This window comes from Isoptericola nanjingensis (assembly GCF_050311635.1).
In the GTDB taxonomy this organism is placed as follows: domain Bacteria; phylum Actinomycetota; class Actinomycetes; order Actinomycetales; family Cellulomonadaceae; genus Isoptericola; species Isoptericola nanjingensis.
Genome location: NZ_JBNOZL010000003.1, coordinates 113414 through 169872, shown reverse-complemented (window position 1 = coordinate 169872; position 56459 = coordinate 113414). Strand labels below are relative to the sequence as shown.

The 56459-nt window shown below is 75.0% G+C and carries 51 protein-coding genes and 1 tRNA gene (2 of these 52 running past the window's edge); 13 read left to right on the top strand and 39 right to left on the bottom strand.

What is annotated here, in order from left to right; translation table 11 throughout:
* The 21 genes from gltB to ACQP6G_RS06165 form a co-directional block, all read right to left on the bottom strand.
* A protein-coding gene (gene gltB, locus ACQP6G_RS06265; RefSeq protein ID WP_429763381.1) for a glutamate synthase large subunit crosses the window boundary here: on the bottom strand, positions 1-2844 show its 5' portion. It extends 1725 nt beyond the left edge of the window; only the first 2844 of its 4569 coding nucleotides appear in the window; it begins with the start codon at positions 2842-2844; the stop codon falls past the left edge of the window.
* 120 nt (positions 2845-2964) lie between these two features.
* Positions 2965-4038: a prolipoprotein diacylglyceryl transferase gene (gene lgt, locus ACQP6G_RS06260; protein ID WP_429763788.1), complete on the bottom strand. Its 1074-nt coding sequence runs from the start codon at positions 4036-4038 to the stop codon at positions 2965-2967.
* Positions 4039-4040: 2 nt separating this feature from the next.
* A complete protein-coding gene (gene trpA, locus ACQP6G_RS06255) occupies positions 4041-4871 on the bottom strand; it encodes a tryptophan synthase subunit alpha (RefSeq protein ID WP_429763787.1) in 831 nt (276 codons plus the stop codon).
* Positions 4872-4900: 29 nt separating this feature from the next.
* Positions 4901-6211, bottom strand: coding sequence for a tryptophan synthase subunit beta (gene trpB / locus ACQP6G_RS06250; protein WP_429763380.1), 1311 nt, complete (start codon positions 6209-6211; stop codon positions 4901-4903).
* Positions 6212-6366: 155 nt separating this feature from the next.
* The gene (trpC, locus tag ACQP6G_RS06245; protein ID WP_429763379.1) at positions 6367-7191 is read right to left on the bottom strand and encodes an indole-3-glycerol phosphate synthase TrpC; all 825 of its coding nucleotides are present in this window, start codon (positions 7189-7191) and stop codon (positions 6367-6369) included.
* Positions 7192-7361: 170 nt separating this feature from the next.
* A complete protein-coding gene (locus ACQP6G_RS06240) occupies positions 7362-7640 on the bottom strand; it encodes an HGxxPAAW family protein (protein ID WP_429763378.1) in 279 nt (92 codons plus the stop codon).
* Positions 7641-7681: 41 nt separating this feature from the next.
* Positions 7682-8368: a Trp biosynthesis-associated membrane protein gene (locus ACQP6G_RS06235; RefSeq protein ID WP_429763377.1), complete on the bottom strand. Its 687-nt coding sequence runs from the start codon at positions 8366-8368 to the stop codon at positions 7682-7684.
* 38 nt (positions 8369-8406) lie between these two features.
* Positions 8407-9960: an anthranilate synthase component I gene (locus ACQP6G_RS06230; protein WP_429763786.1), complete on the bottom strand. Its 1554-nt coding sequence runs from the start codon at positions 9958-9960 to the stop codon at positions 8407-8409.
* A 149-nt stretch (positions 9961-10109) separates the two neighbouring features.
* On the bottom strand, positions 10110-10505 hold the full coding sequence (hisI, locus tag ACQP6G_RS06225; RefSeq protein WP_429763376.1) for a phosphoribosyl-AMP cyclohydrolase: 396 nt from the start codon (positions 10503-10505) through the stop codon (positions 10110-10112).
* A 69-nt stretch (positions 10506-10574) separates the two neighbouring features.
* Positions 10575-12374, bottom strand: a complete 1800-nt coding sequence (locus ACQP6G_RS06220) for an ABC transporter ATP-binding protein (protein WP_429763375.1) — start codon at positions 12372-12374, stop codon at positions 10575-10577.
* On the bottom strand, positions 12371-14200 hold the full coding sequence (locus ACQP6G_RS06215) for an ABC transporter ATP-binding protein (protein ID WP_429763785.1): 1830 nt from the start codon (positions 14198-14200) through the stop codon (positions 12371-12373). The genes ACQP6G_RS06220 and ACQP6G_RS06215 overlap by 4 nt, the downstream gene beginning before the upstream one ends.
* Positions 14201-14306: 106 nt before the next feature.
* The gene (gene hisF, locus ACQP6G_RS06210) at positions 14307-15080 is read right to left on the bottom strand and encodes an imidazole glycerol phosphate synthase subunit HisF (protein ID WP_429763374.1); all 774 of its coding nucleotides are present in this window, start codon (positions 15078-15080) and stop codon (positions 14307-14309) included.
* A gap of 7 nt (positions 15081-15087) precedes the next feature.
* Entirely contained in the window at positions 15088-16101 is a 1014-nt protein-coding gene (locus ACQP6G_RS06205; protein ID WP_429763373.1) for an FKBP-type peptidyl-prolyl cis-trans isomerase, read from the bottom strand.
* A gap of 117 nt (positions 16102-16218) precedes the next feature.
* Complete coding sequence (pafA, locus tag ACQP6G_RS06200) at positions 16219-17580, bottom strand: Pup--protein ligase (protein ID WP_429763372.1); 1362 nt, start codon at positions 17578-17580, stop codon at positions 16219-16221.
* 94 nt (positions 17581-17674) lie between these two features.
* Positions 17675-18397: a proteasome subunit alpha gene (gene prcA, locus ACQP6G_RS06195; RefSeq protein WP_429763371.1), complete on the bottom strand. Its 723-nt coding sequence runs from the start codon at positions 18395-18397 to the stop codon at positions 17675-17677.
* Positions 18394-19293, bottom strand: coding sequence for a proteasome subunit beta (gene prcB / locus ACQP6G_RS06190; RefSeq protein ID WP_429763370.1), 900 nt, complete (start codon positions 19291-19293; stop codon positions 18394-18396). Before prcB ends, prcA begins: the two co-directional genes overlap by 4 nt.
* A gap of 6 nt (positions 19294-19299) precedes the next feature.
* A complete protein-coding gene (locus ACQP6G_RS06185; protein ID WP_079575068.1) occupies positions 19300-19497 on the bottom strand; it encodes a ubiquitin-like protein Pup in 198 nt (65 codons plus the stop codon).
* A 184-nt stretch (positions 19498-19681) separates the two neighbouring features.
* Positions 19682-21436, bottom strand: a complete 1755-nt coding sequence (gene dop / locus ACQP6G_RS06180; protein ID WP_429763784.1) for a depupylase/deamidase Dop — start codon at positions 21434-21436, stop codon at positions 19682-19684.
* Between the two features lie 132 nt (positions 21437-21568).
* Positions 21569-23236 (bottom strand): proteasome ATPase, encoded by a 1668-nt coding sequence (arc, locus tag ACQP6G_RS06175; RefSeq protein ID WP_429763369.1) that lies wholly within the window; start codon positions 23234-23236, stop codon positions 21569-21571.
* Between the two features lie 180 nt (positions 23237-23416).
* A complete protein-coding gene (locus ACQP6G_RS06170) occupies positions 23417-24451 on the bottom strand; it encodes a tRNA (adenine-N1)-methyltransferase (protein ID WP_429763368.1) in 1035 nt (344 codons plus the stop codon).
* A gap of 34 nt (positions 24452-24485) precedes the next feature.
* Positions 24486-25607, bottom strand: a complete 1122-nt coding sequence (locus tag ACQP6G_RS06165) for a site-2 protease family protein (RefSeq protein WP_429763367.1) — start codon at positions 25605-25607, stop codon at positions 24486-24488.
* A gap of 133 nt (positions 25608-25740) precedes the next feature.
* Between ACQP6G_RS06165 and ACQP6G_RS06160 the strand changes: the two genes are divergently transcribed.
* Positions 25741-26688: a RecB family exonuclease gene (locus ACQP6G_RS06160; RefSeq protein ID WP_429763366.1), complete on the top strand. Its 948-nt coding sequence runs from the start codon at positions 25741-25743 to the stop codon at positions 26686-26688.
* Here the strand turns inward: ACQP6G_RS06160 and ACQP6G_RS06155 are convergent.
* Complete coding sequence (locus ACQP6G_RS06155; protein ID WP_429763365.1) at positions 26678-27391, bottom strand: HAD family hydrolase; 714 nt, start codon at positions 27389-27391, stop codon at positions 26678-26680. The genes ACQP6G_RS06160 and ACQP6G_RS06155 overlap by 11 nt on opposite strands.
* A 65-nt stretch (positions 27392-27456) precedes the next feature.
* Entirely contained in the window at positions 27457-28899 is a 1443-nt protein-coding gene (locus tag ACQP6G_RS06150; protein WP_429763364.1) for a pectate lyase family protein, read from the bottom strand.
* Positions 28900-29013: 114 nt separating this feature from the next.
* Here ACQP6G_RS06150 and ACQP6G_RS06145 point away from each other — a divergent pair, with 114 nt between their 5' ends.
* On the top strand, positions 29014-29934 hold the full coding sequence (locus ACQP6G_RS06145; protein ID WP_429763363.1) for a PAC2 family protein: 921 nt from the start codon (positions 29014-29016) through the stop codon (positions 29932-29934).
* A gap of 30 nt (positions 29935-29964) precedes the next feature.
* Here ACQP6G_RS06145 and mshC read toward each other — a convergent pair whose 3' ends face one another.
* Both mshC and ACQP6G_RS06135 read right to left on the bottom strand, forming a co-directional pair.
* Positions 29965-31248, bottom strand: coding sequence for a cysteine--1-D-myo-inosityl 2-amino-2-deoxy-alpha-D-glucopyranoside ligase (mshC, locus tag ACQP6G_RS06140; protein ID WP_429763362.1), 1284 nt, complete (start codon positions 31246-31248; stop codon positions 29965-29967).
* A gap of 96 nt (positions 31249-31344) precedes the next feature.
* Positions 31345-32217, bottom strand: a complete 873-nt coding sequence (locus tag ACQP6G_RS06135; RefSeq protein WP_429763360.1) for an undecaprenyl-diphosphate phosphatase — start codon at positions 32215-32217, stop codon at positions 31345-31347.
* 51 nt (positions 32218-32268) lie between these two features.
* Between ACQP6G_RS06135 and ACQP6G_RS06130 the strand changes: the two genes are divergently transcribed.
* Positions 32269-33234 carry an aldo/keto reductase gene (locus ACQP6G_RS06130; protein WP_429763359.1) on the top strand — a complete coding sequence of 322 codons (966 nt, stop codon included), beginning with the start codon at positions 32269-32271 and terminating at the stop codon, positions 33232-33234.
* Here ACQP6G_RS06130 and ACQP6G_RS06125 read toward each other — a convergent pair.
* Positions 33216-33578 carry a primosomal protein gene (locus ACQP6G_RS06125; RefSeq protein WP_429763358.1) on the bottom strand — a complete coding sequence of 121 codons (363 nt, stop codon included), beginning with the start codon at positions 33576-33578 and terminating at the stop codon, positions 33216-33218. The two genes, ACQP6G_RS06130 and ACQP6G_RS06125, sit on opposite strands and share 19 nt — an antisense overlap.
* Before the next feature lie 74 nt (positions 33579-33652).
* Between ACQP6G_RS06125 and ACQP6G_RS06120 the strand changes: the two genes are divergently transcribed.
* Both ACQP6G_RS06120 and ACQP6G_RS06115 read left to right on the top strand, forming a co-directional pair.
* Complete coding sequence (locus tag ACQP6G_RS06120; RefSeq protein WP_429763357.1) at positions 33653-33904, top strand: DUF5703 family protein; 252 nt, start codon at positions 33653-33655, stop codon at positions 33902-33904.
* A 45-nt stretch (positions 33905-33949) separates the two neighbouring features.
* Complete coding sequence (locus ACQP6G_RS06115; protein ID WP_429763356.1) at positions 33950-34735, top strand: fructosamine kinase family protein; 786 nt, start codon at positions 33950-33952, stop codon at positions 34733-34735.
* 31 nt (positions 34736-34766) lie between these two features.
* Here ACQP6G_RS06115 and ACQP6G_RS06110 read toward each other — a convergent pair whose 3' ends face one another.
* Entirely contained in the window at positions 34767-36146 is a 1380-nt protein-coding gene (locus tag ACQP6G_RS06110) for a M20/M25/M40 family metallo-hydrolase (RefSeq protein WP_429763355.1), read from the bottom strand.
* Between the two features lie 120 nt (positions 36147-36266).
* Here ACQP6G_RS06110 and ACQP6G_RS06105 point away from each other — a divergent pair, with 120 nt between their 5' ends.
* A complete protein-coding gene (locus ACQP6G_RS06105) occupies positions 36267-36479 on the top strand; it encodes a hypothetical protein (protein WP_429763354.1) in 213 nt (70 codons plus the stop codon).
* On the opposite strand, the gene ACQP6G_RS06100 is transcribed toward ACQP6G_RS06105, so the two are convergent.
* The gene (locus tag ACQP6G_RS06100) at positions 36476-38107 is read right to left on the bottom strand and encodes an ABC-F family ATP-binding cassette domain-containing protein (RefSeq protein ID WP_429763353.1); all 1632 of its coding nucleotides are present in this window, start codon (positions 38105-38107) and stop codon (positions 36476-36478) included. The genes ACQP6G_RS06105 and ACQP6G_RS06100 overlap by 4 nt on opposite strands.
* A 265-nt stretch (positions 38108-38372) precedes the next feature.
* Between ACQP6G_RS06100 and ACQP6G_RS06095 the strand changes: the two genes are divergently transcribed.
* Entirely contained in the window at positions 38373-38930 is a 558-nt protein-coding gene (locus ACQP6G_RS06095; protein WP_429763352.1) for a hypothetical protein, read from the top strand.
* Positions 38931-38943: 13 nt separating this feature from the next.
* Here the strand turns inward: ACQP6G_RS06095 and ACQP6G_RS06090 are convergent, their stop codons facing one another.
* The 5 genes from ACQP6G_RS06090 to ACQP6G_RS06070 form a co-directional block, all read right to left on the bottom strand.
* Entirely contained in the window at positions 38944-39891 is a 948-nt protein-coding gene (locus tag ACQP6G_RS06090; protein WP_429763351.1) for an NAD-dependent epimerase/dehydratase family protein, read from the bottom strand.
* On the bottom strand, positions 39888-40811 hold the full coding sequence (locus ACQP6G_RS06085; protein ID WP_429763350.1) for a bile acid:sodium symporter family protein: 924 nt from the start codon (positions 40809-40811) through the stop codon (positions 39888-39890). Before ACQP6G_RS06085 ends, ACQP6G_RS06090 begins: the two co-directional genes overlap by 4 nt.
* The gene (locus ACQP6G_RS06080) at positions 40808-42193 is read right to left on the bottom strand and encodes a flavin-containing monooxygenase (RefSeq protein ID WP_429763349.1); all 1386 of its coding nucleotides are present in this window, start codon (positions 42191-42193) and stop codon (positions 40808-40810) included. The genes ACQP6G_RS06085 and ACQP6G_RS06080 overlap by 4 nt, the downstream gene beginning before the upstream one ends.
* A 103-nt stretch (positions 42194-42296) precedes the next feature.
* Positions 42297-42899 (bottom strand): GNAT family N-acetyltransferase, encoded by a 603-nt coding sequence (locus ACQP6G_RS06075; protein ID WP_429763348.1) that lies wholly within the window; start codon positions 42897-42899, stop codon positions 42297-42299.
* Between the two features lie 37 nt (positions 42900-42936).
* Complete coding sequence (locus ACQP6G_RS06070; protein ID WP_429763347.1) at positions 42937-44130, bottom strand: AI-2E family transporter; 1194 nt, start codon at positions 44128-44130, stop codon at positions 42937-42939.
* Between the two features lie 193 nt (positions 44131-44323).
* On the opposite strand from ACQP6G_RS06070, the gene ACQP6G_RS06065 reads away from it, so the two are divergent.
* Positions 44324-45145 (top strand): hypothetical protein, encoded by an 822-nt coding sequence (locus ACQP6G_RS06065; RefSeq protein ID WP_429763346.1) that lies wholly within the window; start codon positions 44324-44326, stop codon positions 45143-45145.
* 87 nt (positions 45146-45232) lie between these two features.
* Here ACQP6G_RS06065 and ACQP6G_RS06060 read toward each other — a convergent pair.
* A tRNA-Leu gene (locus ACQP6G_RS06060) sits at positions 45233-45317 on the bottom strand.
* Between the two features lie 206 nt (positions 45318-45523).
* On the opposite strand from ACQP6G_RS06060, the gene ACQP6G_RS06055 reads away from it, so the two are divergent.
* Complete coding sequence (locus ACQP6G_RS06055) at positions 45524-46348, top strand: metal-dependent hydrolase (RefSeq protein ID WP_429763345.1); 825 nt, start codon at positions 45524-45526, stop codon at positions 46346-46348.
* A gap of 10 nt (positions 46349-46358) precedes the next feature.
* On the opposite strand, the gene ACQP6G_RS06050 is transcribed toward ACQP6G_RS06055, so the two are convergent.
* Entirely contained in the window at positions 46359-47210 is an 852-nt protein-coding gene (locus ACQP6G_RS06050) for an MBL fold metallo-hydrolase (protein WP_429763344.1), read from the bottom strand.
* A gap of 225 nt (positions 47211-47435) precedes the next feature.
* Here ACQP6G_RS06050 and ACQP6G_RS06045 point away from each other — a divergent pair, with 225 nt between their 5' ends.
* A complete protein-coding gene (locus ACQP6G_RS06045) occupies positions 47436-48344 on the top strand; it encodes a serine protein kinase RIO (RefSeq protein ID WP_429763343.1) in 909 nt (302 codons plus the stop codon).
* A 7-nt stretch (positions 48345-48351) separates the two neighbouring features.
* Here the strand turns inward: ACQP6G_RS06045 and ACQP6G_RS06040 are convergent, their stop codons facing one another.
* The gene (locus tag ACQP6G_RS06040; protein WP_429763342.1) at positions 48352-49014 is read right to left on the bottom strand and encodes a hypothetical protein; all 663 of its coding nucleotides are present in this window, start codon (positions 49012-49014) and stop codon (positions 48352-48354) included.
* Positions 49015-49049: 35 nt separating this feature from the next.
* Here ACQP6G_RS06040 and ACQP6G_RS06035 point away from each other — a divergent pair, with 35 nt between their 5' ends.
* From ACQP6G_RS06035 to ACQP6G_RS06025, 3 genes are all read left to right on the top strand, one after another.
* Positions 49050-49448, top strand: coding sequence for a hypothetical protein (locus ACQP6G_RS06035; RefSeq protein WP_429763341.1), 399 nt, complete (start codon positions 49050-49052; stop codon positions 49446-49448).
* A gap of 73 nt (positions 49449-49521) precedes the next feature.
* Positions 49522-50172: an SRPBCC family protein gene (locus ACQP6G_RS06030; protein WP_429763340.1), complete on the top strand. Its 651-nt coding sequence runs from the start codon at positions 49522-49524 to the stop codon at positions 50170-50172.
* Positions 50172-50609, top strand: coding sequence for an ArsR/SmtB family transcription factor (locus tag ACQP6G_RS06025; RefSeq protein WP_429763339.1), 438 nt, complete (start codon positions 50172-50174; stop codon positions 50607-50609). Before ACQP6G_RS06030 ends, ACQP6G_RS06025 begins: the two co-directional genes overlap by 1 nt.
* Before the next feature lie 12 nt (positions 50610-50621).
* Here the strand turns inward: ACQP6G_RS06025 and ACQP6G_RS06020 are convergent, their stop codons facing one another.
* The 3 genes from ACQP6G_RS06020 to ACQP6G_RS06010 all read right to left on the bottom strand — a co-directional run.
* On the bottom strand, positions 50622-51800 hold the full coding sequence (locus ACQP6G_RS06020) for a glycerophosphodiester phosphodiesterase family protein (RefSeq protein WP_429763338.1): 1179 nt from the start codon (positions 51798-51800) through the stop codon (positions 50622-50624).
* Between the two features lie 104 nt (positions 51801-51904).
* Complete coding sequence (locus ACQP6G_RS06015) at positions 51905-55540, bottom strand: error-prone DNA polymerase (protein WP_429763337.1); 3636 nt, start codon at positions 55538-55540, stop codon at positions 51905-51907.
* Positions 55533-56459 carry the 3' portion of a Y-family DNA polymerase gene (locus ACQP6G_RS06010; protein WP_429763336.1) on the bottom strand. The gene runs 825 nt beyond the window's last position, so only the last 927 of its 1752 coding nucleotides appear in the window; the start codon falls outside the window, past its right edge; its stop codon occupies positions 55533-55535. Before ACQP6G_RS06010 ends, ACQP6G_RS06015 begins: the two co-directional genes overlap by 8 nt.

The following is a 56459-nucleotide window of genomic DNA, read 5'->3' as shown; positions in this document are numbered from 1 at the left end:
GTCGTCGGCGTTCGTGAGGTACTCGCTCGTCACGCCGAACCGGCCGGACGCGATCTGCTTGACCCGCGAGCGGCGCTCCGGGTCGTACAGGCGCTCCGGGTCCTCGCCGCCCTCGCCGGTGTTGGACCGGCCGCCGAGGCGGTTCATCGCGATCGCGAGCGTCTCGTGCGCCTCCGCGGAGATCGACCCGTACGACATCGCGCCGGTGTTGAACCGCTTGACGATCTCCTCGACCGGCTCGACCTCGTCGATCGGCACCGGCTCGCGGTCCGGGGTGAAGCGCAACAGGCCGCGGAGCGTCATGAGCCGACGGGACTGCTCGTCCACGCGACGCGTGTACTGGCGGAAGATGTCCATCCGCCCGGTGCGGGTGGCGTGCTGCAGCCGGAAGACGGTCTCGGGGTCGAAGAGGTGCTCCTCCCCGTCCCGGCGCCACTGGTACTCGCCGCCACTGGTCAGCCGCTGGTGGGCCGCGTGGTTGCCCGACGCCGGGTACGCCTCCGCGTGCCGCGCCGCGACCTCGGCCGCGATGACGTCCAGGCCGATGCCGGCCAGGCGGCTCGTCGTGCCGGTGAAGTAGTCCTCGACCAGCTCGTGCGAGAGCCCGACGGCCTCGAAGATCTGCGCGCCGCGGTAGGACATGATCGTGGAGATGCCCATCTTGCTCATCACCTTGAGCACGCCCTTGCCGAGCGCGGTGATGAGGTTGGCGACGGCCGCCTCCGGCGTGACGGCGAGGTAGCCGCGCAGCGCGAGGTCCTCCACCGTCTCCATGGCGAGGTACGGGTTCACCGCGGCCGCGCCGTAGCCGATGAGGAGCGCGACGTGGTGCACCTCGCGCACGTCGCCGGCCTCCACGACCAGCGAGATCCGGGTGCGCGTGCCCTGCCGCAGGAGGTGGTGGTGCACGGCGCTGGTCAGCAGCAGCGACGGGATCGGCGCGAGCTCCGAGTCGGAGTCGCGGTCGGACAGCACGACGTGCGTCACGCCCGCCGCGATGTCGGCGTCGACCTGGGCGAAGATCTCCTCGAGCCGGGCCTGCAGCGCCTTGCCGCCGCCGGACACCTCGTAGAGGCCGCGCACGATGCCGGCGCGGAACTCGCCCTCCAGCCGCGGGTCGCGGTCGATGCGCACGATCTTGGCGAGCTCGTCGTTGTCGAGCACCGGGAACGGCAGGTCGAGCTTGCGGGCGTGGCTCGCGACCTCCTCCAGGAGGTTCGGCTCCGGGCCGATCGTGCTGTCGATCGCGGTGACGAGCTGCTCACGGATCGAGTCCAGCGGCGGGTTCGTCACCTGGGCGAACATCTGCGTGAAGTAGTCGAACAGCAGCCGCGGCCGGCTCGACAGGACGGCGATCGGCGTGTCCGAGCCCATGGCCCCGAGCGCCTCCGCGGCGGTGTCGGCCATCGGCGCGAGGAGGATCTTCAGCTCCTCGGTGGTGTACCCGAAGGCGCGCTGCCGCCGCTGGACGGACGCGGGCGAGTGCGCGACGTGCTCGCGCTCCGGCAGCGAGTCCAGGGTGATCGTGTTGCCGGCGATCCACTCGCCGTACGGCCGCTGGGCGGCGAGCTGCGACTTGAGCTCGTCGTCCTCCACGATCCGTCCCTGCGCCGTGTCGACGAGGAACATGCGCCCCGGCTCGAGGCGCCCCTTGCGCACGATCGTCGCGGGGTCGAGGTCCAGGACACCGGCCTCCGACGCGAGCACGACGAGGCCGTCCTCCGTGACCCAGTAGCGGCCCGGCCGCAGGCCGTTGCGGTCGAGGACCGCGCCGATGAGGGTGCCATCGGTGAACGTGAGGCAGGCGGGCCCGTCCCACGGCTCCATGAGGTTCGCGTGGTACTGGTAGAACGCCCGCCGGGCCGGGTCCATCTCGGCGTGGTTCTCCCACGCCTCCGGGATCATCATCAGCACGGCGTGCGGCAGCGAGCGGCCGGACAGGTGCAGCAGCTCCAGCACCTCGTCGAAGCTGGCGGAGTCGCTCGACCCCTCCGTGCACACGGGCAGCAGCGGGGTCAGGTCGCCGAGCACCTCGCTGGCCATGGTGCTCTCGCGGGCGGCCATCCAGTTGCGGTTGCCGCGCACCGTGTTGATCTCGCCGTTGTGCGCCACGAGCCGGAACGGCTGCGCCAGCGGCCACGACGGGAAGGTGTTCGTGGAGAACCGCGAGTGGACCAGCGCGATCTCCGACGCGTAGCGCGGGTCGCTCAGGTCCGGGAAGAACGGCTCGAGCTGCGCCGTCGTGAGCATGCCCTTGTACGTCAGGGTGCGGCTCGACAGCGAGGCGAGGAACAGGTCGAGCTCGTTCTGCGCGCGCTTGCGCAGGCGGTAGGTGCGACGGTCGAGCTCGAGCCCCGACAGCTCGCGCGACGGGTCCGCCACGACGACCTGCCGGAACAGGGGCATCGAGGCGCGCGCCGTCGGCCCGACGAGGTCGGCCGTGACCGGCACGTCGCGCCAGGCGAGGACGTCGAGCTTCTCCTCCGCGGCGATCGCCTCGAACCGGCGCGCGGCCGCGTCGGCCTCCGCGACGGCCTGGGGCAGGAACGCCATGCCGATCGCGTAGTGCCCGGCGGGCGGGAGCTCGGCGGCGACGACGTCACGGACGAAGGCGTCCGGGATCTGCGTGAGGATCCCGGCCCCGTCCCCGCTGTTCTCCTCCGCGCCGACCGCTCCGCGGTGGTCGAGGTTCAACAGGGCGGTCAGGCCCGCGTCCACGATGTCGCGGCCGGGCGTCCCGCGCAGGGTCGCGACGAACGCGACACCGCACGCGTCGTGCTCGGACGCGGGGTCGTAGAGGCCCTGGGCCGAGGGCCGCGCGACCCGATGCTGCGGCGTGGTCATCAACACCGTCCTCCTGCACGCCCGCACGCGGGCGCGTCATGCTCAAAGGTGGTCGGGACATCGTCGGCCCGTCGGAAACATAGGCGGCCCCGCCCGGGTGGTGTCCCGGTGGGAGTCGCCTCAGGCGCGGTCGGCCGGTCCCTGGTCGGGACCGGGACCTCCCGCGTCCGCACGGTGCGGTCCGCCGCCGCTGTCGCGGCCGTCGTCCCGGCCGGAGGCGCCTACGGCGGCCCCGGCGTGCGCGGTGCTCATGGTGTCAAGCTCAGTGTCGGACTCGGTGTCAGGCTCGGTGGCCTGCTCGGTGTCCTGCCGGTCGCGGCTGCGGCCGGGCAGCTCCACCCCGTCCTCACGTTCCGGGTGGCGCCTGCCGATGACGACGAAGGCGACGAGGGCACCCAGGCCCACGACGATCGACGTCCACACGTTCAGACGCAGCCCGAGCACGTGCTCGGCGGTGTCGATGCGGAGCATCTCGATCCACACCCTGCCCAGAGTGTAGAGCGCGACGTAGGCCCAGAATACCCGCCCATGACCGAGCCTGTACCGGCGGTCGAGCCAGACGAGAAGCGCGGCCGCCCCGAGGTTCCAGAGCAGCTCGTACAGGAACGTGGGGTGGAACAGGGTGCCCGCCGCGAACGCCGTGCCGGTGTCCGCGTTGAGCCGCTCGATCACCCCCGGGGAGACCTCGAGCCCCCAGGGCAGCGTCGTGGGCGCCCCGAACAGCTCCTGGTTGAACCAGTTGCCCAGGCGCCCCACCGCCTGCGCGACGAGCAGGCCGGGGGCCAGCGCGTCCGCGAACGAGCTCAGGCGCACCCCCTTGCGGCGGCAGCCGATCCAGGCGCCGACGGCGCCGAGCGCCACCGCACCCCAGATCCCGAGACCGCCCTCCCAGACGTACAGGGCGCGCACGGGGTCGCCGCCCTCGCCCCAGTACGGCTCGGGCGTGCTGATCACGTGGTACAGCCTGCCGCCGACGATGCCGAACGGCACCGCCCAGAAGGCGATGTCCAGGACGTCGTCCGGGTCCCCGCCCCGGGCGACCCAGCGCTTGGTGGTGATCCAGATCGCGACGGCGATGCCGGCCAGGATGGCCAGCGCGTAGGCGCGGACCGGTACGGGGCCGAGGTACCACGTGTGCTGCGACGGGCTCGGGATCGCCGCCTGCACCGACGCGGCAGACGCCAGGAGGGTCACGCTCACGTGCCCGCCCCCGGCCCCCCGCGGGCACGGCGCACGCCGTCGGCGAGGTCCGCCACGGTCGCCCGCAGCGCGTCGAGCCGGTCGGCCCAGGGACGGTCGGCCAGCAGCGGGCGCACGAGCGCGGAGCCGACGATGACACCGTCGGCGAACCGGCCCACCTCGGCGGCCTGGGCGCCCGACGAGACGCCGAGCCCGACGCACACGTGGTCGGCGCCCGCCGCGCGGGTGTCGGCGACGAGCTGCTCGGCCCGGTCGCCGACCTGGTCGCGGGTGCCGGTCACACCCATGGTGGACGCCGCGTAGACGAAGCCGCGCGACGCGCGGGCCGTGAGCGCCCGCCGCTCGGGCGTGGAGCTCGGCGCGACGAGGAAGACGCGGTCGAGGCCGTGCTCCTGCGACGCCGCGATCCAGTCGCCCCCCTCGTCGGGGATGAGGTCGGGGGTGATGAGGCCGGCTCCCCCGGCGGCGGCGAGGTCGCGCGCGAACGCGTCCACCCCGTACCGCAGCACCGGGTTCCAGTACGTCATCACGAGGGCGGGCACGCGCCCGCCGGAGTGCTCGGCGACGGCCTCGACGACGCGCAGCACGTCGCGGACCCGGGTGCCGGCGGCGAGCGCAGCCTCCGCGGCGCGCTGGATCACCGGGCCGTCCATCACCGGATCGGTGTACGGCACGCCGATCTCGACGACGTCGGCGCCCGCGTCCACGGCCGCGAGGACGGCCTCGATCGAGCGTTCGACGTCGGGGAACCCGGCGGGCAGGTAGCCGACCAGGGCTGCACGGCCCTCGGCCCGGAGGGCGTCGAGGCGTGCGCCGGTGGTCGACATCGCCGCAGGCGAGGTGTCGGTCGTGGTGCTCACTGGTCCCCCTCCGGCGTGGCGTCCGTCTGGTCCTCGTCGAGGAGCCCGAACCACCGCGCCGCGGTGGCCACGTCCTTGTCGCCGCGACCCGACAGGTTCACCAGGATCACCTGGCCGGTCCGCCCGGCCTCCGCGGCCTCGCGCCCCAGGCGCAGGGCGCCGGCGAGCGCGTGCGCGGACTCGATCGCGGGGATGATCCCCTCGGTGCGGCACAGGAGGCGGAACGCCTCCATGGCCTCGTCGTCCGTCACGGGCTCGTAGGTGGCCCGCCCGAGGTCGTGCAGCCAGGAGTGCGCGGGCCCGACGCTCGGGTAGTCCAGCCCCGCCGAGACGGAGTGGCTCGGCAGCGTCTGGCCGTCGTCGTCCTGCAGCAGGTAGGACCGGGCGCCGTGCAGCACTCCCGGGGCCCCGCCGGAGAAGCGGGCCGCGTGGCGGCCCGACTCGATGCCCTCTCCCCCGGCCTCGAAGCCGTGCAGGGAGACGCCCTCGTCGTCGAGGAAGGCGTTGAAGATGCCGAGCGCGTTGGACCCGCCGCCCACGCACGCCGCGACGGCGTCCGGCAGCCGGCCGGTGCGCTCGAGGATCTGCTCGCGCGCCTCCTCGCCGATGATGCGGTGGAACTCGCGCACCATCTCGGGGAACGGGTGCGGGCCCGTGACCGTGCCGAGCAGGTAGTGCGTGCTCTCGACGTTCGCGACCCAGTCGCGCAGCGCCTCGTTGATGGCGTCCTTGAGGGTGCGCGAGCCGATGGTCACGGGCACGACCTCGGCACCGAGCAGCCGCATCCGGGCGACGTTCAGGGCCTGGCGCTGCGTGTCCTCCTCGCCCATGTAGACGACGCACTCGAGGTCGAGCAGGGCGGCCGCGGTCGCCGTGGCGACGCCGTGCTGACCGGCGCCGGTCTCGGCGATCACGCGGGTCTTGCCCATGCGCTTCACCAGGAGCGCCTGGCCGAGGACGTTGTTGATCTTGTGCGAACCGGTGTGGTTGAGGTCCTCGCGCTTGAGGAAAACCCGGTGGCCGGCCTCCGCGCCCCCGCAGTGCTCCGCGAACCGCGGCACCTCGGTGAGCGGCGACGGGCGACCCGTGTACTCGCGGTGCAGGCGCGCCAGCTCGTCGGTGAACGCCGGGTCGCCGAGGGCCTTGCGGTACTCGGTCTCGAGCTCGTCGAGCGCGGCGATGAGGGCCTCGGGCACGAAGCGGCCGCCGAACTCGCCGAAGTACGGGCCTTCGACGTCCGCGAGCCGCCCGAGCACCTGGTGCGCCAGGGTCTCGGTCAGGGCCTCCCGTACGGGCTGGTCGGGCACGGGTCCTCCGTCTCTCGTCGGCACCGCTCGGCGGACTGCACGAGGGGTCGTCAGAGGGTACCGGTCGCCCGGGCCTCCGCCGCCCGCCGTCCAGGACGCGTCGGGATGGTGTGCCGTGTGGTGTTGTGCCGTGGTCGTGTGACGTGCTGCGGTGGTTACGGCTGGGCCGCCGGCCGGACCGACCACAGCGCGGGGTGCTGCCCGGCCGCGACCAGGTCGGCCACCGACCGGCGCGGGGCCCCGTCGGTCACGAGCGCCTCGCCGACCAGCACGGCGTGCGCGCCGGACCGGGCGTAGTCGAGGACGTCGTGCGGGCCGCGGACGCCGGACTCGGCGACGCGGACGACGTCGTCGGGGATGAGCGGGGCGAGGCGCGCGAAGGTCGTGCGGTCCACCTCGAGCGTCTTGAGGTCGCGGGCGTTCACGCCCACCACGCGCGCGCCCGCGTCGAGGGCGCGACGCACCTCGTCGTCGGTGTGGGCCTCGACCAGCGCCGTCATGCCGAGCGAGTGCACCCGCTCGATCAGGGACGTCAGCACGGTCTGCTCCAGGGCCGCGACGATGAGCAGCACGAGGTCGGCCCCGTGGGCCCGCGCCTCCCACACCTGGTACGGCGTGACGACGAAGTCCTTGCGCAGCACCGGCACGTCCACCCGTGCGCGGACGGCGTCCAGGTCGGCGAGCGAGCCGCCGAACCGCCGCTGCTCCGTGAGCACCGAGATCGCGCTGGCCCCGCCGCTGGCGTACTCCTCGGCCAGGGCGGCCGGGTCGGAGATCGGTGCGAGGTCACCCTTGCTGGGGCTCGACCGCTTCACCTCGGCGATCACGGCGACGCGATCCTCCGAGAGCAGCCGGCCGCAGCACTCGAGCGCGCCCGGCACGCGGGCCGCGCGCTCCTTGAGCTCGTCGAGCGACGTCCGCGCCTGGCGTACCGCGAGGTCCTCACGGACCCCCGCGACGATGTCCTCCAGGACCGTCATGGTCTGCCTCCCCGTCCCCTGACGCCGCACCGACGTCTGCCTGCCATCGTAGGCCCGTCCGCGGACCGGCCCGGACACGTCTCCGAGCGTGAGACGACGACGGCGCGCCCCCTCGTCGGGAGCGCGCCGTCGTCGCGCCGGCCGGCGGTCGCAGCCGTCGCCGGGAGGGCTCAGTGGCCGGAGGAGGCCCGGCGCTGCGTCACGCCGTCCTTGGGCTGGCCGAGGCCCATGTTGCGCAGCACGAGGCCGAGCACGAGCGAGGCGGCCACGATCACGGCGCCGACCCAGACCACCGCGTCCGGGACCGGGGGCAGCATCCCGACGGCGCCGACGGCCACGCCCAGCATGATGCCGATCATCGCCGTCCACGCGGCGGTCGTGTGGCCGTGGTTCGTGGGCGGGACGGCCGGGGGCAGGTAGGCGACCTCGGCGTTGCGGTTGTCGGTCATTGGAATGTGATGCCCTTTCGTGACGTGGTGCGCGGTCCAGCCTAGCGGTCCGCGGACGGGTCCGTTCCCCGGGAGAGCGCGTCCCACGCGTCGTGGGGGTCGTGCTGACCAGGCCCGTCGGGGTCGTCCCCCGACGGCGCCGGCCCGGTGCGGGGGTCCGTGCCGTCCGCGCCTGGTTCGGCGTCGGCGCGCTCGTGACGCCCGGAGGCGGCTCCCCACGCGGGGGCGCCGGCCGCCGCCAGCGCCGCGACGAGCACGGCCGCGACGCCGAGCACCGCGGTCAGCCAGGGCCACACGGCGACGGCGACGGGCGAGGTGAGGTCCGTCACGCCGGCGGTCGCCGACGCGCCCGACGTCGCGGCGGGGAGCGGGTCGAGCAGCACGGCCGCGGCCGAGGCGGTGGCCAGGGCGCCCGCGAGCGCGACCACGACCAGCGCGACCCAGCGCGCCACGCGGCCCGCGATGGCGAGGGCGACGCCGCCCGCCACCACGACGAGCGCGGCCGCGCCGACCGCCGGCGCCGCCGTCGTGCCGGTGACCGCGACGTCGACCGTGGGCTCGAGGGCCGTCGACACCGTCGTGCTCACCCAGGTCGGCGAGGCCGTCGCGAGCGTGAGCCCGCCGACCGCCACCACCGACCACACCGCCCGCGACCGTGCGCGCAGCGGCCCGCGACCCGGCGGGCGAGCGCCGCGGCTCTCGTGCGTGGTGCGTGCTGCGTCGTCCATGTCTGCCTGTCCGTCCGTCGTGCTGGTCCGTGCCGCGCTCAGAGCGCCCGGAACCGTGCGGCCAGCTGCACCGCGCGTACCGCCGCGGCGGCCTTGTTGCGCGACTCCTCGTACTCGAGCGCGGGCACCGAGTCGGCGACGATGCCGCCGCCGGCCTGCACCCACGCCCGGCCGTCGCGGATGCACGCGGTGCGGATCGCGATGGCCATGTCCATGTTGCCGCCGAAGTCGAAGTAGCCCACGGTGCCGCCGTAGATCCCGCGGGAGGCGGGCTCCAGCTCGTCGATCAGCGCGATGGCCCGCGGCTTGGGCGCCCCCGAGAGGGTGCCTGCGGGGAACGTCGCGCGCAGGGTGTCGAGCGCCGTCGCGCCCGCCCGCAGCCGTCCGACGACGGTGGAGCACAGGTGCATGATGTGGCTGAACCGTCGGGTGGCCATGAACTCGACCACCTCGACCGACGTCGGCTCGCAAACCTTGACGAGGTCGTTGCGCGACAGGTCGACGAGCATGAGGTGCTCGGCGCGCTCCTTGGGGTCGGCGAGCAGCTCCTCGCCGAGCGCCACGTCCTCCTCGACGGTCGCCCCGCGCGGGCGCGACCCGGCGATCGGGTACGTGGTCACGTGCCCGTCGGTCACCTTCACCAGCGTCTCGGGGCTGGAGCCGACGACCGAGAACTCGCGCCCGTCGGGGCCGGTGAGCCGGAAGTAGTACATGTACGGGCTCGGGTTGATGGTGCGCAGCGCGCGGTACACGTCCAGCGGCGCGGCCGGGCAGTCCAGGCCGAGGCGCTGGGACAGCACGACCTGGAACACCTCGCCGTCGCGGATCGCCTCCTGCCCGGTGCGGACGGCGGACTCGAACTCCTCGCGCGTGGAGCGGAACTCCAGGGCGGGCTCGGCCACCTCGTCCGGGCTGCGCAGCACGGTGGGCTGCGGCGGCGCGGGCGTGGCGAGCCGCGCCTGCATCGCGTCGAGCCGGGAGACGGCGTCGGCGTGGGCCTCGTCGACCCGCTCGTCCGTGCCGTCGCCGTTGATGGCGTTGGCGATGAGCCACGCGCAGCCCGTGTGGTGGTCGACCGCCACGAGGTCGGTCGCGAGGCTCAGGGCAACCTCCGGCACGCCGAGCTCGTCGGGGGCGTTCGCGGGGAGCGTCGGCTCCCAGTGCCGCACGACGTCCCAGCCGAGCGCGCCCGTGAGCCCGCCGGTCAGCGGGGGCAGCCCCTCGATCGGCGGCGTGCGCAGCCCCTCGAGCGCCGCGCCGAGCACGTCGACGACGTCGCCCTCGCGCGGGATGCCCGCCGGGACGTCGCCGTGCCAGACGGCGCGGCCGTCCCGCGCGGTGAGCGTGGCGCGCGAGTCGACGCCCACGAACGACCAGCGCGACCAGCCGCCGGACGACTCCGCCGACTCGAGCACGAAGGTGCCCGGGCGGTCCTGGGCGAGCGTCCGGTACAGGCCGACGGGGGTGACGTCGTCCGCCAGCACGCGCCGCACCACGGGGATCACGCGGCGGTCGGCGGCCAGTGCGCGGAACGTGCCGAGACCCGGCCACGTCGCGCCCCACGCCAGGTCCTGCTCCGACGGGCCCGCCACGGGGGCGGGGCGCGGGGCGGGGTGGGGCTGCGCGACGGTGGGCGTGGTCACCGGTCCTCCTGAGGATCGTCGGGCTGGTCGGGGCTGGTCGGGGTGTACTGCTGGGCTGGGTGCGTCGTCGGTGCCGGCGGCAGGGACGAGGGGCGGGATCAGGCGGCCGGCGCGTCGGGGCCGACGACGGCGCCCAGGTCGCCGCCCGCCTCGAAGCAGGTGCGGGTGCCGGTGTGGCACGCGGCGCCGACCTGGTGGACGCGCACGAGCAGGGCGTCGCCGTCGCAGTCCAGCGCGACGGAGCGGACGAGCTGCACGTGCCCGGACGTGTCGCCCTTGCGCCAGTACTCCTCGCGCGACCGGCTCCAGAACGTCACGCGGCCCTCGGTGAGCGTGCGGCGCAGCGCCTCGTCGTCCATCCAGCCGAGCATGAGGACCTCGCCCGTGTCGTGCTGCTGGACGATCGCGGCGACGAGGCCGTGCTCGTCGCGCTTGAGCCGGTCGGCGACCGCCGGGTCGAGCGCGGGCACGGGGGCATCGGTCAGGTCGGGCACCCGTGCATCTTCCCACGCCCGGCGGGGCCGCGGGGCTCCCGTCCGGCAACCCCGCACCGGCCCGGACGCTCAGCGGGTCTGCGCCACCCAGCTCGCGTGCATCCGCGCGTAGACGCCGCCCGCGGCGGCCAGCTCGGCATGCCCGCCGACCTCGACCACGCGCCCGTCGTCGACGACGACCACGAGGTCGCTGGCCTCCGCCGTCGAGAGCCGGTGGGCGATCGTGATCGTGGACCGGCCGGAGGTGAGCGAGTCCAGCGCCCGGGCGATCCGCACCTCGGCGGCGGGGTCGACGGCCGACGTGGCCTCGTCCAGCACCAGCAGGTCGGGCGCCGCGAGGTAGGCGCGAGCGATGGCGACGAGCTGCCGCTCCCCCGCGCTCAGCGCCTCGCCGCGCTGGCCGACGGGCGTGCCGAGGCCCTGCGGCAGCCCGGCCACCCAGTCGGTGAGGCCGAGCGCGTCCATGGCCCCGGTGACGCGCGCCCTGGTCTCGGCGGGGTCGGACGGCGGGTCCGGGCGCAGCCCGTAGGCGACGTTCTGCTCCACCGTCCCGTCGAAGAGGAAGCCCTCCTGCGGCACGAGCACCACGCGCTCGCGCAACGAGGCGAGCGTCAGCCGGCGCAGGTCGACGCCGTCGAGCAGCACCTCCCCGGCCGTGGGGTCCATGAGGCGGGCGACCAGCTTGGCGACGGTGGTCTTGCCCGAGCCCGTCCGCCCGACCACGGCGACCTTGCGGCGGGCGGGCAGCTCCAGGTCCACCCCGTGCAGCACCTCGGGCCCGTCGGGGTAGGCGTACCGCACCCCGCGCAGCGTCACCGCCGCCGGGCCGCGAGGGCTCGCCGTGGCGTCGTCGGCGTCCGCGACGTCGAGGGGCGTCTCGAGCACCGCGAGCACGCGCCGCCAGCCCGCGACGGCGTTCTGCAGCTCGTTGAGGATCTCCGTGGCCTGCTGCACGGGGCCGGTGAAGAGCTGCACCAGGAACAGGAACGCGACCACCTGGCCCGCCGTCAGTCCGCCGCCGACGCCGAGCAGCGTGCCCACCACCACGACGACGGCGAGCACCAGGTTGGCGACCAGCACCCCGCTCGAGAACACCGACGAGACGAGGAGCTGGGCGCGGGCCTGCGTGGCGCGGGTGTGCTCGACGGCCGCGTCGACGCGGCGTCCGGTCCGCGCCGCCACGCCGTACGCGCGCACCGTCTCCGCGCCCACGACCGCCTCCGAGATCGCGCCGAGCATCGCGCCGACGGCCTGCCGCACCGCCGCGTACGCGCGGTTCACCGTGCCCTGCGCGCGGCGCAGCACCAGGAACAGCGGCAGGAAGCACGCCCAGACCACCAGGGTGAGCTGCCACGAGTACACGGCCATGAGGGCGGTGGCCACGAGCACCTGCAGCGTCGACACGAGGAGCTGGATCCCGCCCCACTGGACGAACAGCGAGATCGTGTCGACGTCGGAGGTGACGCGGGACACGAGCGCGCCGCGACGCTCGGTGCCCTGCGCGAGGGTGGACAGGTCGTGCACGTGCCGGAACGCGTGCACCCGCAGCGCGGCGAGCCCGGCCTCCGTCCGGCGGAACAGACGGACGTTGACCACCGCGGTGCACAGCCCCGCGACGACGACCGCGCCCGCGGCGAGACCGGTCAGGAGCGCCACCCGCCCGGCGTCTGGCCCGCCGCCGGCGAGGATGCCGTCGTCGATCGTGCGCTGCACCGCGACCGGCACGACGACGCGCCCCGCGGCCGCCAGCACGGCGAGCGCGAGGGTGAGCCACAGGCCGTCGACGATCTGGGGCGAGATCTGCACGCCCCGGCGGAGCGTGGCGAGGACGCCCAGCTCGCTGGCGGCGGCGATGCGCGTCGTGCTCACGGTGTCCCCTCCCGCTGCGCGTCCCCCGGCAGGAGCTCCCCGGCGGCCGCCTCGTCCGCGAGCTCGCGCGCCCGGCGCTCCGTCTCCTGCTCGTACGCGGTGGCGAGCGCGCGGTACCCGGGGTCCCGGGCCAGCAGGTCGGCGTGCGGCCCGACGTCGACGACGCGGCCCCCTTCGAGGTGCACGACGACGTCCGCGAGCGCCACCGACGACATGCGGTAGGCGACCATGACGACGGTCGTGCCCGGTGCATCGCCCCCGCCGCCGCGCGCCGACGCGAGGGAGCCGAGGATCTCCGCCTCGACGCGCGGGTCGACCGCGGACGTGGCGTCGTCGAGCACGAGCAGCCGTGGCCTGCGGACCAGCGCCCGCGCGACGGCGAGCCGCTGGCGCTGTCCGCCGGACAGGTTGGCCCCGCGCTCGCCGAGGGGCGCGTCGAGCCCGCCGGGCAGCGCGCGCACGACGTCGTCGACGCGGGCGACGCGCAGCGCCTCCCAGACCGCGGGGTCCTCGGGGGCGCCGTCGTCGCCCGGGTCCGCGAGGGTCACGTTGGCGCGGACCGTGTCCTCGAAGACGAACGTCTGCTGCGTCACGAGCGCCACCTGCGCGGGGACCTCGCCCGCGGCGAGGCCGCGCACGTCCGCGCCGTCGAGCAGCACCCGGCCTCGCGTCGGGTCGCTCAGGCGCGCGAGCAGCGACACCAGGGTCGTCTTGCCCGCGCCCGTGCTGCCCACGACCGCGACGGTGGTCCCGGGCGCGACCTCGAGGTCGACGCCGTCGAGCAGGGTGGCCGTCGTGCCCGAAGCCGGGACGTCGACCCCGACGCCCTCGAGGCGGACCGCCAGGCCCCCCGCCGCGTGCGGGAGCGCCTGCGTGCCCGGGACCAGCGTCGACGGGGCATCGAGGATGCCCGCGATCCGGTCGTAGCCGACGAGGGCGCGCGGCAGCTCGCCGAGCACCCAGCCGAACGCGCGCACCGGCACCGCCATGACGGTCAGCAGGTAGGCCGCCGTCACGACGTCGCCCGCGTCGACGGCCCCGGCGGAAGCGCGCCAGGTGCCCACGCCGAGCACGGCCAGGGTGCCGAGGGAGGGCAGCAGCTCGATGACCGGGTCGAAGACGGCCCGGACGGTGCCGACGCGCACGTTCGCGGCCCGCAGCGCGTCCGTGCGCTCGGCGAACCGACGCTCCTCGCGGTCCGCGGTGCCGAGCGACGTGACGAGCAGCGCGCCCTCGAAGGACTCGTGCGCGACGTCGGCCACCTCGGCCCGCAGCTGCTGCGCCCGCGTCACGGCGGGCGTCATGTGCCGTTGGAAGACGACGTTCGCGGCGACCGCGGCGGGCACGACCAGCAGGGCGGCGACGGCCAGCCACACGTCGACCGCGAGGAGCATCCCCGCGGCGACCCCGATCATCACCACGACGCCGAGCGCGAAGGGCAGGGGGTTGAAGACTCCGGTGGCGGCCTCGACGTCGGCGCTCGCCGCGGACAGCAGCCGGCCCGCGGGGTGCGCGCGGTGCCACGACACGGGCAGGCGCAGGTACTGCCGGGACAGCCCCCTCCGGTGGTGCGCCTGGATCGCCGCGAACCCGTAGCCGGCCCAGATGCGCCGCCCGGCGACGCCGAGGGCGAGGGTGAGCGCCACCGCGGCGAGCACGAGCCCGGCGACCCAGATGCGCGAGCGCGCGTCGGGGTCGCCCGCGATCGCGGGGACGACGACCGCGTCGGTGGCCCAGCCCACGGCGCGGCTCACGGCGACGGTGGCGGCGCCGAACAGCGCGGACGCGCCCACGGCGAGCACGTACAGGCGCGGCTCGGAGCGCATGCCGCGCCACACGAGCGTCGCCGAGCGGCGCAGCCTCGACCCCGTGAGCGCGGTCGTGACGGCGCCGCTCACCGTCGGCGGGAGCGTCGCCCGACCGACCCCGCGCTCACCTCCGCACCTCGACGCCCGCCTCGGCCAGGGCCGTCTTGACCTGGCCGACCGTCAGCGTGCCGAAGTGGAAGACGCTCGCGGCGAGCACCGCGTCGGCGCCCGCGCGGGCCGCGGCGACGAAGTGCTCCGGGGTCCCCGCGCCGCCCGACGCCACGAGCGGCACGTCGACCTTCTCCCGCACGGCGCCGAGCATCTCGAGGTCGAAGCCCGCGGTGGTGCCGTCGGCGTCCATCGAGTTCAGCAGGATCTCGCCCGCGCCGAGGTGGGCGACGCGCGCCGCCCACTCGACGGCGTCGATGCCCGTGCCCCGGCGGCCGCCGTGGGTCGTGACCTCGAAGCCCGAGGCGGTCACCGTCTCACCGGTGACGCGGCGGGCGTCCACCGACAGCGTCAGCACCTGCCGGCCGAAGCGGGCCGCGATCTCCGCGACCAGCTCGGGCCGCGCGATCGCGGCGGTGTTGACGCCGACCTTGTCGGCGCCGGCACGCAGCAGGCGGTCGACGTCCTCCGTCGAGCGGACGCCGCCGCCCACGGTGAGGGGCACGAAGACCTGGTCGGCGGTCCGCCTCACGACGTCGATCATCGTGTCGCGGCCGCCCGAGGACGCGGACACGTCCAGGAAGGTCACCTCGTCGGCGCCCTCGCCGTCGTACCGGGAGGCGAGCTCCACGGGGTCGCCCGCGTCGCGCAGGTTCGTGAAGTTGACGCCCTTGACGACCCGACCGTCGTCGACGTCGAGGCACGGGATCACGCGGACGGCCACGGACATGCGGGACTCACCCTTCCTTGCTGCTGTCGTCGCTCCCGGCGGGCTCGTCCGAGCCCTTGCCGGACTTCTGCTCCGGGTCACCGCCGTCGTCGCCCTTGGCCTTGCCGGTCGACTCGTCCTCGGTGACCTGGAAGTGGGCGTCCAGGATGTCCACGACGTAGACCAGGGTCTCGTCGGCGAGGTCGCTGCTGGTGCCACCGTAGCCGAGGCTCGGGGGGACCACGAGCAGCACCTGCGAGCCCACGGTCTGCTCGACCAGCCCCTGGTCGAGGCCGTCGACCAGCTGGCCGATGCCGATCGTGGCGGACTGCGGCCGCGTCCCGGCGGTCCACGTGGTGTCGAACTGCCGCCCGTCGCTCCACCGCACCGCGGTGAACCGCATCGTGACGACCTGCCCCACCTGCACCTGCGGCCCGGTGCCCCGCACCAGCGGCTGCACCTGCAGGTCGGCGGGCGCGTCGGCCTTCCGCGGCACGGTCACGCTCGGCGCGCCGCCGTCGCCACGCTCGACGGTCGGGAGTCCCTTCGCCGCGCTCACCTCGGCACCGGAGGCGTGCGTCGGCAGCACGTCGACGACGAGGATCACGGGCACGTCGCCGTCCTGCTCGAGCAGGAGCATGCGCGCCCCCACCTTCTGGCCGCGCAGCGTGTCGTAGAGGTTCGAGCCGAGCGACTCCGGCGACATCGAGTACCACCCCGGCGCGTCGATGTACGTGCTCGAGATGACGGTGCCGTCGCGCCCGTCCTCGGCGTACATGTTCAGCAGCACGGGCTCACCGTCCACCACGGGCTCGCCCGACCCGGGCCACACCGTCCGCGCGCCCGCCTGCACGACGTCGTACGGCTGCTCGTAGTCGAGGGCGGGCGGCTCCCCCACAGCCCCCGACACCTGCACGGGCGCCGCCGACGGCGCGGACGACGGCCGCTTGCCCAGTTCGTCCAGCAGCGACGAGCCGCACCCGCCGAGCACGAGCGCGCCACCGAGCAGCAGCGAGATCAGGAGGGTGAGACGGCGGAGCACCGCGTCATCCTGCCATGCCCACCCGGCGAACGGGGCCCCCGTCCACCGCCCGCGCGCGACCGGACCACGCCCAGCCGTGAGCCGAGTGCACGGCGGCACCTGCCGACGCGCGACGCTTCACATGGACTCGATCAGCCGATCCACACGCTCGTCCACGCTCTTGAACGGGTCCTTGCACAGCACGGTGCGCTGCGCCTGGTCGTTGAGCTTCAGGTGCACCCAGTCCACGGTGTAGTCCCGACGCGCCTCCTGCGCGGCGCGCACGAAGTCGCCCCGCAGCTTGGCGCGCGTCGTGGGCGGCGGCACGGCCGTCGACTCGAACACCTCGAGGTCGGTGACGACGCGCTCCACCATGCCGCGTGCGGCGAGCAGGTTGTACAGCCCCTCGGTGCGGGAGATGTCGTGGTAGGCGAGGTCGAGGCGCGCGATGCGGGGGTCGTCGAGCGGCAGGTCGTGCTTGGCCTGGTACCGCTCGATGAGCTTGAGCTTGATGACCCAGTCGAGCTCGCGGTCCACGAGGGACAGGTTGCCGGACTCCAGCGCCCGCAGCCCGCGCTCCCACAGGTCCAGGACCTGCTTGACGACGGGGGTGGCGCCGGCGTGCGCGTCCACGTGCTCGCGCACGCGGTGGTAGTACTCCCACTGGATGTCGACGGCCGTGGCGGTGCGCCCGTTGGCGAGCTGGACGGGGTGCAGGCCGGTGCGGTCGTGGCTGATCTCGCGGATCGCGCGGATGGGGTTCTCGAGGGTGAGGTCGCGCATCGGCACGCCCGCCTCGACGAGGCGCAGCACGAGGTCCGTGGCGCCGACCTTGAGCATCGTGGTCGGCTCGGCCATCGACGAGTCGCCGACGATGACGTGCAGGCGGCGGTAGCTCTCCGCGTCGGCGTGCGGCTCGTCGCGCGTGTTGATGATCGGCCGGGAGCGGGTGGTGGCGCTGGAGACGGCCTCCCAGATGTGGTCCGCACGCTGGGACAGGCAGTAGACGGCGCCGCGCGGGGTGGCGAGCACCTTCCCTGCACCCGTGAGCACCTGGCGGGTGATGAGGAACGGCACGAGCACCTCGGAGAGGCGCGAGAAGTCGCCCTGCCGGCGCACGAGGTAGTTCTCGTGGCAGCCGTAGGAGTTGCCCGCGGAGTCGGTGTTGTTCTTGAACAGGTGCACCTTGCCGGACAGGCCCTCGTGCTCCAGCCGCTGCTGCGCGTCGGCCACCAGGCCTTCGAGGATGCGCTCGCCGCCCCGGTCGTACGCCACGAGCTGGTGCACGTCGTCGCACTCCGCCGTTGCGTACTCGGGGTGCGACCCCACGTCGAGGTAGAGGCGCGAGCCGTTGCGCAGGAAGACGTTCGAGCTCCGCCCCCATGCCACGACCTTGCGGAACAGGTAGCGGGCCACCTCGTCCGCGGACAGGCCGCGCCCGTCGTCCGCCGCGCACGTCACCCCGTACTCGGTCTCCAGACCGAAGATCCTGCGGTCCACGACGTCTCCCCTCGCTCGGCCCTGCTGCCCGACCTGCTGCCCCACCTTGTGCCCGACTGCGGTGCGACCTGCTCGCCCGTCTCAGTCGCCAGTCTCACTCACCGGGCTGCTCGAGCAGCCCGGCCAGCGTCGCGCCCTGCAGCCGGCGGAACGCCCGCCGCCGGCCCGCGCGCTCCAGCACCGCCACCTCGAGGCCGGCGGGCGCGATCTCGCGCTCCTCCCCCTCGGCAGCGACGGAACCGTCCGACCCGACGGCGCCGAGGGTGCGCACCGCGAGCGCGAGCACCTGCGGCAGCGTCATCCCCTCGTGCCAGGCCTCGCCGACGCGCGCGCCCAGCTGCTCCGCCTGGCCGCCCATCACGACGTGCCCGTGCTCGTCCGCGACGGAGCCGTCATAGGACAGCCGGTAGATCTGGTCGGCGGCCGGGGTGTCCCCCACCTCCGCCACGACCAGCTCGACCTCCAGCGGCTTGGACTCGGTGGTGAACACCGTGCCCAGCGTCTGCGCGTACGCGTTGGCCAGCCCGCGCGCGGTGACGTCGGTGCGGTCGTAGGAGTACCCGCGCAGGTCGGCGTAGCGGACTCCGGCGACCCGCAGGTTCTCGAACTCGTTGTACTTGCCCACCGCGGCGAACGCGATGCGGTCGTAGATCTCCGAGATCTTGTGCAGCGCTCGCGACGGGTTCTCCGTGGCGAACGCGATCCCGCCCTCGTACGCGAGCACGACGACGGACCGGCCGCGGGCGATGCCCTTGCGGGCGAAGTCCGCCCGGTCCTTCATCAGCTGCTCGGGCGAGACGTAGAACGGCATCGTCATGCGCGCGCACCCCCCTGGTGGCCGGTCCGGGGACCGCCGGCGGGGCGGTCGCCGTGGGCGGCCCGGTGGGCGGCCCCGCGCTCGTCGACGATCCTCTCGACCGACGCGGCGAGCTCCTGGTCCGCCACCCGGCGCACGCCGTCGGCGGTCACGACGTTCACCACGGGCCAGATCTGGCGCACGGGGTCGGGGCCACCGGTCGCGCTGTCGTCGTCGGCCGCGTCGTAGAGCGCCTCGACCGCGACGCCGACCGCCGCGTCGGCGTCGAGCCCGGGCCGCCACAGCTTCTTCAGCGCGCCGCGCGCGAACACCGAGCCGGAGCCGACCGTGTGGTGGTCGTGCTCCTCGTACCGGCCACCGGTGACGTCGTAGCTGAACAGCCGTCCGTACCCGCGGTCGAGGTCGTAGCCCGCGAACAGCGGCACGACGGCCAGACCTTGCAGGGCGAGGGGCAGGTTGCCGCGGATCATCGTGGACAGGCGGTTGGCCTTGCCGTCGAGGGAGAGCAGGGAGCCCTCGATCTTCTCGTAGTGCTCCAGCTCGAGCTGGAAGAGCCGCACGAGCTCGATCGCCACGCCCGCGGACCCCGCGATGCCGACCACCGAGTAGGCGTCGGCGGCGAAGACCTTCTCCATCTCGCGGCTCGCGATGAGGTTGCCCGCCGTGGCCCGGCGGTCGCCGGCCATGATCACGCCGCGGCCGCCGTCGTCGGTGCCGAAGGTCAGCGCGACGATGGTGGTGGCGTGCGGAGCGAGGCCGTCGGCGCTCGCCCCGCCGACGTCGCGACGCCCGGGCAGCAGGTCGGGCGCGTGGCCCGCGAGGAAGTCCACGAACGAGGACGAGCCGGGGCGCAGGAACGCGTCCGGCAGCCGTCCCGAGGTGTCAGCGTGGGTCATGGGCGCTCACTGACCGCCCTTCTGCACGAAGCCCCGAACGAACGACTCGGCGTTCGTCTCGAGGACCTCGTCGATCTCCTCCAGCAGGGCGTCCACCTCGGCGTCGCGCTCGGTCGCCGCCGGGGCGACCGGGGCGGGGGTGTCCGCGTCGTCGTCGGGCGTGCGGTCCTCGTGCTGCGGGTTGATCCGTTCCTGACCGGCCATGGTCCGCCTCCTTCGCTGCTGCGGAGCCCCCGACAAGGAGCTCCGGGAGAGTCTCGCGACGCCAGCCTATGCGCTGCGGCCGACACCGCGCGGCGACGTCCACGCCGGTTGCGCCCAGGGCTGAACGACTCCACCCGTGCCCGCCCCGGGCACGGGGTGGACGACGTCGTCGCCGGTCAGGCGGTCACCCGTCACCCCGCAGCCCCTTGAGCAGCGCCGCCGCGTCCGGGCTGGCGTCCAGGAGCGCGCCGATGTGCGCGCGGGTGCCGCGGGAGGGATCGAGCATCGGCACCCGCTGCAGGGCGGCGGCCCCCGGGACGTCGAAGATCACCGAGTCCCAGCTCGCCGCCGACACCTGGTCGGCGTACCGGGCCATCACCTCGCCGCGGAACCACGCCCGCGTGTCCGCCGGCGCGTGGTGCACCGCGTCCGCGACCCGCTCGTCGTCCACGAGGCGCTCGACGGCGCCCGACGCGACGAGCCGGTGGTAGACGCCGCGCTCGGGGCGCACGTCCGTCCACTGCAGGTCCAGCGCGTGCAGCCGGGGGTGGTCCCAGCCGAGCCCGTCCCGCGACCGCATCCGCTCCAGGAGCCGGTGCTTCGCCACCCACTCCACCTCGCGCGCGCACGTCGACGGGTCGGTGCCCAGCCGGTGGAGCACCGAGCGCCAGCGGTCCAGCACCGCGGCGGTCTCGTCGTCGCCCGGCGCGCCGGAGGCCGCCGTGCCCCCCGCCGAACCCGCTGCCGTACCCGCTGCCGCGAGCGCCGCGACCGACCGGGCCACGACGTCGGCGTACGCCTCCTGGACCTCCAGCGCCGTGAGCCGGCGGCCGTCGGCGAGCTCGAGGGGGACGGCGAGGGTGAGGTCGCGCGACACCCGCTGGACGTCGGCGACCGGGTCGGCGAGCCGCAGGGCGGCGAGCTCCTCCCGGGCGGGGACGCCCGCCTCGGCCAGCTCGTCAAGGTGCTCGAGCACCCAGAGCACGAGCGAGGTGGTGCCGAGCTTGAGAAAGGTCGCGACCTCGAAGAGGTTGGCGTCGCCGATGATGAGGTGCAGGCGGCGCCACCGCGTGCGGTCCGCGTGCGGCTCGTCGCGGGTGTTGACGATGGGGCGGCGCAGCGTCGTCTCGAGCCCCACCTCCGCCTCGATGTAGTCGGCGCGCTGGGAGAGCTGGAAGCCGGCGTCCGAGCCCGTCGGGCCGAGACCGACCCGCCCCGACCCGGCGAACACCTGCCGCGTGACGAGGAACGGCGTCAGCAGCGCGACGAGCGTGCCGAACGGCAGCGCCCGGTCCACCAGGAAGTTCTCGTGCGTGCCGTAGCTGGCGCCCTTGCCGTCCACGTTGTTCTTGTAGAGGACCACCTCGCCGCCGGGCACCTCCGCGAGCGACCGCACGGCCGCGAGCATGACCCGCTCCCCCGCGACGTCCCACAGGACACCGTCGCGCGGCCCGGTGACCTCGGGCGACGAGTACTCCGGGTGCGCGTGGTCCACGTAGAGGCGCGCGCCGTTGGTGAGGATGCAGTTCGCGGCGCTCGGGTCGTCGTAGTCCTCGACCGACGGCCGCTCCACCTCCTCCGGCTCCTGCCGGACGGGGCGCGCCCGACCGCGGGAGGACCCGGGCGTGCCCGCCGCGGAGGCCACCTGGGCCGACGCGGGGGTGCTGCCGGACGTCGGGCCGGACGACGAGGGTCCGGACGGCGCGGGGCGCGACGGGTCGTCGGTGAGGAGCGAGGGGTGCGCCGAGGCGCGCTGGAGGTGGAACCCGCGCGCGTCCTGCAGCGGGTCCTCGTCGTCGTAGTCCCAGCGGGCCGGCGGGCGCCCGCCCGCCCGCGCCACCAGGGCGCGGTACGTCATGACCACCTGCGAGCTCATGAGCATCGGGTTGGCCATCGGCCGCCCCGGTGCCAGCACGCCGTACTCGGTCTCGATCCCCATCACGCGACGAACGCTCACGCCACCACCCTAGGTGGCCGGGAACGAGATCGAGGTACCCGTCCCGAAGTCGACCCACGGTGGGTCGACCTCGCGGCGGGTACCTCGATCTGGTGGGCTCGCGACGGGCCGGTGCTACAGGTACTGCCCCGTGCTGGTCACCGTGTCGATGGTGCGCGGGGTGCCGTCGCCGCCCTTCTTCTGGACGATCGTGCGGATGAAGACGATGCGCTCGCCCTTCTTGCCGCTGATGCGCGCCCAGTCGTCGGGGTTGGTGGTGTTGGGCAGGTCCTCGTTCTCCTTGAACTCGTCGACGCACGCCGACAGGAGGTGCTCGACCCGGATGCCGCGCTGCCCGGTGGCCAGGAAGTCCTTGATCGCCGACTTCTTGGCCCGGTCCACGACGTTCTGGATCATCGCGCCGGAGTTGAAGTCCTTGAAGTACAGGGTCTCCTTGTCGCCCGACGCGTACGTGACCTCGAGGAACTGGTTCTCCTCGTCCTCGGAGTACATCCGCTCCACCACGCTGCGGATCATCGCCCCGACGGCCTCGTTCTGGCTGCCGCCGTGCTCGGCCAGGTCGTCGGGGTGGATGGGCAGCTGCGGCGTGAGGTACTTGCCGAAGATCTCGGTGGCGCCCTCGGCGTCCGGCCGCTCGATCTTGATCTTCACGTCCAGGCGGCCGGGCCGCAGGATCGCGGGGTCGATCATGTCCTCGCGGTTCGACGCGCCGATGACGATGACGTTGTCGAGCCGCTCGACGCCGTCGATCTCGGCGAGCAGCTGGGGCACGATCGTCGTCTCGACGTCCGACGAGAGGCCCGTGCCGCGGGTGCGGAACAGCGACTCCATCTCGTCGAAGAACACCACGACGGGCGCACCCTGCGTCGCCTTCTCGCGCGCGCGGGCGAAGATCAGGCGGATGTGCCGCTCGGTCTCGCCCACGTACTTGTTGAGCAGCTCCGGGCCCTTGACGTTGAGGAAGTAGCTCTTGGCCGTCGGGTCGCCGCCCTGCGCGCTGGCGACCATCCCGGCCAGCGAGCTGGCCACCGCCTTCGCGATGAGCGTCTTGCCGCACCCGGGCGGGCCGTACAGCAGCACGCCCTTGGGCGGCCGCAGCCCGTGCTCGCGGAAGAGGTCGGGGTGCGAGAACGGCAGCTCGACGGCGTCGCGGATCTGCTCGATCTGCGGCCCCAGCCCGCCGATGTCCTCGTAGGCGATGTCGGGCACCTCTTCGAGGACGAGCTCCTCGACCTCCGACTTCGGGACCACCTCGTAGACGAACCCGCTGCGCACGTCGACCGTGAGCGCGTCGCCCACCCGCAGCTCCGCGTCGGCGACCGACCCGGCGAGGCGCACGACCCGCTCCTCGTCGGCACGCCCGACGACGAGCACCCGCTCGGCGTCGAGCACCTCCTTGACGGTCACCAGCTCGCCCGTGCGCTCGTAGCCGCCGACCTCGACGACCGTCATGGCCTCGTTGAGCTTGACCTCCTGCCCGGGGCGCAGCTCGGCGACGTCGAGGCCCGGGCTCGCCTGCACGTGCATCTTCCGGCCGGCCGACGAGATGTCGACCGAGCCGTCGTCGTGCGCGGCAAGGAACGTCGCGTACGTCCCGGGGGGCTTGGCGAGCTCGTCGATCTGGCCCTTGAGCTCCACGATCTGGTCGCGGGCGGCGCGGAGCGCCTCGGCGAGCCGCTCGTTCTTGGCAGCGAGGAGGGCGAGCTGTGCGTCGTGGCTCGGTCCGGTGGGCAGCGTCGGCTGCTCCGGTCGAGGCTCCGGGCGGACAGGGTTGTCGGACATCGCATCCCCTCTCGTGCGGCCCGGGTGACCGCCTCCCCGGGCGGGAAGGCGTCCCCGGAGTACAGCACCCTAGACATCAACACGGTCGTCCGGGGGTTCATTTCACGGAGCGGTCGCGAGGTTCACACGACCGAGACCTCCCGGTGACCTGCCGCGGGGCCGACGGCCGCCCGAGGGGCGTCAGGCCTGCGCGTCGTCAGGGGCGACGCCGAGGTCGCGCCGGACGCGGCGGATCTTCTTGTCCGAGACGGCGCGCTCGCCCAGCTCCTCCTCCGACCACTCCGCGTCGGGGGCGGGGTAGGAACCCTTGGCCGGGCGTCGCGTGCGCTCCGGCGGCGTGACGCCGTCGGCCAGCCGCCGGGCCGTGACGAGGAAGCCGGTGTGCCCGATCATCCGGTGCTGCGGGCGGACCGCGAGGCCCTCGAGGTGCCAGCCGCGCACCATGGACTCCCATGCCTGCGGCTCCGCGAACCGGCCGTCGGCACGCAGGTCCTCGGCCGTGCGGGACAGCTGCGTGGCGGTCGCGACGTAGCAGATGAGCACGCCGCCGGGGACGAGGGCCCGGGCGACCGGGTCGACGTTCTCCCAGGGCGCGAGCATGTCGAGGACGACGCGGTCGACGCTACCCGGCTCGGCCACGGTGGGCAGCACGTCGGCGAGGTCGCCGACCGACAGCCGCCACGCCGGGTGCTCGCCGCCGAAGAACGACTCGACGTTGCCGCGCGCGATCGCCGCGAAGTCCTCGCGCCGCTCGATGGAGTGCAGCTCGCCGGCGTCGCCCACGGCGCGCAGCAGCGACATGGTCAGCGCCCCGGAGCCGACGCCGGCCTCGACGACGCGGGCACCCGGGAAGATGTCCGCCATCTGCACGATCTGGCCCGCGTCCTTGGGGTAGACGACGGCGGCACCGCGCGGCATGGACAGCACGTAGTCGCTCAGCAGGGGGCGCAGGGCGAGGTACTCGATCCCCGCCGTGTTGGTCACGACCCACCCCTCGGGGCGGCCGATGAGGTCCTCGTGGCGGAAGTACCCCTTGTGCGTGTGGAAGGTGCCGCCGGGCTTGAGCGTGATGGTGTGCAGGCGCCCCTTGGGGTCCGTGAGCTGCACCCGGTCGCCCTCGCGCAGGGGTCCGCGGCGCAGGTCCGCACCCGTGGCGCGGCCGGTCGGGTCGGCGGTCGGGCGGTTCTCGGGCACGGTGGCGTCGGCGGAGGTCACGACGGGCGAGTCTACCGGCCCGCCTCCCGACACCTCATCGGCGGAGCGCGGCCGCGACCCGGGCGACGTCGAGCACGCCCGTCAGGCGGCCGGCGTCCACGACCGGCACCACGCGCGCCCCGGACGAGCCGCGGGCGAGGCGGTCGAGGAGGTCGTCGCCCTCGAGCTCGGGGCTCACCGCGGACCCGGGCGGGAACGGGACGACGACGGCCTCCACCGGCGTGGCGGCGGCCTGACCCGCGGGAACGTTCGCGACCGCGGTCGGGTCCACCCAGCCCACGGGCTCCCCGGCGGGCCCGACGACGGCCACGACCGCGCCGGGCTGTCGCGCCGCCGCCTCGGAGACGCCAGCGACGGTGGCGGTGACGGGGAGCACGACGGCCGGCACGGCCAGGCCGCGCGCGGACAGCGTCGCGACCCGGGCCCTGGTCCGCGCGCCCTTGATCGCGTCGCCCGCGCCGGACCACAGGAACGCGCCGATGAGCGCCGCCCACGCGACCGTCACCCACGACGGCCTCCGCCCCTCGAGCAGCGGCCACAGCAACGCCACGACCAGCACGCCGACCGCCACCACCCGTCCGGCCCAGCCCGCCGCGAGCGTGCCCCGCGTGCGCGAGCCGGTCGCGCCCCAGACCGCGGACTCGAGGATCTGCCCGCCGTCCAGCGGCAGCCCCGGCACCAGGTTGAACAGCCCGACGAACGCGTTCGAGAACGCACCGGCGAGGAGCAGCGCCGTCACGACCGACGACACCGGCTGCAGCAGGTACACGACCCAGAACGCGGCCGCGAGCACGAGGTTGGTGAGCGGGCCGACCACGGCCACGAGGGCGCCGTCGAGCGGGCGCCCGCCCGACCCGGTGTACGCGGTGTGTCCGCCCCACAGCGTCAGCGCGATCTCGGTGACGCGGTGCCCGCGCGACCGCGCGACGAGGGCGTGCGCGACCTCGTGCAGGAACACGGACCCGAAGAGGAGCAGCACGAACGCGGCGGCGACGACGAGCACGGCCGTCGTCCCCAGCTGGGGTGCGAACCACGTCCGCACCGAGGGCGCGAACACGAGGGTGAGGACGACGGCTCCGAGGAACCACGACGGGGTGACGAGGACGGGCGCGCCCGCGATGCGGCCGACCACCCATCCCCGGGAGCGAGAGGTCACCCGGTCAGGCTATCCGGCCGGGTTGCCGGTCGGCCGCGCGCCGACCGATCGACGGCCGGTCGACGGCCGATCGACGGTTGCTCGTCAGAGGGCGTGGGACGGCCTGTCACCGTCCGCCCGTAGGGTGGCGCGCATGACGACGACCGCCGCTCCCGACCCGTCGCCGACGGCGTCGCGGGCCCCGGCGCTGTCGCCGTCGCGGGCGGCGGACTTCATGCGCTGCCCCCTGCTGTTCCGGTTCCGCGTGGTCGACCGGCTGCCCGAGCCCCCGGCGTCCGCCGCCGCGCGGGGCACGCTGGTGCACGCCGTGCTCGAGCGGCTCTACGACGCCCCGCGCGGCGAGCGCACGCCGGAGGCGGCGGCCGCCCTCCTGCCGGTCGAGTGGGAGCGGCTCGTCGAGGCGGAGCCGCGGTACGCGACGCTCTTCGACGACGGCGGCGACGCGGCCGGCACCACGCCGACGGAGTGGCTCGGCCGGGCGCGGCGGCTCGTCGGCACGTACTTCACGCTGGAGGACCCCAACCGGCTGGAGCCCGCGTCCCGGGAGCTGCGCGTCGAGACGTCGCTCGACGACGGGCCCGTGCTGCGCGGGATCGTCGACCGGCTCGACGTCGCGCCCGACGGCGCGCTGCGGGTGGTCGACTACAAGACGGGCCGCGCGCCCGGGCCGGGCTTCGAGGGCTCCGCCCTGTTCCAGATGCGGTTCTACGGCCTGGTGCTGTGGCGCGAGCGCGGCGACCTGCCGCGCATGCTGCAGCTGCTCTACCTCGGGGACGGCCAGGTGCTGCGCGCCGAGCCGGCCGAGCGGGAGCTCGAGGCCACGGAGACCAAGGTGCGCGCCCTGTGGTCGGCCATCCAGGACGCCGCCCGCACCGGCGACTGGCGGCCGCGCCGCAGCCGGCTGTGCGGGTGGTGCGCCCACCAGGCGCTGTGCCCCGCGTTCGGCGGCACGCCGCCGGCGATCCCGCCGGGCGCGCTGCGCGAACGGCTCGGGGTGGACCCCGGGCCCGGCGCGGCCTCGGACGTGATCCTCGGTGCGGTCCCCGACGTGGCGCCGGACGACGACCCCGTCAGAGCGTGAGGTCCACGACCTCGCCGGCGCCGATGCGCGAGAGCGTCGCGACGTCGACCTTCTCCAGCGACGCGGCGCGGCTGAGCCCGTCCAGGTGCGGCACGGGCAGGACCGCCTCGACGCCCAGGGTCGCGATGCCCGCGGCCCGCGCCGAGGCGATGCCGGTGGGCGAGTCCTCGATCGCCACGCAGGCCCCGGCGTCGACGCCGAGCCGCTCGGCCGCGACGAGGTAGGGCTCGGGGTCCGGCTTGCCCCGGGTCACCTGGTCGCCCGTGACGAGCGTCGCGAACGCGCCGGCGGGGCCGCGCGACACGACCTCCTCCGCGAGGGCCGAGTAGCTCATCGTCACCAGCGCGCACGGCACGCCCGCCTCGGCGAGGCTCGTGAGGAGCTCCAGCGCGCCCGGCTGCCACGGCACCCGCTCGCGGACCTGCTCCACGACCTGACCCAGCAGGCGGTCGACGATCGCGTCGGCCGGCAGGTCGACCCCGCCCTGGTCGCGCAGGATCGTCGCCGAGACCGTCAGCGCGTTCCCCACGAGCTGCAGCGCCTGCTCGTGCGTCCAGGTGCCGCCGTGCTCCGCGACCAGCTCCTGCTCGGCCCGGATCCAGTACGGCTCGGTGTCCACGAGGGTGCCGTCCATGTCCCACAGGACGGCCGCGGGCAACGTCGGGGTGGCGGTCTGCGGGGCGGGGGCGAGGGTCTCGGGCACCCGTCCATCGTACGGACCGGCCCGCGCGCAGCGGCCCCCGCGCCCTCGTGAGATGGGGCACGCCGTCAGGGCAGGGCCACCTGCAGCACCCCCGCGCCCGTCCCGTGCTTCCCGTGGTGCTTCACCGCGGCGTACCCGTCCAGCGCCTCGTACGGGTAGACGTCGGCCGGGTCCCAGCCCGCGGGCCCGACCGGGCCCGCCGTGCCGTCGGTGACCACGTCGTCGAGGTCGACGGCGCTGCCCCGGAACCACGACCCGGTGTCCGAGAACCGGGTCGCGTTCCAGTTCGACACCGCCATCCCCGACCCTGTGCCGGGCCCGGTGTAGTCGAACGCGTTGCCCTCCGACACCACGCTGGACTCGATCCCCAGCCCGATGCCGTAGCAGCGGTCCCCCGTCACGGGGGCGACAGGGTCCCTCGACGACCCGCTGTACCAGTTGTTCAGCACGTGCACCTGCCCGTACCGCACCCGCGGCGCCCGCTGGCAGATGCCCTCGAAGGCGTTGCCCACGAACGTCATCCGCAGGCGGCCCGCGTCGGTGTCGGCGTTGTCGTCGCCGGAGCCGATGAGCAAGGTCTTGTCATGGTCGGTGAACCGGCTGTTCGACACGGTGAACAGGTCGCTGCCGTCCTTGACGTCGAACAAGCCGTCGTGGAAGTTCACCGGGCGCCCGTTCGGCCCCGCGGGGGCGGAGCCGTCCGGGAACCGGCCGTCCGTGAAAGTGACGTGGTCGACCCACACGTTCGTCGACGTCACGGACGACATCGCGTCGAAGCGTGCGTTCCACGCGCCCAGCTCGCCGTCCCACGGGTCCCACGAGGTGAAGTGGTCGACCGGGGCCTCGAGGGTGAGGTTCCGGATCACGACGTCGTGGCTCAGGTGGAGCATGAGGGTCGCCGCGTCGAGGCCGGCGTCGTCGCCGAGGCCGAGGATCGTCGTGTTGCTGGGGACGGAGATCTCGATCTGTCGCTTGAGGTTGTTGCTGCCCGTGGTCCGCAGCCGCCGCTGCGGACCGCAGTACTCGTGCAGGGTGTCGCTCCACCCCTCGTCGCCGAAGCAGCTGAGGTACTTGTCCAGGTCGTACCCGGGCGCGTAGTCCTGCTCGTCGAGCAGGCGCCCGTCGGCGGCCTCGTTGCCGTGGATCGTGCCCCTGATGTACACCACCTTGGGCTCGTCCCGGCGCCCGCCGTTGTCCAGCGCGGCGAGCAGCCCGGCGCGGTCGGTCACGACCGCGACGGATCCCGCCGGCGCCCCGGCCCCGCCGTCCGTCCCGCCGCCCACCGTGGCCCAGCCGACCGTGGCCGTGTCGTCGGCCGAGATGACCGGCGGGCCACCGACCGTGCCCGCCTGTGCCACGGGGCCCGCCGGCCCGGCGAGCAGCAGCGACAGCACGGCCAGCGCGGACGCCGCCGTCGCCCGCCGCCGGACAGGCCGCCGGACGCGCTGCCAGGGGGAACGCGGGTCTGCCAGGGGGATGAAACTCGTCGACCTCGCTGTCGCAGGCACGGTCACCTCCGTTGGTAAGCGCCTTCCCATACCGAACCAGGGTGGCACCCGCGTGTCAACGACCGTTCCCGCGCGGCGACCTCAGGCCGACCGCCCGCTGTATACGCTGGACGGATGACGACCGAGCCGGAGACCACCGGGCGCCACGCCGCACGGCAGACCGTGATGATCGCCGCGTTCGAGGGGTGGAACGACGCCGGCAGCGCCGCCACCGCCGCGCTCGAGCACCTCGCTCACGTGTGGGACGCCCGCCAGGTGCGCGAGCTCGACCCCGAGGACTACCACGACTTCCAGGTGAACCGGCCCGTGATGGAGACCGGGCCGGACGGCGTGCGCACGATCACGTGGCCCACCACGACGGTGTCGGTCGCTGACCTGCCGGATCGCACCGTGGTGCTGGTGCGCGGCATCGAGCCGTCGTTCCGGTGGCGCTCCTACTGCGCCGAGCTGCTCGACCTGGCCGCCGAGCTGGGCGTGCGCACGGTCGTGACCCTCGGCGCCCTGCTGGCCGACGTGCCCCACACCCGGCCCATCCCGATGACCGCCACGACGGAGAGCGACGGCCTGCAGGCGGTGCTCGACGTCGAGCCGAGCACGTACGAGGGCCCGACCGGCATCGTGGGCGTTCTGCAGCACGAGGCCGACCGCCGCGGGTTCCAGGCCGTGTCGCTGTGGGCCGCCGTCCCCCACTACGTGGCCAACCCGCCGTCGCCCAAGGCCACGCTCGCGATCCTCGCCCGCGTCGAGGAGCTCATCGCCGCGTCGGTGCCCCTCGGCGACCTGCCCGAGGACGCCGAGGCCTGGCAGCACGGCGTCGACGAGCTCGCCTCGGACGACGCCGAGATCGCCGAGTACGTGCAGCAGCTCGAGGAGGCGAAGGACACCGCCGACCTGCCCGAGGCGACCGGCGAGGCCATCGCGCGCGAGTTCGAGCGCTACCTGCGGCGGCGCGACGTCGGCGGCGACAAGGGCGGCGAGAAGGGCGGGGACAAGGGCCCCGACCGCGGCGGGGACAGGGGTCCGGACAAGAGCTGACCCCCCTGCGCCGGCGTCAGGGACGCCGCGTCAGAGCCGGACGCCCAGCAGCGCGTTCACGGCCCGCGCCAGGACGCCGGGCGCGCCCTCGTGGTCGTCGGACGTGTCGCGACCGGGCTCGAGCGCGACGTCCGCCCAGGCGTCCACGGCGGCGAGCGCGGCGGGGCCGTCCAGGTCGTCCGCGAGCGCCGCGCGCAGGGCGCCCAGCGTCGCCGTCGCGTCGGGGCCGCCGTTGCCGGAGACGGCCGAGCGCCACCGCTCGAGCCGCGCGACGCCGGCCTCGAGGTCGGCGTCCGTCCACTCCCACTCGGTGCGGTAGTGGTGCGCCAGCAGGGCCAGGCGGATCGCCATCGGGTCGACGCCCGCGCGGCGCAGCGCGGAGACGAACACGAGGTTCCCGCGCGACTTGCTCATCTTCTCGCCCTCGTAGGCGACGAGCCCGGCGTGCACGTGCACGCCCGCCCCGCCGCCGCCCAGCAGGCGGTCGTGCGAGGTGGACATCTCGTGGTGCGGGAAGAGCAGGTCCGCTCCCCCGCCCTGCAGGTCGAAGGGCAGGCCGAGCCCGTCGCGGGCGATGACGGCGCACTCGATGTGCCAGCCGGGGCGCCCGGTGCCCAGCGACGCGCCGTCCCACGCGGGCTCGCCCACGCGCTCGCGGCGCCACAGCAGCGGGTCGAGGGGGTTCTTCTTGCCCTCGCGCTGCGGGTCGCCGCCGCGCTCGGCGAACAGGGTCGCCATGACCTCCGGGTCGAGGCGCGCCACCTGCCCGAAGTCCGGGTCGGCCGACAGGTCGGCGTATACGTCGCCCAGACAGGGGTCGTCCCCGCCGGCGCCCGGCTCGACGGGAACCCGGTAGGCCGCGCCCTCGTCGAGGAGACGCTCGACGGCGGCGACCACGGCGGGTACGGACTCGACGGCGCCGGTCCAGGTGGCGGGCGGCACCATGCCGAGGGCGGTCATGTCCTCGCGGAAGAGCGCGACCTGGTCGGCGGCGAGCTCGCGCCAGTCGACGCCCGTGGCGTCCGCACGCTCCAGCAGCGGGTCGTCGACGTCCGTGACGTTCGAGACGAACGTCACGCCCTTGCCGGCGTCGAGCCACGCCCGGTGCAGCAGGTCGAACGCCAGGTAGGTGTTCGCGTGCCCCAGGTGGGTCGCGTCGTACGGGGTGATCCCGCAGACGTAGTAGCGGGCGGTGCGCCCCGGGGCCGGGTCCACGAGCCGTCCGGTGGTGCTGTCGTGCACCCGGACGGGGGTGCGGCGGCCGTCGGCCGGGTCGGGGAGCTCGGGGATCTGCGGGGCGGGCCAGGAACGCACGCGCCCAGGCTACCGGGCGTCTCACCCGGTCAGGTTCCCGACCAGGTCCTGGTCAGGTCCTGGTCAGGTCCTGGTCAGGTCCTGGTCAGGTCCTGGTCAGACGACGATGCCGCCGTTCGCGGTGAGCACGCCCGTCAGCAGCAGGACCACGACCACGGCGGCGAGGCCGAGGCGGTACCAGACGAACGGCATGAACGAGTGGGTGGTGATGAGCTTGAGGAACCCGATGATGACGACGTACCCGACGACGAAGGCGACGAGCGTCGCCACGAGGGTCGCGCCGGCGCCGGGCGACCCGGGGGCAGGGTCCTCGCCCACGGACTTGGCGAGCTGGTAGAAGCCCGACATCAGCACCGCGGGGATGGCCAGCAGGAACGAGTAGTCCGCGGCGGCCTTGCGGGTGAAACCCATGAGCAGCCCGGCGGTGATCGTGCCGCCGGAGCGCGACACGCCCGGGATGAGCGCCAGCGCCTGGGCGAAGCCGAACGCGATCGCGCGCTTCGGGTTGAGCTCGTCGAGCCGACGCGTGCGCCGGCCGATCTTGTCCGCCCAGCCGAGCAGCAGACCGAAGACGACGAGCGTCGTCACGGTGATCCAGAGGTTGCGCAGGTAGGTCTCGATCTGGTCCTGGAAGAGCAGGCCGAGCACACCGATCGGGATGGATCCGAGCGCGATGTACCAGGCCATGCGGGCCTGGTCGTCGTGGGCGCCCATGCGGGAACGCCAGTCGCTGCCGTGCGTGCCCACGAGGGACTTCCACCAGGCGACGCAGATGTCGCGGATCGTGCGGCGGTAGTAGAGCAGCACGGCGGCCTCGGTGCCGATCTGGGTGATCGCCGTGAACGCGGCCCCGGGGTCGGTCCCGCCGAGCAGCTCCCCCACGATGCGCAGGTGCGCGCTCGAGGAGATCGGCAGGAACTCGGTCAGGCCCTGGACCAGGCCGAGCAGGATCGCTTCCCAGGCATTCACGGGCGGTCACACTACCCGGACCTGCGAGGTTTCCCGGTAGCCTGGCCCGCCATGGAGCGTCGTCAGGTGGGCCGCACGGGCCTGCGCGTGTCCGAGCTCGGCCTGGGGACCATGACCTGGGGACGGGACACCGACGACCTGGACGCGGCGGAGCAGCTGCGCGACTTCGTCGACGCGGGCGGCACGCTCGTCGACACCGCCGCGACGTACGGCGACGGGGACGCGGAGCGCGTGATCGGGTCCCTGCTGGGTGACAAGGTCTCCCGCGACGACGTCGTGCTGTGCACCAAGGGCGGCGTGCGCGCCGGCCGGTCGGGCGCGCGTGTCGACGCCTCTCGGGCGGGTCTGCTCGCCGACCTCGACGCGTCCCTCGCCCGGCTCGGCACCGACCACGTCGACCTGTTCCTCGTTGCCTGCCCCGATCCGGCGACGCCGCTCGCCGAGACCGTGTCGGCGCTGCGGCTCGCGGTGTCCTCCGGCCGGGCGCGCTACGTCGGCCTGTCCAACCACCCCGGATGGGCGTCCGCGCGGGTCGCGACCCTGCTGGAGGCGGACGGCACCGGGCTCAGCGCCGTCGAGCTCGAGTACTCCCTGCTGCAGCGGGGCGCGGAGCGCGACGTCGCGCCCGCCGCGGACGCGCTGGGGCTCGGCCTGCTGGCCTGGTCCCCGCTCGGCCGCGGCGTGCTGACCGGCAAGTACCGGCGCGCGATCCCCGCGGACTCCCGCGCGGCGTCGGCCCACCTGGCGGCCTTCGTCGACCCCTACCTGGACGCCGCGGCGTCGTCCGTCGTCGAGGCCGTGGCCACCGCGGCCGACGGGCTCGGGCGCGCGCCGCTCGAGGTCGCTCTCGCCTGGCTGCTGGCCCGCGACACGGTCGCCAGCGCGATCGTCGGGGCGCGGACGCCCGCCCAGCTGCGGGCATCCCTCGCGGCCGTCGACCTCGATCTGCCGGGCGAGGTCCACGCCGCGCTCGACGACGTCTCCGCCCCGGAGATCGGCTACCCCGAGCGCTGGTAGGCCTGGCCCGGGGCGTCGGCCGGCCGGTCGGCGGGAGCCCCCGCCAGGTCAGGTCCCTCGAGGTCCGTGTCGAGCTCCGCGTCGAGGTCGTCGTCGTCCTCGTCGTCGTCCTCGTCGTCCCCGTCGTCGTCTCCGTCGTCGTCCCCGTCGTCGAGGAAGAAGGGCGTGACCTCGGAGTACACCTGGGCCAGCGCGTCCTCGTAGACCTCGAACGCGTCGGCCAGGACCTCGTAGGCGTCGTCGACCGCAGGGTCGTCGTCGCCCCGGCGGGTCGACACCGCGTGGTAGTGGGCCTCCAGCGCGGCGACGAAGCGGTCCAGCGCGGCACGCGGGTCTGCGGTCATGCTCTGACCGTAGCGCCCCACGGGGCACAATGGGCAGACGAAAACCGCCCGCCAGCACTTCGGGAGGACAGCGGATGGCTTCGATCCCGTCCACGCCGCAGGCAGACGCGCGCCCCGGCGCGCCGTCCGCCTGGCGCAAGCACGGCCAGTACGAGTACCGCGTGCTGACCATCGACCGGGGCACGAGCGTCCCGGACGCGCGCAAGATGCTCACCGACGAGGCCGAGTACGGCCGTTGGGAGCTCGCCCGCACCCGCCTGTACATGGGCGGCGAACGCCGGGTGTGGCTGCGCCGCAAGATCATCAAGGTCAGCGCCACCTTCTGACCGGTCGGCACGCCAGGACGCAGGTCAGGACGCAGGTCAGGACGCATGGCCGACGCCTTCCGCAAGTCGCGGTCGCACGCGCCGCCGGGGTTCTTCGCCACCGAGGCGGCCGGGCTCCGCTGGCTCGCCGTGCCGGGCGGCCCGCGGGTCGCGCGGGTGCTCGGGCACGGGCCGGATCACCTCGACCTGGAGCGGGTCGACGCGGCGCGCCCCACGCCCGACGCCGCGCGCGACCTGGGCCGCCGCCTCGCCGTCCTGCACCGAGCAAGCGCCGCCGGGTTCGGCGTCCTCCCGCCGCGCGCCGGGCGCGGGTACTTCGGCCCGCTCGACGACCCCCTGCCCCTGGCTGCGGGGACCTGGGGCGACTGGCCCGCCTTCTACGCGCACGCCCGGCTCCGGCCGGTCGTCGCGCAGGGGCGGGAGCGGGGCGTGCTCACCGCGCAGGACGCGGCCGCCGTCGAGCGGGTGTGCGGACGGCTCGGCGTCCTCGCCGGCCCTGCGGCGCGGGAGGCGCCGGCCCGCGTGCACGGCGACCTCTGGTCCGGGAACGTGCTGTGGTCGCGCGGGCCCGGCGGCTCCGCCGAGGCGGTGCTCATCGACCCGGCCGCCCACGGCGGGCACCGGGAGGCCGACCTCGCCATGCTCGCGCTCTTCGGGGCGCCGCACCTGGACGAGGTCCTCGCGGGTTACGACGCCGCGTGGCCCCTCGCCCCCGGGTGGCGCGACCGGGTGCCGTTGCACCAGCTGTACCCGCTCGCCGTGCACGCCGTGCTCTTCGGCGGCGGGTACGTCGAGCAGACCCGCCACCTGCTCGCCCGCCTGGGCGGCTGACGACGGCTGACGACGGCTGACGACGGTGTGGTCAGCAGTCGCGCAGCAGGCGGTCCAGCACGCGCGTGCCGAAGCGCAGCGAGTCGACCGGCACCCGCTCGTCGACGCCGTGGAACATCCCGGAGAAGTCGAGGTCGGCGGGCAGGCGCAGCGGGGCGAACCCGTACCCGGTGATGCCGAGGCGGGACAGCGACTTGTTGTCGGTGCCGCCCGACAGCGTGTAGGGCAGCACCGTGGCCCCCGGGTCCTCGGCGAGCAGGGACGCGACCATCGAGTCCACGAGGTCGCCGGAGAACGGCACCTCGAGCGCGGTGTCGGTGTGGATCGGCTCGACACGCACGGAGGGCCCGGCCAGCTCGCGCAGCGTCGCCATCCCCTCCTCCTCGTGCCCGGGCAGCAGGCGCACGTCGACGGTGGCCTCGGCACGGCCGGGGATGACGTTCGCCTTGTACCCCGCGTCCAGCTGCGTCGGGTTGGACGTGTGCCGCACCGTGGCGCCCACGAACTTCGCCGCCGGTCCCAGCGCCGCGACGAGCGCGTCGACCGCGGCCGGGTCCTCGCCCTCGAACGGCAGGCCCGTGAGGTCCGCCACCCCGCGCAACAGCTTGTCCACGGTGCGGGTCAACGTGTACGGCCACGGGTGCCGCCCGATCCGCGCGACCGCTGCCGCGAGCTCGGTCACCGCGTTCTCGGCGTTCACCTGGGACCCGTGGCCGGCGCGCCCGTCGGCGACGAGCCGCAGCCACGCGAGTCCCTTCTCCGCCGTCTGCAGCAGGTACGCCCGACGCCCGCCGACCTCCACCGAGAAGCCGCCCACCTCGCTGATCGCCTCGGTGGCCCCCTCGAAGAGCTCGGGCCGGTGCCGCACGGCCCACTGCGCGCCGCGCACGCCGCCCGCCTCCTCGTCGGCGAAGAAGGCGACCACGACGTCGCGCGCGGGGCGCCGGCCCTCTCGGACCATCTGGCGCACGACCGCGAGGATCATCGCGTCCATGTCCTTCATGTCGACGGCGCCGCGTCCCCACAGGAGGCCGTCGATCTCCTCGCCGGCGAACGGGTCGACCGACCAGTCGTCGGCCGCGGCCGGCACCACGTCCGTGTGCCCGTGCAGCACCAGCGCGGGGCGGCTCGGGTCGGCGCCCTCGAGCCGCGTCACGACCGACGTGCGGCCGGGCTCCGACTCGAACAGCTCCACCTCGAGCCCCACCTCCGTGAGCAGCCCGGCGACGAGCTCCGCCGCCCGCCGCTCCCCTGGTCCCTCGCCGTTGCCGTAGTTCGACGTGTCGATCCGCAGCAGGTCGCGGCAGATGTCCACGACCTCCTGCTCGGCCGTGGGGTGCGCGGTGGGGGACGCGGACGTGGGCGTCGTGGGAGGCGTGCTCGGGCGCGGGGCGAGGGGCTGGGACGTCACCCCGACACCGTACCGGCGCCCGTGCGCGAGACGTCGAGCCGGGGTGACGACGTCCGCACCGTGGACCACCGTCGTGCCCACGCACCTCCGCACCTACGGACCTCGAGGAGGAGGACCATCGTGCGAAGACTCGCGGCATCCCTCGCCGCCGCCGCGCTGACCGCCGTCGGCATCGTCGCCGCCGTCGGCCAGCCCGCCGCAGCCCACGGGGCCGAGGTGTTCCCCGGCTCCCGCCAGATCTGCTCCGGCGGCGACCGCGGCCCGTACGACTTCTCCGCGTTCGACGCGCCACGCACCGGCTGGCCGACGACGCACCTCACCGCGGGCGGCTAGGACCGCCGCTCGGTGAGCGTCCCGTCCGCGGCCAGCACCAGCTCGGCGTCGAGGCCGAGCCGGTCGAGGAACGCCCGGTCGTGGCTCACGACGAGCAGCGCCCCGCGGTACGCCGCCAGGGCCTGCACCAGCTGGTCGGTGCTGGCGATGTCGAGGTTGTTGGTGGGCTCGTCCAGCACGAGCAGCTGGGCGGGCGGGTCGGACAGCAGCAGGCGTGCCAGGGTCACGCGGAACCGTTCGCCGCCGGACAGCGTCGCGACCGGGCGGCCCACCTGGTCGCCCCGCACCAGGAACCGCGCCAGCCGGTTGCGCAGCTCTCCCGGCGCCACGTCCGGCGCGCCGGCCCGCACGGCGTCGAGCACCGTCTGGTCGTCGTCGAGCACGTCGAGCCGCTGCGGCAGGTAGCCGACCCGGTCGGTGAGCGTCTCGGCGACCGCGCCCGTCCCGACGTCGGCGCCCACGGGCGCCATCCCGACGAGCCGCTCCAGCAAGGTCGTCTTGCCGACGCCGTTGGGTCCGGTCAGCGCCACGCGCTCCGGCCCGGCGAGCACGACCTCGCGCCCGTCCGTGCCCCGCAGGACGGCCAGCCGACGGCCCGCGGGGACGTCCGGGTCGGGCAGGTCGACGACGATGCGGTCGTCGTCGCGCACGGAGAGCTCGGCGGCCTCGACCGCCGCCCGGGCGTCGGCCTCCTTCCCGGCGGCCTGGCCGCGCCGCGCGGCCTGCGACTTCTCGGCGGAGTTGCGCCGGTCGTTGATGGCCGCCTTGACGTACCGGCGCTCGACGACGTCCTTGCGGCCCCGGCGCTCGGAGTGCGCGATGCGCTCCTCGGCCTTGATCCGCTCGCGCTTCTCGCGCCGCAGGATCTGCTCGGCATCGCGCAGGGCGGCGCGTGCCGCCTCCTGCTGCGCCGCCAGGTGCTCCTCGTACTGCGCGTACGTGCCGCCGTACGTGGTCAGCGAGCCGGTACGCAGCTCCGCGGTCTCGTCGACCAGCTCGAGCAGCTGCCGGTCGTGCGAGACGACGACGAGCGCGCCGCGCCACGTGCGCACGAGCTCGTGAAGGCGCTCGCGGGCGTCGCCGTCGAGGTTGTTGGTCGGCTCGTCCAGGAGCGCGACGTCGGCGCCCCGCAGCCGCACGCCGGTGACGGCGACGAGCATCGCCTCGCCGCCCGAGAGGGTGCCGACCGGGCGGTCGAGCACGCCGTCGCCGGCCGGGAGACCCGTGCCGGCGAGCTCGGCGAGGGCGCGCTCCTCGACGTCCCAGCCGTCGCCGACGACGTCGAACAGTGCCGCGAGCTCCGCGTCGGGCGCGGTGCCGTCCGTGATGGCACGCACCGCGTCGACGACGTCGCGCACGCCCAGCAGGTCCGCGACCGTGGCGTCGGTGTCGAGGGTCAGCCGCTGCGGCAGGTAGTCCGCGACGCCGGACACGCTGATCGACCCGGACGTCGGGCGCAGCCGGCCGGCGACGAGGCGCAGCAGGGTGGACTTGCCCGCGCCGTTGAGCCCGACCAGGCCGGTGCGGCCGCGGGAGAAGGCGCCGGACACACCGGCGATCGGGGTGGCCCCGTCGGGCCAGGAGAAGGTGAGGTCGTGCAGGACGACGGAGGGGTGGGGAGCAGGCACGGAGACTCCAGCGGTGCGAGGAACGGCGGACGGCGGGTGCGTCGACGCCGCTCCCCCGGGCCGCACTCGAGCGTGCAGGCCGGCAGGGAGCCTCGGGGTCGACGCGTCAGGCGGTCGTCCGGATGCCCGTCATCGCTGTGGTGCGCCTCTCGTCCTGGAGCCGTCCCCTCTCACGCGCGGCGGAGGCCGCGGGGACGGCGTCGAGGCTCGCACACCGTCGCCCGGGGCGCAACCCCGTTTCCGGGGCCGCACCTAGGCTGTCCGGGTGCCTCCCGAGCCCCTGAGCGACGCCATGCCAGACGACCGGCCCGACGACTGGTTCGAGCACTGGTACGGGCCGTGGGCGCCGCGCACGCCGCGCGACGTCGCCGCCCTCTTCGCCGGCTATCCAGGCATCTGGTGGGTGGCGGGCGGCTGGGCGCTGGAAGCCTTCACCGGCGTCGAGCGGCACCACGAGGACATCGACCCGGGGGTGCTGCGCCAGGACCTGCCCGAGGGCTGCGGGCAGCTGTGGACCCGGCGCGACGCCACGTCGCCCTGGGAGTTCGACGTCCTGCTGAGCCCGGGCACCGCGCAGACCTGGGTGTACGAGCGCGACCCGGCGATCACGATGCCGATGGCGGACGCCCTGTGGGTCGCGGACGGCGTCACCTACCTGCAGCCGGAGATCCAGCTGCTGTACAAGGCGCGCGGCCTGCGGCCCAAGGACCGGCGCGACTTCGACGCGACCCTGCCGGCCCTCGGCCGGGACCGCCGCGCGTGGCTCGCCGACGCCCTCGGCCGCACCCTGCCCGGGCACCCGTGGCTGGACGCGCTGCGCTGAGCCCGCGGCGGGCTCACGACCCGGCCGGCTCCCGGACGCCCCGCCAGGTCTCGAACGCCTCGCGGGACGTCAGGCGCGGCACGTAGAGCTCGGCCTTGAGGCGGGAGTTGTCGAGCACCGGCCGGTAGCGCAGGAACGCCACGCGCTCCGGGCCGTGCACGGTGAGGCGCAGCGCGTGCCCGACGCGCAGCGCGGCGGCCAGCGCCCACGCCGGCACGTCGAGCGTGCGGCGGCCGAGGCTCGCGGCGATGTCCGCCACGGTCACGACGCCGTCCCCGCACACGTTGAACGTGCCGGTGGTGGCGCCGGTCGCCCCCGCCACGACCGCGCCGGTCACGTCGTCGACCCACGCAAAGACGAACGGGCTCTCCGAGCCGCGCACCCGCAGCAGCCGGCGGGCGCGCCACAGCGCGGTGATCTGGTTGTCCACCCCCGGGCCGAGGATCGTCCCGATCCGCAGCACGACCTGGCCGAGCCCGGGTTGGTCGGCGCGGTAGCGCGCGAGCATCTCCTCGACCTCGCGCTTGTGCCGCGAGTACGTGAACTCCTCGTTGCCGCGCACCGGGTCGGTGTCGCGCAGCGGCACGGGGTTGTCCGCGTGGTACCCGTACGCGGCGCCCGACGACGAGATCACCACGCGCCGCACCCCGGCCGCCACGCAGGCGTCGAGCACGTTCCGGGTGCCGTCGACGTCGACGGCGCGCTCGGCCGCCGCGTCGAGGGTGCCCGGGTTCACGATCGCGGCGAGGTGCACCACGGTGTCGACGTCGTGCTCCGCGATCACGCCCGCCACCGACGCCGGGTCGGTGACGTCCATGCGCGCCCAGGTCCCGCCGTCGGGCACCCGCGCCTCGCGCAGGTCGCCCGCGACGACGTGCGCGACGTCGTCGCGGGCCGCGAGGGCCGCCACGGCGTGCGACCCGAGGAACCCGGCCCCACCGGTCACCAGCACGCGGATCATGCCGCCACCTCCTCGCGGGCCGCGCGGGCCCGCGTCCGTCTCGCCCAGACGGTCGCCAGGGCCAGGCCTGCCACGATGTCCCAGATGCCCCACCAGCCGGCGACGACGGCCATGCCGCCCAGCCCGCCGAAGAACGTGAACACGAGGCCGAGACCGAGGCCCGCGTTCCGGATGCCGACCTCGAACGTGACCGCCTTCACCTCGCGCGGCGCGAGCCGCCCGGCGCGGCCCGCGAGGTAGCCCAGGCCGAGGGCCGCGGCGTCGTGCAGGAACACGGCCAGCAGGACCACGCCGATGTACGCGACGAAGACCGCGAAGTTCCCGGCGAGCGCCGCGACGATGAAGCCGACCAGCGCCACGAGGCTCGCCCAGCGCACCGGGCGGTGCACACGGGCCGCGAGCGCCGGCCAGCGCGTGCGCACCAGCATCCCGGCCGCGAACGGCATGCCGATCACCAGGAGGATCTCGAGCAGCATCTGCCCGGCGTCCAGGCGCACGTCCGTGAGGATCGAGCTCGCCGTCGGGTGCAGCGACCCCCACAGGGCGAGGTTGAGCGGCATCGCGACGATGTAGATCGCGTTCCCGACGGCGGTGAGCGACACCGACAGCGCGACGTTGCCGCCCGAGCGGTGCGTGAGCACCTGGGACACGTTCCCCGGCGGGCAGCACGCGACGAGGATCATCCCGAGGGCCACGGAGGCCTGCACGTCGAGCAGCAGCGTGAGGCCGAAGGTCACGGCGGGGAGCGCGACGAGCTGGGCGAGCAGCGCCAGCACGGCCGCCCGCGGCGCGCGGCGCAGCGCCCGGAAGTCCGCGGGCGACGTGTCGAGCGCGATGCCCAGCATGATGAGGCCGAGCACGAGGTCCAGGGCGACCATCGAGCCCGGGGCGAACCGCACGGCGACGTCGTCGATGTTCATGCCGCGCTCTCCGCGGCCGGCGCGAGCTCGTCGGCCAGGCGCCGCACGGTGCGGCGGTAGGCGTCCTTGTTCACGTAGTAGCTCATCCGCTCCAGCCCGAGGTAGCGGTAGCCGCCCGTCAGGTCCGGCCACGGCTCGGTCAGGCGACGGCGGAACCGCACCGCCCGCTCCCGGGCGGCGACGTCGCCGTCGTCCCCGGCCGCGACGGCCGCGAGGTAGCGCGCCACCAGCTCGGCCTGCTCGGCACGGCCCTGCCAGCCGATGCCCGACGCCTCGAGCATCCCGACGACGAACAGCCCGTTGCCCGACGGCGGCACGATGTTGCAGAACAGCCGCGGCGCCGTCCCGGAGCCCGGCCCCGCCCACGCGAGATGGCGCGGGTCGAGGAACGGGTAGTCGAGCCGGTAGCCGGTGGCGAGCAGCACGAGGTCGTAGTCGCCGCTGCTGCCGTCGGCGAAGTGCACCGTCCGCCCGTCGCACCGCGCGACGTCGGGCCGCATACGCAGGTCGCCCTGCCCGGCGTGCTGCAGCACGAGCGAGTTCACCACGGGGTGCGACTCGTAGATCCTGTGGTCCGGCTCCGGGAAGCCGAAGCGGCGCGGGTCGCCGTTCAGCAGGCGCAGCAGGCGCGAGTCGACGGCCTGCTTGACCCGGGCGGGCAGCGGCCGCCCCTGGTTGAGGGTGTCGGTGGGCCTGCCCAGCAGGTAGCGCGGCACGAACCAGTAGCCGCGGCGCACGGACAGGTCGACCGACGCGGCGCGGTGGACGGCGTCGACCGCGATGTCGCAGCCGGAGTTGCCGCCTCCGACGACGAGCACCCGCTTGCCCGCGAACACGTCCGCGCTCTTGTACGCGCTCGAGTGCAGCGCCTCGCCGTCGAACGTGCCGGGCAGCGTGGGGACGTTCGGCTCGGCGAGCGTGCCGTTCGCGATCACCACGTGCGAGTAGGTGAGCTCGACGGCGTCGTCGGCTCCCGACCCCGGGGCCGACCCGGCGGACGCGGATCGCACCGTCCAGCCGCTGCGCCCGCTGTCGTCGCCGCCCGCCGGCTCGACGCCGAGCACCCGGATGCCGAAGCGGAAGCGGTCCCGCAGCCCGAACTCGTCGGCGTACCGTCGGAAGTAGCGCAGCAGCTCGCGGTGGCTCGGGTAGTCGGCGGCCGAGTCCATCGGCAGCTCGTCGAACTGGGTCGTGGTGCGCGAGGAGATGAGGTGCGCGGACTCGTAGACCGTCGAGCGGGGGTTGTCGATGTCCCACAGCCCGCCGACGTCCGCGTGGGCCTCGTACCCGTCGAAGGCGAGCCCGGCGCGGTCCAGCGCCCGCGCGGCGGCCAGTCCCGAGGGACCCGCCCCGATCACCGCGACCCGTCGTTCCAGCCCCATCGCCCGCCTCCGTGCTCCCGGCGCGCGCCGTGCGTGCCTCGATCCGCGCCCTTGCGCGCAGGGAGCATACGGTCCGGGCACTGCGGCGCCCAAAGCCGACCGGTCAGGCGGCGGCGGGGGCCTCCGCGGGCCAGGGCTCGTGGGGTTCCCGCGGGTCGCCGGGCACGTAGGACCCCACCCACGAGTCCTGGAGCACGCCGCGCTGCGCGCCGAAGCGGCGCAGCAGCCCCTCGTACCGGAACCCGAGCTTCCACGCGACGCGGCGCGACGCCCAGTTGCCGACGTTCGCGCGCCAGCGCACGACGCCGAGCCCCAGACCTTCGGGGTCGACCGCCCAGTCGACGACGAGCCGCGCCGCCTCCGTCGTCAGGCCGCGGCCCCGTGCGTCCGGGGCGCACCAGAACCCCAGCTCCCCCGCCGGCTCGACACCGGGCCCGCCCTCCCTCGACATGCCCACCATGCCGAGCACCGGGCCGTCGACGCCCCCGGGGGCGCGCACGGCCCAGGTGAAGTCCTTCTCCTCGGACCAGCCGTCGGCGACGAACCTCTCGACGAAGCCCACCGCGTCGTCGCGCGTGTACGGCGACGGCACCGTGGTCCACCGCGCGATGGCGGGGTCGGCGCAGATCTCGGCGATGCGCTCGACGTCGGCGGCGGTCGGGACGGACAGGCGGACGCGGTCGGTGGCGAGGACGAACGGCTCCATCGGGGCATCGTGGCACGCCGGGCCCGACGGCCTCCTGCTATTTGTCCGGAGTCTCCCCGGATGTCTCCGCGGCCCCGCGAGCACCGGGCCCGGCGTCGGCGTCGGGCGGGCCGAGGATCGGGGCCACCGCGAGCGGCCCGTCGCCCGGCCCGGGCGGCTCGTCGAGCTCGGGGTGCGGCCGGTCGCCGCGCAGGGTCGAGAACACGGTCCACGCGACCGCCATGAGCGGGACGGCGATGATCGCGCCGAGGATGCCGGCCAGCACGGTGCCGGCGGTGACGCCGAGGCCGATGACCAGGGGGTGCAGGGCGACCTGCTTGCCCATGATGAGCGGCTGCAGCACGTGCCCCTCGAGCTGCCCGATGAGCGCGATCCCGATCGTGACGATGAGGGCCGTGACGAACCCGTTCGCCGCGAGCGCCACGACGGCAGCGATGATCATCGCCAGCGGCGCGCCGATCAGCGGGATGAACGCGCCGATGAACACCAGCACGGCCAGCGGTGCCGCCAGCGGCACCCCGAGGATCGTGAGCAGGATGAACGCCAGGACGCCGTCGACGAAGGCGATGATGACGGTGCCGCGCGCGTACCCGGAGAAGCTGTACCAGCCGGCCCCCGCGGCCGCCTGCCACCGGTTGCGGTGCTCCTCCGGGATCTGGCCCAGGAACCAGCGCCACATCCTGCCGCCCGACGCGACGAAGAACACCGTGCAGAAGATCGACAGGGCGAAGATCGCGAAGCCCTCGAAGACCGAGCCCGCGCTCTGCGCCGCCTGGCTGACCAGCGAGTCGGCGTTGTCGGCGACCCACTGCCGCCCCTGGTCGATCCACTCGTTGATCTGGTCGCCGGTCACGGAAAGCCCGAACGGCCCGCTCTCCACGTACTGGAGGATCTGCTGGACGCCGGTGTCGAACTGCCCGGCGAGCTGCTCCCACTGACCCGCCACCGACGCCACCACGTACGTGAGGAGGCCGCCCAGCACGAGGAACGCGCTGAGGATCGCCAGGGCGGTGGCCAGCGCTCGCGGCATGACCTTGGCGTAGAAGTCCGCGACGGGATTGAGGACCGAGGCGAACACCAGCCCGAGGAACACCGCGATGAAGACCAGCTGCACCTGCACGGTCGCCCAGAACACGAGCGCGACGGCCGCGGTCAGGGCGATGAGCCGCCACGACCAGCCGGCCGACGTCCGCAGCCAGGCCGGGACGTTCTCGCTCGCGCGCTTCGCCACCCGTGCGCTCCTCTCGCCCGCTCGTCCGCCCAGTGTGCCGCACGGTGCCCACCCGTCGTGGGAGGACGACGCGCGCCGCCTGCCGGGGTGAACTTCCTGGTGAATTTCTCCCGGCCGGCCGGTGGGCCGGTGCGCGACGTGCGCCGCCGCCGGACGATGGACGCACGTCGCCCGGCGACAGGAGGAGCCCACCATGACCCGGACGTCCCCGCAGCCCGGCAGCGACCCCGTGCCCCCTCCGCCGTCGCCGCCCGCGCCGATGCCCGCGTACGACGCCGAGACCCTCGCCGCGGTCCTCGCCGTCCTGCCCGAGGTCGACGCCGTCGAGCTGAAGCTCACCGTGCCCGGTGCGGACCACCGCCGGGTGCTCGACCGGCTCGGGATCGACGCGCTCGACGCGACGATCCGCCAGGTCGTGTTCTTCGACACACCCGCACTCGACCTGTCCACCGCCGGTCTCGTCGTCCGCGCCCGGCGCACGCAGCGCAAGGACGGCGACCTCACCGCGAAGGTGCGACCGATGCTGCCGGCGGACGTCCCGGCGACCGTGCGGCGGGCGGACGGCTTCAAGGTCGAGGTGGACGCGTCGCCCGCCGGCTTCACCTGCTCGTGCTCGGCGACGCGGCGGCTCCCCGACGACGACGTCCGGGCCCTGCTGGACGACGTCGGCCGCCTTCCCGGCCTGCTCGACCGCACGCAGCGCTCGCTGCTCGAGCCGCGCCTCCCGGCCGGGGTCACGCTCGACGACCTGCGCGTGCTGGGTCCGACGACCCTCCTCAAGGCGCGGTTCGCGCCCGAGGAGCTGCCGCGGCGCCTGACCGCCGAGCTGTGGTTCCTGCCCGACGGCGACCGCATCCTCGAGCTGTCCACCAAGGCGGCGCCGGCCGCGGCCTTCCAGGCGGCGGCCGAGACGAAGGTGTTCCTCACGAGCCGGGGCGTCGACCTCGGCGCGCCCCAGGAGACGAAGACCCGGGCGGCGCTCGCCGCGTTCGCCGCGCGCTCCGCTGCGGTGTGACGCACACGTGCCGTGACGACGTGCGAGGGCACGAAAAAGCCCCCGGGTTGTGGACCCCGGGGGCTTGTTCGTCGCTGTCTCAACGAGTGTCCGGAGGGGGACTTGAACCCCCACGCCCGATAAAGGGCACTAGCACCTCAAGCTAGCGCGTCTGCCATTCCGCCACCCGGACGAGTGGACCTCGACAGCGCCTCGGCGCCGTCTCGGTGCGGGGAAAAACATAGCACGGCGGGGGCGTGCTCTCGCAAACCGCGACGTCGGCCCGCTGGTCACGGGCCCGGGCGTCGGCGGCGGCGTGTAGCGTCCTGCCCGGCCCGGACCAACCGGTCAAGGGTGCGGAACTGGACAAGCACGACCGGACAGGAGAACGACGACGTCATGATGGGTGGGCACCACGCCGCGTCGGGAGCGGCCGCCTGGGTCGCGGTGACGTCGACGGCACCGTTCGCGTTCGGCTGGCACCCCGTCTCCGAGGTCGGGGTGATGACCGGCGCGCTGGTCTGCGCGGGCGCTGCGCTGCTGCCCGACGCCGACCACCACTCCGGCACCATCGCGCACTCGTTGCCCCCGGTCTCCGAGGGCGTCTCCAAGCTCGTCGCGACCGTGTCCGGCGGGCACCGCAACGGCACCCACTCCATCCTCGGCATCGCCGTCTTCACCGCGATCGCCTGGGTGATGGGCATGGTCTCCATCAGCACGGAGGCCTTCGGCGAGGTGCTCGTCGGCCCCGGCGTCATGGCGGTCCTGCTCATCGCGTTCGCCCTGCGCGCCTGGAAGGTGACGGGCGGCAAGCGCTGGTGGACCTGGACGCTGTCGCTGCTCCTCGCCGCGTGCGTCGCCGTCTTCGCGCCCGAGGAGTGGAACTGGATGCCGTGGGCCGTCGCCCTCGGCTGCACCGTGCACGTGCTCGGCGACCTCGTCACCACCGCCGGCGTCCCCCTCCTGTGGCCGCTGAAGTTCCGCTCCCCCTACTGGGTGCGCCGCTACCGGGCGCTGCCCTTCGACGACGTGTGGCGCGACGGCGGCAACCTCTCGCTGCCCGTCCTCGGCGACGCCGGGTCGTGGCGGGAGTGGCTCGTCATGACGCCGGTCAGCCTCTACGCCGTCGTCGGCGTGGCCTGGGCCGCCCTGGGACAGATGGGGTTCGACACCCAGCCGGTGTGGGAGCAGGTCACCGCCTGGGCGGGCACGGTCGGCGGCTGACGCCCCCGGGTCAGCGCGCCAGCGCGGCGCGCAGCCGGCCGTCCTCCTCCGCGGCGCCGGGCAGGCCCAGGCGCGGGTCGTCGACGACGCGCCCGCCCAGCACGGCGTCGAGGTAGCGCCGGTCGGCGTCGAGGCGAGCGACCGCGTCCGCCGTGGGCGACCCGTGCCCCGGCACGACGACGGCGCTCCGGGCCGCGAACGGCGCGAGCCGGTCCAGCCCGGCGAGGAAGCGCTCGACGCTCCCCTCCGCGCCCCCGCCGGCGATCTCGTCGAGCGGCAGCGGGAGCTCGACGTCGCTCAGCACGTCCCCCGCCACCAGCACCCGGCTGCGCGGCAGCCAGAGCGCCCCGTGCCCGGGGGCGTGGCCGTCGTGGACCACGAGCTCGGTGGGCGGCAGGACGCCGTCCGGGTCGGGGACCCGGCGCTCGGTCGCCGGGACCGGGGCGACGCGCCCGAGCAGGTCGAGGACCTCGGAAGGGTGCCCGGCTCCCCCGTAGCGCTCGGCGTCGGCGCGCGCCTCCGCCAGCAGCCGCGGGCGCTCCCGGCGCGCGACCCGCGCCGCCCGCGCCGTCGCCCAGCGCGGCACGTCGAGCCCGAGACGCGGGTGCCACAGCAGATGGTCGTGGTGGGCGTGCGTCGCGTACCCGGCGACGACCCGGCCGCCCCGGGCGTCCACCCCGTCGGCGACCGCCACCAGCTCGTCGGGCTCCCACGCCGGGTCGACCAGGAGAGCCGCCCGGGCGCCGTCGCCGGACCCGGGCGGCGCGAGCACCAGGGTCGTCGTGGTGCTCAGGCGGCGGGCGGTGCGGACCAGGACGTCCTCGACGCCCGGGACACCCTCCACGACCGGCACGAACCCCATCCCCGCACCCTACGGACCGGGAAGGCGAAAAAACCGTGGACCGCCGTGACCCGCTCCTGCCATGCTCCCCGCAAGCGGCACGCGATCGACGTGGGCCTGCACGCGAAGGAGGGCAGAGCGATGGACGACGTCGTCATGCGCGCCCTCCCGGAGGCTCTCCGGCGGGCGGACACCACCCGATCCTGAGGGGCCGCTCGAGCTCCTCGACCTGAGCAGGAGTCTCGCGTGCACCAGCACACCCCTTCCCCTTCCCTTTCTTCTTCGTCGTCCTTCGCCGCCTTCTCGGTCGCCGCGGACGGCGACCTCCCCGTGGAGCCCGGCCCCGACCAGCGGTGGTCCACCTGGACCTCCGTGACCAAGGGCCAGCGCGGCCCCGAGCCCGTGCCCGACTGGGTCGTCACCGCCGACGCCGCCCTCGACACCGAGCTCGGCGTGCTCAAGACCGGCAAGGAGGCGGACGTCTTCCTCGTCGAGCGCGCCGTGCCCGACGACCCGACCCGTCGCAGTCTGCTCGCCGCCAAGCGGTACCGCGGTCGCGACCACCGCCAGTTCCACCGCGACGGCGAGTACACCGACGGACGGCGCGTGCGCCGCACCCGCGACCAGCGCGCCATCGAGGACCGCAAGTCGTCGTGGGGCAAGGCCGTCGCCGCGACCCAGTGGGCGGACGCCGAGTTCCTCGCCCTGTCCCGCCTGTGGGACGCCGGTGCGCCCGTGCCCTACCCGGTGCAGATCGACGGCACCGAGCTGCTGCTCGAGTTCGTCGGCCGGGAGTCGGCGGACGGCACGGCCGAGGCCGCGCCGCGCCTCGCCCGCACCCGGCCCGATCCGGCGCACCTCGCGGACTGGTTCGAGCAGCTGCGGCACGGCATGGGCGTCATCGCCCGGCTCGGCTGGGCGCACGGAGACCTGTCGCCGTACAACATCCTCGTGGACGGCCTCTCCGAGGGAGCCGACGACGGCGGGCGGCTCGTGATCATCGACCTGCCGCAGGTCGTGGACCTCGTGGCCAACCCGTTCGGCGCGGACCTGCTGCACCGCGACTGCCGCAACGTGTGCACGTGGTTCGCGTCCCGCGGCCTCGACGTCGACCCCGACGAGCTCTTCGCGGACGTCTTCGCGCAGGCGTGGTGAGCGCCCGTCAGCCGCCCGCGCCGACGGAGTTGTCCGGGGCTCCGTCGCCGGGCGGTAGGTCGCCGCGCTCGACCGGCGGGCCCTGGTCCCGCGGCGTGCCCGCGACGAGCGCGGCCAGCTCGCCGCTCGTCGGCGGGCGGATGTTCGCGGCCGCCTCGCGCAGCACCTCGTGGTCGGCGGCGCTCCCCGAGACCCGGACGAGCGCGCCGTCGCGCAGGACGACGTACTCCTCCGCGTCCCCGGCCGTCCGCCGGAACGCTCCGCCCTCCTTCGTGCACGTCACCGGCCCGCCCACCTCGCCCCCGCCGACGTCCATGACCGTGCCCTCGCCGCAGTCCCCCGCGGTCATGGAGCCCTCGACGGCCGAGAGCATGAACGTGCGCCCGGACCCGCCGCTGAACTGGAGGGAGAAGCCGTCCGACCCGAGGACCCCGGCGGCGATCGGCACCGCCTCGAACCCCGCGGCCGACGTCGTCAGCACGTACCGCGGGGCGGCACCCCACGCCTGGGCCGCCTCGGCGATCTGCTCCTCGGTCGCGGGGGCGTCGGAGGACCCGGACGGCGCCGGCTCGGTGCCCCCGGTCAGCCCGGCGCACGCGCTCACGGACAGGCACACGACCGGCAGGACGGCGACGGTGAGCACCAGGCCCCGCCCGCGACGGCAGCTCATGAGCGCTGATCATGGCACGGGGCTACCGTGAACAGATGGCGAATCCGGCGGGCTCGTACGACGGCGAGGCGCTGTCCTCCTTCCTCGCGGACCTGGGCCTGGTGCTCGGCGCGGAGGACCTCGAGGCGGTGACCGACCGCTACGACCTGCCCGCCCTGCTCGTGGGCCAGGAGAGCTCGACGCTCCTCGCGTCGCCCGAGGACGTGCTCGACCTGTCCAGGGACCGCCCGGTCGCCGCGCGGGCGCGCGAGGCCGTCGCGGTGCTGCCCGAGCTGGTCGCCCTCGAGGAGGTCGGCTGGGGTCTGCTCTGGGTCGAGGTCCGCTGGTCCTACCGGGACGAGCTCGCGGCCGAGATCGCCGACGAGAGGTGCCGCTATCTCCTGCGGCGGGGACGCGGGACCTTCGAGGTCTGCGTCGTCGCTCCCCTGGGCTGACTCCCCGCCCTCTTCCGCGCGGCGTCGTCGCATGGTTATATATAAGCATCCACTTATACGAAGGAGGGTCGCCATGACCACCATCACCATCGACCCGGTCGCCACCGCAGGTCTCGTGGCGCGGGAGATCCGCAGCGGCGAGCGCGACGGCGCGCCGACGAAGATCGCCGTCGCCCGCCGTGCCTACGCCACCGACCGGGCCGACCTGTGGGACGCGGTCACGTCCGCCGCCCGCATCCCCCGCTGGTTCCTGCCCGTCAGCGGCGACCTGACGGTCGGCGGCCGCTACCAGCTCGAGGGGAACGCGGGGGGCACCGTCGAGCGCTGCGACGCCCCCGCGAGCTTCGCCGTCACCTGGGAGTTCGGCGGCTCCGTCTCGTGGCTGACCGTCGCCCTGACGGAGGACGGCGACGGCACCGTCCTCGAGCTCGTGCACGAGGCCGTCGTCCCCCAGGAGCTCTGGGACCAGTACGGCCCCGGCGCCACCGGCGTGGGCTGGGACCTGGGGCTCATGGGGCTGGGGCTGCACGTCGCGGACCCGACCGGCGCGATCGACCCGAGGGCTGCGGAGGCCTGGTCGCTCTCCCCCGAGGGCGTCACGTTCTCCCGGCTCGCCGCCGCGGGCTGGGCGGACGCCGCGATCGCCGACGGTGACGACCCGGTCGCCGCCCGCGCGGCGGCCGAGCGCACCGTCGCCTTCTACACCACGGTGCCGGAGGCCTGATGCCGCACGCCGCGGCGTCGGCGGGAGCACCCTCCGAGGTCCCGGGGGGCGAGCGGTCCGCGCTGCGGGGGCCCTTCGAGGCGCTGGGCGACCCCGTGCGGCGGCGCCTGCTCGAGCTGCTCGCCGACGGCGAGCGGCCCGCCGGAGCGCTGGTCGACTCTCTGCGGGCGGAGGCCCGCATCTCGCAGCCGGCCGTCTCGCAGCACCTGCGGGTGCTGCGCGACGCGCGCCTCGTCACCGTGCGCGCCGACGGCACGCGCCGCCTCTACGCCGTCGACGACACCGGGCTCGACGTCGTGCGCCTGTGGCTGGGGCGCTTCGACGACCCGTTCGCGCAACCGCTCGACGCCCTCGCGACCGAGGTCGCCCGCGGCCGTCGCGCGCGGCGGCGCGGGACCGGCGGCGCCGGCTCCGCGGACGCTGCGAGCGCCGGCTGACGACGCGCCCGGTCAGGCGCCCGGGGCGTCAGCCGGCCGTGCCGCCGAGGACTCCGCCCGGTGGCGCGGCTCGTGGTACGGCTGGGGCAGCTTCAGGTGACGCTCGGCCAGGATGCCGCGCAGCACGTCGGGGGCGTCGGTGATGAGGCCGTCGACGCCGAGGTCGAGCAGGGACTCGATCGTCGCGGGGTCGTCCACGGTCCAGGGGACCACCCGCATCCCGGCGTCGTGGGCCGCGTCGACCAGCTCGCGGGTGGTGAACGGCACGTACCCAGGGTCGTCGACGCCGCCGCCCTGCGGGTCGCCGTGCACCGGCGAGACGGCGTCGGCGCCGAACGACGCGGCCGCGGCGACGAACCGTTCCTGGAGCGAACCGTCGAAGTCGTCGATGTCGAGGCCCCCGAGCCACGGGGACGCGCCCGGCAGGCCCTGCTGCAGGAACTGCTGGCCGTTGGTGAGGGCCACGAGCGGCAGGCGCGGCTCGACCTCGCGCATCCGCCTCAGGGAGCCCCAGTCGAAGCTCTGGACCGTCACCTGGTCGACCAGGCGCGCGCGGCGCACCTCCCGGGCCACGACCTGCACGAACTGCTCGCGCGGCGCGGTCTGCTCCGGCGCGCCCGCCTCGACCTTGGTCTCGACGTTGAGCGTGACCTTCCGGGCGCGGTAGTCGTTCACCAGGTCGAAGACCTCCGAGAGCAGCGGGATCCGCTCGCCCGGGTGCAGCTCCTGGCCGGGGAACTGCGGCTGGCGCAGGGACCCGCAGTCGACGGTGCGGACCTGGGCGAGCGTGAGGTCCTTCACGTACGTCGTCCCGGGCACGTACGGGTACTCCGGGTCGCCGGGGAACGCCGGCCCCGTGTCCACGCACTTGGCGGGGTTGAGGTCGCGGTCGTGGGTCACCACGGCGTACCCGTCGGCGGTGATCTGCACGTCCAGCTCGAGGGTGCTCACCCCGAGCTCCAGGGCGTTCGCGAACGCGGGCAGCGTGTTCTCCACCGTCATCGCCACGCCGCCCCGGTGGGCCTGCAGGTCGAAGGCGCGCGGGCTCCCGTGCCCGGGTCCATGCCCATGCCCTTGCCCCGCGACGGCCGGCGCGGCGCCCGTGGCCAGGAGGGCGGCGGCGACTCCGGTGCTGACGAAGGCGCTGACGAGGGCGCTGACGCGGGCGGTTGCGGGGCGACGGGTGCGCATGCGCCGAGCCTGCGCGCCCGCGGTGACCCGCGGGTGGCCCCGCGACGGCGTGTCGCCGACGGCCCGGTGAACTCCCCGGGGGTGGCCGGCAGGTTCCGGGGGCGTCATCGGAAGTCCCGCGACCGGGTGGACACGGGCAGCCGCAGCGGCGCGAGGTGCTCCGCGAGCAGGTTGACGGCGCCGTCGGCCTTCTCGACCCGGCCCCGGACCACCATCGCGGGGGCGCCGCGCGCCACGGCCCGGAAGCGACGCCACAGCCCCGCCGTGCAGATGACGTTGAGCAGCCCCGTCTCGTCCTCGAGCGACAGGAACGTCACGCCGCCCGCCGTGCCCGGGCGCTGCCGGTGCGTCACGACGCCGCCCACCGCCACCCGCCGGCCGGGCTCCGTGGCGCACACCCCCGCGACGGTGAGCACCCCCGCCTTCTCCAGGCCCTCGCGCACGTGCTCCAGCGGCGACGTCGAGCCGGGTGTGATGCCGGTGGCCCAGGCGTCGGCGACGTCCGTCTCGACCGGGGTCATGCCCGGCAGCGTCGGGGCGTCGACCCCGACGGACACGCCCGGCAGGGTGCCCGGCCCCTCCTGGCCGAGGGCCCCCGCCGCCCACAGCGCCTCGCGTCGCCCGGCGCCCAGGCCCTCCGTGGCGCCGGCGGTCGCGAGCGCCTCCAGCTGCGCGGTGCTGAGCCCCACCCGGCGGGCCAGGTCGCGCAGGTCGCGGAACGGTCCGCGCTCGGTCCGCTCGGCGACCATCTGCTCGGCCAGCTCGTCGCCGATGCCGCGCACCGCGGACAGCCCCAGCCGCACCGCGAGCGCAGGGTCGGGTGGCGGGCCGAAGCCCTGGTCGTCGCCGGTCGTGCCCGGGGGCGCGACCGGCTCGGCCGCCGGGGAAGACCGCCGTTCGACGCCCGCGAGCGCCCGCGAGTCGTTGACGTCCGGCCGCAGCACCTGCACCCCGTGCCGGCGCGCGTCGGCGGCCAGCGACTGCGGCGAGTAGAACCCCATGGGCTGCGCGGCCAGGAGACCGGCGTAGAACGCGGCGGGGTGGTGCACCTTGAGCCACGAGCTCGCGTACACGAGGTAGGCGAACGAGTAGGCGTGCGACTCGGGGAAGCCGAAGTCCGCGAACGCCTTGAGCTTGTCGTAGATCTCCTCGCGCACGGCCGGGTCGTCCACCCCCTTCGCGCGCATCCCGTCCATGAGCCGCCCGCGCAGCGCCTCCATCCGCTCCACCGACCGCTTCGAGCCCATCGCCCGGCGCAGCTGGTCGGACTCGGCGGCGCTGAACCCCGCGACGTCGATCGCCATCTGCATGAGCTGCTCCTGGAACAGCGGCACGCCCTTGGTCTTGCCGAGGGAGCTCTCCAGCAGCGGGTGCAGGAAGGTCACCGGCTCGCGACCCCGCGCCCGCTCGATGTACGGGTGCACGGAACCGCCCTGGATGGGGCCGGGGCGGATGAGCGCGACCTCGATGACGATGTCGTAGAACGTCCGCGGCCGCAGGCGCGGCAGGGTGGCCATCTGGGCCCGCGACTCCACCTGGAACACCCCGACGGTGTCGGCGGCGCACAGCAGGTCGTAGACCGCCGGGTCGTCGTCGGGCAGGCCGTGCAGCGTGAGCCGCTCCCCGGTGTGCTGCTCGATCGAGTCGAACGCGTACCGGATGGCGGTGAGCATCCCGAGGCCGAGCAGGTCGAACTTCACCAGCCCCGCGTCGGCGCAGTCCTCCTTGTCCCACTGCAGCACCGTGCGCCCCTCCATCCGCGCCCACTCCACGGGGCAGACCTCGATCACCGGGCGGTCGCACATGACCATCCCGCCGGAGTGGATGCCCAGGTGGCGCGGCAGGCGCAGCATGCGGTCGGCCAGGTCGAGCACCGGGCCGGGGATCTGCCCCTCCTCCTCGGCCGACGGCGGGCGCTGCGCGGGCACGACGTCGTGGGCGTCGTCGGCGCGGCGCACCTCCCCCTCGTCCGTCGCGAGCGGGTCGACGACGCGCCGGCGGCCGTGCGGGTCGCCCTGCCGATGGCCGAGCGTCGGCGACCAGTCCCGCCGGCCGGTCCCCGGCAGGTGCCCCTGGTGCGGGCGGTCGGCACGTGGCCGGCCGGCCCCCGCCGGGAGCGACTCCGTCGGGCCCCACAGCGCCGCCGTGCGCGCGTCCTTGGCGGCGGTCCGGTTCGCCGGCGTCCCGCCCCCGGAGCCGCCGGAACCCGCGGCCGCCCGGGCGGCCTGCGCCGCGGCGTCGGCCGCGGGGCTGACCGGGTCCGGCCCGCGGAGCGACCCCCAGCGCTCGATGGACTTGCTCCACGCGTCCTGCTGCCCGACGTCGTACCCGAGGGCGCGGGCGGCGTCGCGCACCGCGGAGCGCGGCCGGTAGGAGATGACGTTCGCGACCTGCGCCGCGTGCTGCCGGCCGAACTTTCCGTAGACGTGCTGGATGACCTCCTCGCGCCGCCCGGACTCGATGTCGATGTCGATGTCCGGCGGCCCGTCCCGCTCGGGCGCGAGGAAGCGCTCGAACAGCAGGCCGTGCTTCACCGCGTCGACCGCGGTGATGCCGAGCGCGTAGCAGACCGCCGAGTTGGCGGCGCTCCCGCGCCCCTGGCACAGGATGCCCTCCCGGCGGCAGAACTCCACGAGGTCGTAGACGACGAGGAAGTAGCCGGGGAAGGTCAGGTCCTCGATGACGCGCAGCTCGTGGTCGATCTGCGCCCAGGCACGCTCGTCGCCGGGAACCCCGGGGGCGGGCCGCGGGCCGTACCGGTCGGAGGCCCCCCGCCGCACCAGCTCGCGCAGCCAGCTGGCTTCGTCGTGCCCCGCCGGCACCGGGTAGGGCGGCAGGTTCGGCGCCACCAGGCGCAGGTCGAAGGCGCACTCCGCCGCGAGGCCCGCCGCCGCGGTGACGGCCCTCGGGTGGCGTCGGTGCAGGGCCCGCATCTCGGCGGCCGATCGCAGGTGCGCGACCGGGGCACCCGGCAGCCAGCCGTCCAGGCCGTCCAGCGAGGAGCGCGCCCGCACGGCGGCGAGCGCGCCCGCCAGGTCCGCGTCGCGCGGGCGGGCGTAGTGCGCGTTCGCGGTCGCGACGACCGGCAGCCGCGCGTCGTGGGCCAGGGCGGCGAGCGCGTCGTGCAGGTCGGCGTCCCGCGGGTCACCCGTCGCGGTGAGCTCGACGGCCACGTTGTCCCGGCCGAACGTGGCGACCAGCAGGTCGAGCTCGCGCCGTGCCGCGTCGACGCCGCCCGCGGGGGCGGTGAGCGCGCGTCGGACGGCCCCCTTGCGGCACCCGGTGAGCACGAGCCACTCCCCGCCCGCCTCGGCCCCGAGGCCCTCGAGGTCGTACCGGGCCTTGCCCTTGACCCCCGCGTCCAGGTGGGCGGTCGCGATCGCGCGGGACAGGTTGCGGTAGCCCTGGTCGCCGCGCGCCAGCACCAGCAGGTGGGTGGCGCGCGGGTCGGGGACGCCGGTGGGCGGGTCGAGCACCGGCCGGCTCCCGGCGGTGCCCGGCGCCGCACCGGGGGTCACCGGGGCGGGCAGGTGCAGCTCGGCGCCGAAGACGGTGGGCAGCCCCACCTTCCGCGCGGCCTCCGCGAAGCGCACCACCCCGTACAGCCCGTCGTGGTCGGTCAGGGCCAGCGCCTCCAGCCCGAGGCGCGCGCCCTCGGCCGCCAGCTCCTCCGGGTGCGACGCGCCGTCGAGGAAGCTGAACGCCGAGTGCGCGTGCAGCTCCGCGTACCCGCTAGTCATAGAAGGCCTCCACCTGCCACACGCCGCCGGTCTGCGCCAGCAGCAGCGCCCGCCCGTCGTCGAGCACCGCCTGCAGGTAGACGCGGCGCGCTCCCCCGCCCGCCGACCACCAGCGCTCCGCGAGCGGCCAGGGGCCCGCCCACCCCGTCACCGCGGCGACGTCCTGCGCCCCGTCCGCCCCACGACCGCCGCCGCACGCGACGGCGGCGGGCTCGCCGCTCATCGCGAGCCGGGCGTCCACGACGACGTCGCGCCCCGCCGCGTCGAGCACCCGGGCGGGCACCGGCTCGCCCGGCAGCCCGGCGGGCGCGGGGCTGGGCAGGGCGCCCGGCCAGGGCAGCCCGGGGTCGCGGCCCGCGCCGCCCTCCGTGCCGAAGGGCACGAGCCGCACCCGGTCGCGGGGCCCGCGGCCGCCCTGCAGCTCCACCGTGAGCACGGCGTGCCCGCCGAGCAGCCCCTGCACCCGCCCGAGCGCCCGCCGGGCACGCTCGCCCTCGCCCGCGTCCGCGCCCCACAGGCCGGGCTGGTGGGTGGTCGCCGGGACGACGTCCTCCGCGGCCAGCGCCAGGTGCGCGATCGGCGCGACGACGGGGTCGTCCGCACCGGCCCCGCGCCGGGCGGACGCCGCGGTCAGCCAGCCCTCGAGCTGCCACCGCACCCGGTCGGTGATCCGCGCCGCGCTCATCCCGCCGGCCGCGGCGTCGTCCGTGCGCCACACCCGCTCCAGCACGGCGCCCTCGCCGACGTCCCCGCCGACGTCGTCCCCGCCGAGGTCGACGCCCGCCGTGCGCGCGGTGATCCGCAGCCGCCCGCAGGCCAGCCCGCGCACGGCGAGCAGGTCGTGCAGCGCGGTGGCCAGGCGGCGCGCGGCGAAGGTCGCGACGTCGACCCGCAGGGCGGGCGGGTCGAGCTCCTCCGC

Bases quoted from the DNA above. Each gene is read 5' to 3' on its own strand.
- trpA (WP_429763787.1), bottom strand. From the start codon at position 4,871: ATGTCGACCACCGGCGCACGCCTCGACGCCCTCCGGGCCGAGGGCCGT.
- ACQP6G_RS06020 (WP_429763338.1), bottom strand. From the start codon at position 51,800: ATGCGCACCCGTCGCCCCGCAACCGCCCGCGTCAGCGCCCTCGTCAGC.
- ACQP6G_RS06160 (WP_429763366.1), top strand. From the start codon at position 25,741: ATGACGACGACCGCCGCTCCCGACCCGTCGCCGACGGCGTCGCGGGCC.
- ACQP6G_RS06025 (WP_429763339.1), top strand. From the start codon at position 50,172: ATGCCGCACGCCGCGGCGTCGGCGGGAGCACCCTCCGAGGTCCCGGGG.
- ACQP6G_RS06125 (WP_429763358.1), bottom strand. From the start codon at position 33,578: ATGACCGCAGACCCGCGTGCCGCGCTGGACCGCTTCGTCGCCGCGCTG.
- ACQP6G_RS06130 (WP_429763359.1), top strand. From the start codon at position 32,269: ATGGAGCGTCGTCAGGTGGGCCGCACGGGCCTGCGCGTGTCCGAGCTC.
- ACQP6G_RS06030 (WP_429763340.1), top strand. From the start codon at position 49,522: ATGACCACCATCACCATCGACCCGGTCGCCACCGCAGGTCTCGTGGCG.
- hisF (WP_429763374.1), bottom strand. From the start codon at position 15,080: ATGTCCGTGGCCGTCCGCGTGATCCCGTGCCTCGACGTCGACGACGGT.
- ACQP6G_RS06240 (WP_429763378.1), bottom strand. From the start codon at position 7,640: ATGACCGACAACCGCAACGCCGAGGTCGCCTACCTGCCCCCGGCCGTC.
- ACQP6G_RS06035 (WP_429763341.1), top strand. From the start codon at position 49,050: ATGGCGAATCCGGCGGGCTCGTACGACGGCGAGGCGCTGTCCTCCTTC.
- ACQP6G_RS06080 (WP_429763349.1), bottom strand. From the start codon at position 42,193: ATGGGGCTGGAACGACGGGTCGCGGTGATCGGGGCGGGTCCCTCGGGA.
- ACQP6G_RS06085 (WP_429763350.1), bottom strand. From the start codon at position 40,811: ATGAACATCGACGACGTCGCCGTGCGGTTCGCCCCGGGCTCGATGGTC.
- ACQP6G_RS06075 (WP_429763348.1), bottom strand. From the start codon at position 42,899: ATGGAGCCGTTCGTCCTCGCCACCGACCGCGTCCGCCTGTCCGTCCCG.
- ACQP6G_RS06050 (WP_429763344.1), bottom strand. From the start codon at position 47,210: ATGGGGTTCGTGCCGGTCGTGGAGGGTGTCCCGGGCGTCGAGGACGTC.
- arc (WP_429763369.1), bottom strand. From the start codon at position 23,236: ATGTCCGACAACCCTGTCCGCCCGGAGCCTCGACCGGAGCAGCCGACG.
- ACQP6G_RS06215 (WP_429763785.1), bottom strand. From the start codon at position 14,200: ATGCGCTCCGAGCCGCGCCTGTACGTGCTCGCCGTGGGCGCGTCCGCG.
- ACQP6G_RS06115 (WP_429763356.1), top strand. From the start codon at position 33,950: ATGGCCGACGCCTTCCGCAAGTCGCGGTCGCACGCGCCGCCGGGGTTC.
- ACQP6G_RS06015 (WP_429763337.1), bottom strand. From the start codon at position 55,540: ATGACTAGCGGGTACGCGGAGCTGCACGCGCACTCGGCGTTCAGCTTC.
- ACQP6G_RS06120 (WP_429763357.1), top strand. From the start codon at position 33,653: ATGGCTTCGATCCCGTCCACGCCGCAGGCAGACGCGCGCCCCGGCGCG.
- ACQP6G_RS06055 (WP_429763345.1), top strand. From the start codon at position 45,524: ATGATGGGTGGGCACCACGCCGCGTCGGGAGCGGCCGCCTGGGTCGCG.
- trpC (WP_429763379.1), bottom strand. From the start codon at position 7,191: ATGACGGTCCTGGAGGACATCGTCGCGGGGGTCCGTGAGGACCTCGCG.
- ACQP6G_RS06145 (WP_429763363.1), top strand. From the start codon at position 29,014: ATGACGACCGAGCCGGAGACCACCGGGCGCCACGCCGCACGGCAGACC.
- ACQP6G_RS06065 (WP_429763346.1), top strand. From the start codon at position 44,324: ATGACCCGGACGTCCCCGCAGCCCGGCAGCGACCCCGTGCCCCCTCCG.
- ACQP6G_RS06040 (WP_429763342.1), bottom strand. From the start codon at position 49,014: ATGAGCTGCCGTCGCGGGCGGGGCCTGGTGCTCACCGTCGCCGTCCTG.
- ACQP6G_RS06090 (WP_429763351.1), bottom strand. From the start codon at position 39,891: ATGATCCGCGTGCTGGTGACCGGTGGGGCCGGGTTCCTCGGGTCGCAC.
- prcB (WP_429763370.1), bottom strand. From the start codon at position 19,293: ATGACCCACGCTGACACCTCGGGACGGCTGCCGGACGCGTTCCTGCGC.
- dop (WP_429763784.1), bottom strand. From the start codon at position 21,436: ATGGGGATCGAGACCGAGTACGGCGTGCTGGCACCGGGGCGGCCGATG.
- ACQP6G_RS06185 (WP_079575068.1), bottom strand. From the start codon at position 19,497: ATGGCCGGTCAGGAACGGATCAACCCGCAGCACGAGGACCGCACGCCC.
- ACQP6G_RS06235 (WP_429763377.1), bottom strand. From the start codon at position 8,368: ATGGACGACGCAGCACGCACCACGCACGAGAGCCGCGGCGCTCGCCCG.
- prcA (WP_429763371.1), bottom strand. From the start codon at position 18,397: ATGACGATGCCGTTCTACGTCTCGCCCGAGCAGCTGATGAAGGACCGG.